Annotated in this window: 41 protein-coding genes and 1 pseudogene; 32 read left to right on the forward strand and 10 right to left on the reverse strand. The window is 41.3% G+C overall.

The window, feature by feature from the left end; genetic code table 11:
* The first annotated feature begins 250 nt into the window (after window positions 1–250).
* The gene (locus tag DXA07_RS01805) at window positions 251–490 is read left to right on the forward strand and encodes a hypothetical protein (protein WP_021944676.1); all 240 of its coding nucleotides are present in this window, start codon (window positions 251–253) and stop codon (window positions 488–490) included.
* 299 nt (window positions 491–789) lie between these two features.
* Here the strand turns inward: DXA07_RS01805 and DXA07_RS01810 are convergent, their stop codons facing one another.
* Complete coding sequence (locus tag DXA07_RS01810) at window positions 790–2,475, reverse strand: ABC transporter ATP-binding protein (protein ID WP_118483108.1); 1,686 nt, start codon at window positions 2,473–2,475, stop codon at window positions 790–792.
* 521 nt (window positions 2,476–2,996) lie between these two features.
* On the opposite strand from DXA07_RS01810, the gene DXA07_RS01815 reads away from it, so the two are divergent.
* The gene (locus DXA07_RS01815; RefSeq protein WP_118483110.1) at window positions 2,997–4,202 is read left to right on the forward strand and encodes a lanthionine synthetase LanC family protein; all 1,206 of its coding nucleotides are present in this window, start codon (window positions 2,997–2,999) and stop codon (window positions 4,200–4,202) included.
* A 25-nt stretch (window positions 4,203–4,227) separates the two neighbouring features.
* Here the strand turns inward: DXA07_RS01815 and DXA07_RS01820 are convergent, their stop codons facing one another.
* The gene (locus DXA07_RS01820; RefSeq protein WP_118483112.1) at window positions 4,228–5,049 is read right to left on the reverse strand and encodes a MerR family transcriptional regulator; all 822 of its coding nucleotides are present in this window, start codon (window positions 5,047–5,049) and stop codon (window positions 4,228–4,230) included.
* Window positions 5,050–5,159: 110 nt separating this feature from the next.
* Here DXA07_RS01820 and DXA07_RS01825 point away from each other — a divergent pair, with 110 nt between their 5' ends.
* On the forward strand, window positions 5,160–6,500 hold the full coding sequence (locus DXA07_RS01825; RefSeq protein ID WP_118483114.1) for an MATE family efflux transporter: 1,341 nt from the start codon (window positions 5,160–5,162) through the stop codon (window positions 6,498–6,500).
* 78 nt (window positions 6,501–6,578) lie between these two features.
* Here DXA07_RS01825 and DXA07_RS01830 read toward each other — a convergent pair whose 3' ends face one another.
* On the reverse strand, window positions 6,579–6,923 hold the full coding sequence (locus DXA07_RS01830) for a helix-turn-helix transcriptional regulator (protein WP_117822364.1): 345 nt from the start codon (window positions 6,921–6,923) through the stop codon (window positions 6,579–6,581).
* Window positions 6,924–7,131: 208 nt separating this feature from the next.
* Between DXA07_RS01830 and DXA07_RS01835 the strand changes: the two genes are divergently transcribed.
* The 5 genes from DXA07_RS01835 (at window position 7,132) to DXA07_RS01860 (ending at window position 11,839) form a co-directional block, all read left to right on the forward strand.
* Window positions 7,132–7,758, forward strand: a complete 627-nt coding sequence (locus tag DXA07_RS01835) for a DUF4190 domain-containing protein (protein ID WP_117822363.1) — start codon at window positions 7,132–7,134, stop codon at window positions 7,756–7,758.
* A gap of 70 nt (window positions 7,759–7,828) precedes the next feature.
* Window positions 7,829–8,185, forward strand: a complete 357-nt coding sequence (locus tag DXA07_RS13865) for a DUF2752 domain-containing protein (protein WP_347559484.1) — start codon at window positions 7,829–7,831, stop codon at window positions 8,183–8,185.
* A 22-nt stretch (window positions 8,186–8,207) separates the two neighbouring features.
* Window positions 8,208–8,684, forward strand: a complete 477-nt coding sequence (locus DXA07_RS01845; RefSeq protein WP_117822361.1) for a zinc ribbon domain-containing protein — start codon at window positions 8,208–8,210, stop codon at window positions 8,682–8,684.
* Window positions 8,685–8,706: 22 nt separating this feature from the next.
* Window positions 8,707–10,218, forward strand: coding sequence for a hypothetical protein (locus DXA07_RS01850; protein WP_118483116.1), 1,512 nt, complete (start codon window positions 8,707–8,709; stop codon window positions 10,216–10,218).
* Window positions 10,219–10,414: 196 nt separating this feature from the next.
* Window positions 10,415–11,839, forward strand: a complete 1,425-nt coding sequence (locus DXA07_RS01860) for a YARHG domain-containing protein (RefSeq protein ID WP_147352502.1) — start codon at window positions 10,415–10,417, stop codon at window positions 11,837–11,839.
* Here the strand turns inward: DXA07_RS01860 and DXA07_RS01865 are convergent.
* Window positions 11,805–12,596, reverse strand: coding sequence for an arginase family protein (locus tag DXA07_RS01865; protein ID WP_182427485.1), 792 nt, complete (start codon window positions 12,594–12,596; stop codon window positions 11,805–11,807). The two genes, DXA07_RS01860 and DXA07_RS01865, sit on opposite strands and share 35 nt — an antisense overlap.
* A 299-nt stretch (window positions 12,597–12,895) precedes the next feature.
* On the opposite strand from DXA07_RS01865, the gene DXA07_RS13240 reads away from it, so the two are divergent.
* From DXA07_RS13240 to DXA07_RS01885, 4 genes are all read left to right on the forward strand, one after another.
* Window positions 12,896–13,390, forward strand: a complete 495-nt coding sequence (locus tag DXA07_RS13240) for an AAA family ATPase (RefSeq protein WP_243013845.1) — start codon at window positions 12,896–12,898, stop codon at window positions 13,388–13,390.
* A complete protein-coding gene (locus tag DXA07_RS13245) occupies window positions 13,378–14,253 on the forward strand; it encodes a DUF4143 domain-containing protein (RefSeq protein WP_243015398.1) in 876 nt (291 codons plus the stop codon). Before DXA07_RS13240 ends, DXA07_RS13245 begins: the two co-directional genes overlap by 13 nt.
* Before the next feature lie 88 nt (window positions 14,254–14,341).
* Window positions 14,342–14,611, forward strand: coding sequence for a sporulation transcriptional regulator SpoIIID (gene spoIIID / locus DXA07_RS01880; RefSeq protein WP_117784465.1), 270 nt, complete (start codon window positions 14,342–14,344; stop codon window positions 14,609–14,611).
* Window positions 14,612–14,824: 213 nt separating this feature from the next.
* Entirely contained in the window at window positions 14,825–16,225 is a 1,401-nt protein-coding gene (locus DXA07_RS01885; protein ID WP_118483124.1) for a DUF6034 family protein, read from the forward strand.
* 62 nt (window positions 16,226–16,287) lie between these two features.
* Here DXA07_RS01885 and DXA07_RS01890 read toward each other — a convergent pair whose 3' ends face one another.
* Window positions 16,288–16,944: a hypothetical protein gene (locus tag DXA07_RS01890; RefSeq protein WP_147352419.1), complete on the reverse strand. Its 657-nt coding sequence runs from the start codon at window positions 16,942–16,944 to the stop codon at window positions 16,288–16,290.
* Between the two features lie 406 nt (window positions 16,945–17,350).
* On the opposite strand from DXA07_RS01890, the gene DXA07_RS01895 reads away from it, so the two are divergent.
* Complete coding sequence (locus DXA07_RS01895; RefSeq protein ID WP_226801102.1) at window positions 17,351–18,403, forward strand: DNA repair exonuclease; 1,053 nt, start codon at window positions 17,351–17,353, stop codon at window positions 18,401–18,403.
* 2 nt (window positions 18,404–18,405) lie between these two features.
* Window positions 18,406–20,100 (forward strand): AAA family ATPase, encoded by a 1,695-nt coding sequence (locus DXA07_RS01900; protein WP_117822352.1) that lies wholly within the window; start codon window positions 18,406–18,408, stop codon window positions 20,098–20,100.
* A gap of 139 nt (window positions 20,101–20,239) precedes the next feature.
* On the opposite strand, the gene DXA07_RS01905 is transcribed toward DXA07_RS01900, so the two are convergent.
* From DXA07_RS01905 to murC, 4 genes and pseudogenes are all read right to left on the reverse strand, one after another.
* Window positions 20,240–21,439 (reverse strand): ribose-phosphate pyrophosphokinase, encoded by a 1,200-nt coding sequence (locus DXA07_RS01905; protein ID WP_347465299.1) that lies wholly within the window; start codon window positions 21,437–21,439, stop codon window positions 20,240–20,242.
* Window positions 21,440–21,535: 96 nt separating this feature from the next.
* Window positions 21,536–22,540: an ATP-binding protein gene (locus tag DXA07_RS01910; RefSeq protein ID WP_118483128.1), complete on the reverse strand. Its 1,005-nt coding sequence runs from the start codon at window positions 22,538–22,540 to the stop codon at window positions 21,536–21,538.
* 19 nt (window positions 22,541–22,559) lie between these two features.
* Entirely contained in the window at window positions 22,560–23,723 is a 1,164-nt protein-coding gene (locus tag DXA07_RS01915) for a DnaD domain protein (RefSeq protein ID WP_118483130.1), read from the reverse strand.
* A gap of 311 nt (window positions 23,724–24,034) precedes the next feature.
* Window positions 24,035–25,416 (reverse strand): annotated as a pseudogene (gene murC, locus DXA07_RS01920) (UDP-N-acetylmuramate--L-alanine ligase).
* A gap of 632 nt (window positions 25,417–26,048) precedes the next feature.
* Here murC and DXA07_RS01930 point away from each other — a divergent pair.
* The 15 genes from DXA07_RS01930 to DXA07_RS12960 all read left to right on the forward strand — a co-directional run bounded on the left by DXA07_RS01930 (window position 26,049) and on the right by DXA07_RS12960 (window position 46,049).
* Entirely contained in the window at window positions 26,049–26,813 is a 765-nt protein-coding gene (locus DXA07_RS01930) for a YwaF family protein (RefSeq protein WP_182427486.1), read from the forward strand.
* 82 nt (window positions 26,814–26,895) lie between these two features.
* A complete protein-coding gene (locus tag DXA07_RS01935; protein WP_118483134.1) occupies window positions 26,896–28,347 on the forward strand; it encodes a 4Fe-4S dicluster domain-containing protein in 1,452 nt (483 codons plus the stop codon).
* Between the two features lie 168 nt (window positions 28,348–28,515).
* Window positions 28,516–29,871, forward strand: a complete 1,356-nt coding sequence (locus tag DXA07_RS01940) for an ArsB/NhaD family transporter (protein WP_207663732.1) — start codon at window positions 28,516–28,518, stop codon at window positions 29,869–29,871.
* Window positions 29,872–30,293: 422 nt separating this feature from the next.
* Window positions 30,294–31,967 carry an AMP-binding protein gene (locus tag DXA07_RS01945; protein ID WP_117784457.1) on the forward strand — a complete coding sequence of 558 codons (1,674 nt, stop codon included), beginning with the start codon at window positions 30,294–30,296 and terminating at the stop codon, window positions 31,965–31,967.
* Window positions 31,968–32,056: 89 nt separating this feature from the next.
* A complete protein-coding gene (locus DXA07_RS01950; protein WP_117808115.1) occupies window positions 32,057–32,497 on the forward strand; it encodes a thioesterase family protein in 441 nt (146 codons plus the stop codon).
* A 380-nt stretch (window positions 32,498–32,877) separates the two neighbouring features.
* Entirely contained in the window at window positions 32,878–34,926 is a 2,049-nt protein-coding gene (locus tag DXA07_RS01955) for a hypothetical protein (RefSeq protein WP_118483136.1), read from the forward strand.
* 91 nt (window positions 34,927–35,017) lie between these two features.
* On the forward strand, window positions 35,018–36,046 hold the full coding sequence (locus DXA07_RS01960; protein ID WP_118483138.1) for a DUF4430 domain-containing protein: 1,029 nt from the start codon (window positions 35,018–35,020) through the stop codon (window positions 36,044–36,046).
* Window positions 36,039–36,953, forward strand: a complete 915-nt coding sequence (locus tag DXA07_RS01965) for an energy-coupling factor transporter transmembrane component T (protein WP_243013849.1) — start codon at window positions 36,039–36,041, stop codon at window positions 36,951–36,953. Before DXA07_RS01960 ends, DXA07_RS01965 begins: the two co-directional genes overlap by 8 nt.
* Window positions 36,950–39,748, forward strand: a complete 2,799-nt coding sequence (locus tag DXA07_RS13250) for an ECF transporter S component (protein ID WP_147352420.1) — start codon at window positions 36,950–36,952, stop codon at window positions 39,746–39,748. The genes DXA07_RS01965 and DXA07_RS13250 overlap by 4 nt, the downstream gene beginning before the upstream one ends.
* Window positions 39,741–40,430, forward strand: coding sequence for a YkgJ family cysteine cluster protein (locus tag DXA07_RS01975; RefSeq protein WP_118483142.1), 690 nt, complete (start codon window positions 39,741–39,743; stop codon window positions 40,428–40,430). Before DXA07_RS13250 ends, DXA07_RS01975 begins: the two co-directional genes overlap by 8 nt.
* A gap of 58 nt (window positions 40,431–40,488) precedes the next feature.
* Window positions 40,489–43,884, forward strand: coding sequence for an ATP-binding protein (locus DXA07_RS01980; RefSeq protein WP_118483144.1), 3,396 nt, complete (start codon window positions 40,489–40,491; stop codon window positions 43,882–43,884).
* Window positions 43,881–44,264 (forward strand): response regulator, encoded by a 384-nt coding sequence (locus DXA07_RS01985; RefSeq protein ID WP_118483146.1) that lies wholly within the window; start codon window positions 43,881–43,883, stop codon window positions 44,262–44,264. The genes DXA07_RS01980 and DXA07_RS01985 overlap by 4 nt, the downstream gene beginning before the upstream one ends.
* A gap of 6 nt (window positions 44,265–44,270) precedes the next feature.
* Window positions 44,271–44,753, forward strand: coding sequence for a Cys-tRNA(Pro) deacylase (gene ybaK, locus DXA07_RS01990; RefSeq protein WP_118483148.1), 483 nt, complete (start codon window positions 44,271–44,273; stop codon window positions 44,751–44,753).
* Window positions 44,754–44,879: 126 nt separating this feature from the next.
* Window positions 44,880–45,842: a MarR family transcriptional regulator gene (locus DXA07_RS01995; protein ID WP_118483150.1), complete on the forward strand. Its 963-nt coding sequence runs from the start codon at window positions 44,880–44,882 to the stop codon at window positions 45,840–45,842.
* Between the two features lie 36 nt (window positions 45,843–45,878).
* Window positions 45,879–46,049 carry a hypothetical protein gene (locus DXA07_RS12960; protein WP_182429554.1) on the forward strand — a complete coding sequence of 57 codons (171 nt, stop codon included), beginning with the start codon at window positions 45,879–45,881 and terminating at the stop codon, window positions 46,047–46,049.
* 105 nt (window positions 46,050–46,154) lie between these two features.
* On the opposite strand, the gene DXA07_RS02000 is transcribed toward DXA07_RS12960, so the two are convergent.
* Window positions 46,155–47,210: an acyltransferase gene (locus DXA07_RS02000; protein WP_118483152.1), complete on the reverse strand. Its 1,056-nt coding sequence runs from the start codon at window positions 47,208–47,210 to the stop codon at window positions 46,155–46,157.
* Window positions 47,211–47,388: 178 nt separating this feature from the next.
* Between DXA07_RS02000 and DXA07_RS02005 the strand changes: the two genes are divergently transcribed.
* From DXA07_RS02005 to DXA07_RS12965, 3 genes are all read left to right on the forward strand, one after another.
* The gene (locus DXA07_RS02005) at window positions 47,389–53,031 is read left to right on the forward strand and encodes a CDP-glycerol glycerophosphotransferase family protein (RefSeq protein ID WP_118483154.1); all 5,643 of its coding nucleotides are present in this window, start codon (window positions 47,389–47,391) and stop codon (window positions 53,029–53,031) included.
* Between the two features lie 357 nt (window positions 53,032–53,388).
* Window positions 53,389–55,512, forward strand: coding sequence for a hypothetical protein (locus DXA07_RS02010; protein ID WP_118483156.1), 2,124 nt, complete (start codon window positions 53,389–53,391; stop codon window positions 55,510–55,512).
* On the forward strand, window positions 55,395–57,499 hold a 2,105-nt coding region (locus DXA07_RS12965), incomplete at its 3' end, for a DUF5979 domain-containing protein (protein ID WP_207663733.1). The genes DXA07_RS02010 and DXA07_RS12965, both read left to right, overlap by 118 nt.

Below are 57,499 nucleotides of genomic sequence, written 5' to 3' on the forward strand. Positions count from 1 at the left end.
AAACCCCCCCTTTTTGGAATCCTCCATGACCTCTCCTTTAAGAATGAGCCTCAGTATTAATTACTGGGGCTCAAGCCCTTTCTATACACAATTTTTAATTTCTCCCGGATTTTTATTTATGATTTAATTGATACAGCAGAAGGAATGGTATAAACCGATCGCTGGATGTCGATACTCTTTTATAAAGAAAGGAAGCCGGAATGGCTTATATACATGGCGGTTTCTTTTTGTATGAAAAGAGGAATGGGATATGTTATTTAATAGAAGAAACAGGACTGCAGATCAGGTATATCCGGGGATGCGCCAAAGCCGGAAGCATGGTGTGGATAAGAAGCGCCATTTGGGTAAACAGAAGGGCGTGGATGCGGTTCAGGCAGAACTGATGGAGCATTATCAGGATTATATGGAAGAATTTGCGGATGAGCTGTCGGCGTTTGGGGTTGTGCAGGAGATGGAGAAGGACCGGGAGATGCTGGAGGATGAGCAGTAGTTTGCCTGATTCGCATATGCTCCTGCGCAAACTCGCCTCCGGCTCAAACATGCGCCCGCATATGCTGGCAAGCTGTATTTTATAACGGAAATCTTACTGATATTCATTACAGGGGATGTTCAACTAGATAATGCATCTGTGAAAAAATATGCGTACAAAGGCAATTCGAATATCTACAAAAGCAAAAACTATTTGCTTAAAATAGTATGAATTTCTGTTGGGTGGCTGTCGTTCAAACACTAAAAGCAAGAGCGCCAGCCACTTTAAATTTTTTACAAATTCAAATGTAACAAATACTATTATTGAACATTCGCATTATACAGTTCCTTAAAATAAGAATCTGTATGTAATAGTTCTTCAAAAGTCCCTTGTCCGACAATCTTCCCTTCTCTAAAGAGAATAATTCTGTCAAAACCGGCAATGGAATTTAATCTATGTGCAATCGCAATGACCGTTTTATCTTTCATTTTTTGCATAACCGATTTCATTACAATCTCTTCTGTTAAATTATCCATTGCAGATGTTGCTTCATCCAAAATGACAAGTTCAGGGTTTTCAAACCACAAGCGGGCGAAGGCAAGTCTTTGTTTTTCTCCACCTGATAAGCAGGTTCCTTTCTCACCAATTTCAGTATCTAAGCCTTCCGCAAGATTCTCAACCAAATGAGATAGTTGCACTTCACTCAATGCGTCCAGCATTTGTTCTTTTGACACGTTCTTTTCAAATACCAGATTTTCTTTTATTGTTCCATCAAAAACGGGAACATCCTGCGATATATAGCTGACTTTGTCATACAAATTATTAAGGCAAATTCCACTTAACTTCATATCACCTAAGCAGATTTCTCCCTGATTGTATTTTAGTAATCCCAGTAATATTTTAATCACAGTGGATTTTCCAGAGCCACTTTCTCCTACAAAAGCTATTTTTTGTCCCCTTTTTATGAACAGGCTCAAATCATCAATAATTTTCCGTTCTTCATATTGGAACGATATGTTTTTTATCGCTATTTCACCAATGTCCGTATTAATTGCGTTACCATTTCTTAATTGATTATCATCTTTTAAATCTAAAAATTCTTCAAATCTCTTATAGGATGCCTTGTCCAATTTATATTGAACATAAAGTACATTAAAAATAGCGATCGGCGTGTAAGCATTTTCAATCAGCGCAATGAGTGCAACTATAGAACCCACTGTAAGATTTTTTGTTTTCCATGCGTAAAATAAAATACCAATATCTAACATTGCCACAAGTAGCGCAAATATTGTAAAAAATGCTTCATGAATCATATTCATTTTTACTTTTGATGAAACAATATTCTCTTTGGCACTACGAGTTTTCTTTATTTCACTCGGAAACTGTTTGCTCATACGGAATACCAACATTTCCATAAAGCCCCTAACCAGAAAATGATTGAATAGCTCCTCACTGTTCAAAATCTTTTCTTTTATTTTGTATAGAAACTTTAGTAGAATATTGGTTATTATAAAAATAAGCATATAGCCTACAAACAAAATATAAGTAATTATTTTATCAATCTTCCAAATAAAATATACACTAAAAACAATGGTAGGAAGTAAATCACGAATCAAACGTAACCAGAAATTGAATACTACATTTCTGCCTGCGGATGAGCCATTCTCGATCCTTTGAACAAGTTTTCCAGTACCTATTTTCTGATATTCCGTATAATCGATTGTACTTATTTTTCTAAGCGACAAAAGCTTAAAATCCAGATAAATACCATACTCCAATTTCTTTTCTGGATAATTATCCAGATAATTCATACAATAATTTACCAGCAAAATAAGACCGTAGGTTATAACTCCTGCAAATGTAAGTGTTCCAGTCGCCAATCCGTCAATAACCTTCTGAAAATAGTCCGTCTTGTAATTAGCCATAAATGCATTAAATATACCTAGTCCAATGTAAGCTAATACCCATATTCTGTTATTCTTTAGAATTTCTTTTATATAGCGCATAACTGTACTCCTTTATATATTGTAGTTCAATCATTTGGACAGTACAGTTAACGACTGCTAGCAAGTTTATTTTCACCTCAGCACAATCTGCCAACAGTTTACATCAACTGTACTGAGTAATTATCTCGGATATATTTCATATCGTTCTCACCTCTTTCAAATAAAGTATTTCCGTTAATCTTATCATATCAAGTCCCAATATTCTAGCGCCATTTCTATAATTTGTTACCAGATTTTCTTTCCCTTATTTTCCCTTATGAGAGTTCGTAAATAAGGGGAGAACGATATAACACGATACAAAATGTAATGAAAAGGACACTTAATAGTATAGTTATAGTTTGGGTGTGATTTTAAGGCTTGCTTAATTTGAAAATACATGTATAATTATCATATAGAAATACTAGGAAATAAAAGCGATGAAACAGGAATGACTGGAGAAAGAGATAATAAGCAGCGAGATAAACTGGGACAGAGTGAGAAGGTTTTATAGGATATGATAAAGTTACAAAGGAGACGAAGATATGGCAAAGTTGATTACACCGGAGATTTTTCAAAAGAATACAGCAGAAGATTATTTGAAAGCGGCGATCGATACGGCGGAATGGATCGATACGTTGGCGATTAAGACGGAATATGGAAGAATCTGGCAGGCTCTGCCGGAAGGACAGGATGGATACCGGGAGGATGTTCCGTTATTTGCGCCGAAGAGTATGTATGACGGTTCGGCAGGTATTGGTATTTTCTTTATCCGGCTGTATGAAGCAACCGGAGACACACGCTGGCTGACTGAGGCAGAGGAAGCAGCGGCGCATATCATTGCAACGAAGGTTGGCGTGGAATGGTATCAGACGACGCTTCATTCAGAGGTAAAGGGTATTATTCCGGTTCCGGGCTGGGCGGCAGGCCCTTACAATGGCCCGGTTGGTGAGGCATATTTCCTTGAAGACCTGTATCAGGTGACAGGAAAACAGGCGTATCGGGATTATGTATTATATGTTGCGGATGTCCTGCTTGAAGCAGCAGTAACTGATGAGAGAGGACTGCATTGGAGTGATCAGGAGGATATCACCGCAGATGGCGGATTTATCGTATTCTTAGATATCCTTTACCGTAAGACCGGTATAAAGAAATATCTGGAGCTGGCAAAGGAAGGACTTACATATGCAATGAATATCGCAGTTGGAGATGAAACCGGACGATTGATTCCATATCAGGATCATCCGGTAACAGGTCCGACGTATGACAAATATTATCTCAGTACATGTCATGGCCCGGTTGGAAGTACGCTGGCATTTCGTGAATTATATGAGATTACCAGAGAGGAGATCTACCGGAACTGGACGATCGAATTATCGCGTGGTATCGTCCGTGCCGGTGCGCCGGAGAAACATTCCTGGGGCTTCTGGAACTGCCAGTGCCAGTGTTGTGGAACAGCAGGTATTCTGGAGCATTTTGCCGCCATGTATGAATATACCGGAGAGAAAGAGTTCTATGATTATATGATCCGTACTGCTGATGTAATGCTTTCCGATTCAGATCACCGGACACCGGGACTCCGTACCTGGTATGACAGTTGGTGGAGAACGATCCCGACCAGAGTTGTGAGCTATCCGGGATTGTATGTCGGTGTGGCAGGCTGTGCATCCTCGCTGCTCCGTACCTATGCGGCGCTGACAGGTAAGAAGCTGACTAACCTGTACGAATATCATTTCTTTGAGAAGTTTTAAGCGGAGCCTTATATAGAAATGTAGATCATGCTTTTATGGCTACAGTGATCTCGGTAATGTAGTCTTGCGGGTCTTCGGCAGTGAAGCTATCTATAACATTGTGCTCCAGATATTCAGAGGAAGTATGGATGTTGTGTTCATGTTTAAAGGTCATCAGGCGGTCGTAAGTATCGCCGATCGTATCCCAGTGACCGGTGTGGTAGGCGGTGAGATATTTTCCTGCAGGCAAGGTATGGACAGGAAGCCCGTAAGGCTTGTTATCTAACAACAGGGCGACATTATCATAGACAGCGTACTTATCTGATTCGATATGGGAAGCATGCTGGAAATATGCCATATCATAATCATTTTTAAAAGTAGAACCGACCGTTAGCAGAAGATTGATCAGGTCATCGGTTTTTCGATACAGTTCAGCATCTGTAGCGGTCGGTGCTTCTGCATAGAGATAGTATCGTTCTGGGAAGTCAGCAATAAAGATGGCTGTCGGATCGATCTGCATAGCGAAATGGATCTTGCTCTTTTGCTGCGAGATCCATTTTTCCATGGAGCGTAATTTGGCAATCTCCGTATTGATCTGATGTTCACGTTCTTCTAATATATGGAGCATCTTTGCCGGATCACGGTTGGCAAGCTGCTGTTTGATCTCTTTTAACGGCATACCGAGGTCTTTTAATAAAAGGATGGTGTCAAGGATCTCGGTCTGATAGATCGAATAATAGCGGTAACCATTTGGCTGGGTGAGCTCCGGCTGAAATAAACCAATCTCATCATAATGAAACAGGGTTTCTTTTGTTATTCGCATGATCCTGGCGAACTCGCCGGTCGTCATATATATCTTTTTATTCATTTGAATTTCCTTTCATTTTCAAAATTACACTTGACTATAGGGTTACCCTATAGTATATGCTTGGCTTTGTCAATTAGAAAAGTGTTATAAAACGGAGAGGACTTGTTAAAATGGGTAAATCATTAAATCGTCGCATTACGCCATGGTCGCTGCTGAGCTTTGCAGCACCGTCAATCATCATGATGGTATTTATGTCGTTGTATACCATCGTGGATGGTATCTTTGTATCCCGATTTGTCGGAAGTAATGCATTATCATCGTTAAATATCGTATATCCCGTAGTAAATGTGGCGATCGCCATTGCCATGATGCTGGCATCGGGTGGAAATGCGATCATTAGCAAATATCTTGGAGAGGGAAATAAAAAGAGAGCATGTGAGAGTCTGACTCAGTTTGTTACGGTATGTATTCTGGTCAGTCTTGTGATCGTGGTGATCAGTCAGGTGTTCCTGACAGAGATATCCAGACTGCTGGGTTCTAATGAAGTGCTTCTGGCAGACTGTAAAAGTTATCTGGGAATGGTGAGCTTATTCATTCCTGCCTGTATGCTGCAAACGTTGTTTCAGATGTATCTGGTCACAGCAGGACGGCCAACGATGGGCTTGCTGCTTATGATCGGTGCAGGTATTGTAAATGCTGTTCTTGATTACGTATTGATCGTGATCTGTGATATGGGAGTTGCAGGTGCGGCACTTGCAACAGGAATCGGTCAGTGCATTCCCGCGATTGCCGGACTTGTATTTTTCATGTTATCCAAAGGTGAGCTTCGGTTTACCGGATTCAAGCTTTCCTTGCGGGAGCTTGGACATGCCTGCTATAACGGTTCTTCCGAGATGGTATCAGAGCTTTCAAATTCTGTTGTAACGGTATTGTTCAATCTTGTTCTAATGCGTCTTGCAGGAGAAGCCGGAGTTGCGGCTATCTCGATCCTGCTGTATGGACAGTTCTTATTCAATGCATTTTATCTGGGATTTACAATCGGGATCAGTCCGATCGTTGGGTTCCAGTATGGTGCAAAGAATAAGAAAAAACTTCGGAGTATTTATAAGATTGCATTCCTTTTTGTGGCGGTATCGGCGGTTATTCTGACGGTTATTGCAGAGGTGCTCGCGACCTGGATCATTACGGTGTTCACACATGACCCGGCAACATTTGAACTGGCAGAGATCGGATTCAAGATCTTTGCGATCAATTTCCTGTTCAGTGGATTAAATATCACATCCTCCGGTTTCTTCACAGCCCTTTCAAATGGTAAGGTGTCGGCAATCATTTCATTCAGCCGGACATTTATCTTTACGGTGTTAAGCCTTCTGATCCTGCCGCATTTCCTTAAGATCTATGGAGCATGGCTTGCCGTACCGATCGCGGAGGCGGTGACGCTGCTTGTGACGGTGCCGTTTCATAAGGTGTATTTTATTGGCAAGGGGGAGAAGAATTATCTGCGGGGGTAAGTAATAGTGATAAAATTTTATAAGGATAATAAAGAAATACAGTAAAGAGAAAAGCAGGGCGGTTTCGGTTGATAGAAATCAGTCCTGCTTTTGTAGTAATTCGATATAAATTTGCAGATAGCGATTCAAGCGATCTATTTCAGTTGGTGTTCCAGTGTAAAGTATATTTGATATTTCTGGTGGCAGTTTTGACAGCGTACTGTCTTCAGATTTTCCGAATACAATATAATCCAGACTACAATCATACAGATGACAAAATTCAATTAAATTTTTTAAGGAAAGACTGGATTTCCCACATTCGGTATGGGATATGTGCTTAGGACTTACACCAAGCTGGTCAGCTAGAGTTTCCTGAGTAATATTATGGGACTTTCGTATTTCGGCGATTCTTTTTCCTATTGCTATTAAAACATTACTTTCCATACGTGTTCTAGACCTCCTAGATATAGTTTATGTGTAAATCTATGCATTTATAACACTTTAAAAGGTTTAGTAATATTTTAAAATGGTACTTAAAAGGTTTGATTTGAGGGAGAAATGTGATATAATGTGTAAAATCCAAGAAGCAAAAGCTAACACATAAGGATTATAAAAATATATCTTGATAAATGAGACGTAAGGAGGAATTCATATGAAATGCGAATGTGGAAGAGAATATGAGGGCAGCTTTTGTCCTTCATGTGGAAAGCCAGCATCCCAACAATTATCGACGAGTCAGGGAACAACAAATCAAACGACAGAGGGATCAAATACACAAAATCAACAACAGGTATCGAGTAATCAATACGCAACTCAACAGACCGTAGGATATCAGCAGACAGGTTCTGAAATGAAAATGAATCAGGTAGCATATAATCAGAATTATTATACGAGTCAGGGAATATCGAATCAGAATGCTTATAATGGAACATATAATCAGGGATATTATAATAATTCGGGAGCCGTAAACCAGAATTATTATAATGGAACATATAATACTGGGGCATATCCAAGACAAGAAGGAGGAGCCGCAAAAGGATTTTCAATAACAGCCATGGTATGCGGAATTGTTGCTTTATGCTGTTCTTGTTGTTTTTATTATATTTCATTTCCTACGGCAATTGTAGCCGTTGTTTTTGCATATTTATCTATAAAGAAACAGGCAGCGGCTGGAGCAAATCGAGGAATGGCAATAGCCGGAATGGTGTGTGGAATTGTTGCTTTAATACCAGCAATGATCGTATTGTTATGTGGAGCAAGTTTGCTTGATGAAATCTAATAAGTTTAAACAGATATATGGTTTGTTTTTTAAAAGAAGTGTGGCATTATGGATATTTATATTTTTGTTAATGGGGGTACTTGGCATAAAAGTCTTTCACATATCCTTAATAGATTTGATTCCGGCGCATTGTATTTTATACGAGAAGTATGGATTATATTGTACCGGGTGTGGGGGAACAAGGGCTGCAGTAGCATTAATGAATGGACATTTCGTTAAAAGCTTTATATATCACCCTGCTATGATATATTCGGTGCTCTTGCTTATGTTATTTGTATGTTCTGATATTATCAATAATGTATTTAAGACTAAAAAAAAGAAATTACAATTGAGTCCTGGCTGCTTTTACATAATGGTTGGAATCATAATTGGACAATGTCTTATAAAAAATATTCTTTTAATTTTCTTTAATTACAAAATAATATGATACACTTTCAAGGAGACAATATATGAAATGTTGGAATTGTGGATGCGAAGTTAATGATAATTTTTGCTCAAATTGTGGAAAAGCAGTTGGACAGCAGCCAGTAATGGACAACAATTGGGTGAAACAGAATACCTATAGTAGCCCGAATGCATATGGGTATTCATCTACATATAATCAAAATTACATTACGGATACGACGGGAGATAACTATAATCAAACTCCTGAAGAGGAATTGAATCCATTAGTAGGATTTCAAGGGAAATGTTTTTGGGTTGTTACTATTCTGGGAGTTATATTTGCTATTATCTTTTTTTCTAATGGAGATATATTGAGCGGAATTTGTTTAGTAGGTGGAGCATTTACCTTATGTCCACTGGTATTGAATCGGTTACCTAAGAAAAGACAACGTGCTATGGGTTTTGTAACCATTGTTCTTATAGGTGGAGGGTTGTTTTTTACGGGTGATATGGATTGGATAATAGAATTATTAATATGGTAGTTGAAGGAGGAGAGATTGATATATGAAATGTATATGTGGACATGATTTTGATGGGAATTTTTGCCCTTATTGCGGTAGATCCGCAGGCAATATGCAGAATCAAACAAATAATATATCCAATATTAATTTGAACAATTCAAGTGACTCGGAGGAAAAAGAAAGCGGATCAAAGATATTGAGGGAAGCCTATCATGAATCAAAGATGGCACGTTTGAAATGGATGTTTATTGGAATGTTTCTTGTTGCTGTTATAGCTTTTCCAATGGGACATATCATATCGGGTATTGTATTTGCGATAGCCGGAATATTGGCAATGCCTTGGTTGATAAAAAAGGCAGGATCAAAGAAAGTTCTGTTGATTATCGGCAGTGCCATATTGGTGTTGCTTGGTATTTTTACCTGGTACTGGGATGATGCTTTGAGGGAAGAGGGCTGTATTGAATATATTAAGACATATCCGATGGCGACCGCAGATTATACGATAGAGGACTTTTTTGGATTTGCTTATAGTGAGGATGAACTGGATTGGTCGTATGAGAAAGTTGATGATAAAGAATATGTAACAGTCAGTTTTACAGAACCGGATGGTGTGGATGAATCTGTAATATTTGGTTTTAATAGTGATGGCTATCCGGTATTACATGATGTAATTTATGATGGCAAATCAAATGAAAGTCTTTTTGAGGATTACAATAGCCGTTTGTTTGGTGAGAGTGGGACAAAACAGGATAAAACAGAGGAAAGCGTGGTTACGACAGAGCAGCAGACTGTAAATACAACGGAGGCGGCGGAAGAAAAGAGTGAGAAGGCAGATGTATCTTCCGATGTGTATTATCTAATGGAGACTATAGATCAGGATCCATACTGGAGCGTTCAGGTAAAAAATGCGCGTGTCCGGGCAAGAAATGATGGTCAAGGGTTGGAAGTCCATTGCACAGTTTATGTCTATAATAAGGATGAAATGACATCTGGATTTGTATCATCCAATATATTTAGTGATGTTGACAATGATGGAGTAGCCTGCAAAAGAATCTGGTCAGATTGGGAATCTGGTAATTTGGCGGGAAATACAGGAGCTAATGTGGAGGTAGTTTTTGATTTTCCTGCAAATGCAAATGAAGATACCAGTCGCATCAGCATGACAGTGTGTGGAGAATATAAATTATGTCTGGCAACCCGGCCGGGATCAGATGTAACACAGGATGAATCCGTAAGTTATAACGAGAATGATCTGTATTGGTATACAAATTACAGTGCTATGTATACACAAGTAGGAAATGGTTCCAATCTGCAGGTTATTAATATGAGTGATCGTTATTTGCAGTTAATGTATAGTGGCTATACATTGTCATGGTCGTTTGAATTAATACCGGATTATATTAATGAAAATGGGGTATTTATTTATTATTCAGATGGTGCAATGCTGACATATAATCCTCAATATGAAAGAATTTATCTGGCTATATCTGACCGGGATTTGTTTAATGAATATGGAGGAATATACGATAAAAGTGAGTATGAGTATACACCATAGATAAATGAATAGAAGAAAGGGAAGGTGAAAAATATGTTTTGCAGTAATTGTGGAAAAGAATTACAGGATGAATGGGCGGTATGTCCAAATTGCGGACAACCTGTAGAACAGACCTCACCGGAGCAAACTTTCCGAATCTGGTCAGTCTCAGAATATAGAATACAATACTCAGACTTTTGATTATATTCAGCCTGATTTGCAAAATGGCCATAATGATAGAGAGAGCAAGAAGGGAACAGAAACAACTTCATTGACAGGATACCAGAAGTTTCGTTTTTGGAGTGCGACGGTATGTGGCATCATAGTTGCTGTAGTGTTTTTTATTATGGGACAGTATCTGGCTGGAGCAGTTATGATGTTGGCTGCTGTATTATTTTGCCCTTTGATTTTAGGAAAATTTGGCGGATGGAAACGGGCGATATTTATATGCTTCGCTATCCTGGCAGCAGGTTTATCTGCAGAGATCTACTATGCTTCGAATGGGAAAAAGGATGAAGCTTCCGATAAAGTCACTACAAAACAAAGTGAGGTTTCCGAAGATCAGACAGAAATGATAACAGATGCATCAAAGGATTTGTCAACAGATACATCAACAGATGCTCAGGTTACGGAGAAAAATTGTTCAGAGAATACAAGTGAGGCACAGACTGCATACAGTGCAGATATGGTTATTGATTCCGATATGTCAGCACAGGTAGAAACTGTAAATTATACAGGTGTATATTATTTGCCTTACATAAATTATGACGGTGCAGCATGTGACGAAGTAAATAAAAGAATCGAGAAGCTTGCACAGAAATACATAGAAAATACAGATGAATATGGATCGGGTTGTATGGGAATCAGTTATAAATGGACTCTGTATGGCAATATATTATCGTTGATCATACCGCTTCAATTTGATGCAGATATGGTTGAGTATAATGTGTATGTTCTGGATCTGAAAAAGGATAAGCTGCTTACGAAGAAGGATCTGCTTGCAGAACTGAATATAGATGAAGCAGATTATGAACAGGATGCACAGGATACCATGGATGCCTGCTTTTATTCATTGTATGGAAGCTTTAAAGATACAGATGACTATTATGATGTCGTTTACAATGAAACAATAGCGTCTGAAAATGTTGCAGAGGCACTTCCATATATTGATGAAAATGGAACCCTGGGAGCTGTTGCAAAGATTTATTCTATGGCAGGAGCAAATTATTATTACCATATGGTTACGGTATTGGCGTTGGATGGAGCTTGTGAATATAGCGGAGAAAGTGATAATTATAATTCTAAGGTGCTCGCCAATACAGATAACCAGTCAGGCTCACAGGAAACAGGGGATACTTCAGATTCCGAGTATATGCTTCCGAATAGTGATTCTGAATACATATCAGATAGTGACCTGGATGGGCTGACACCGGATGAATGCCGTCTCGCTCTTAACGAAATATATGCCCGCCATGGAAGAAAATTTAATGATCCGGATTATCAGGCATATTTCAATTCCAAGAGCTGGTACAATGGAACGATTGATCCGGATGATTTCGATGATACAGCAATGTTTAATCAGTATGAGCTTGCAAACAGGGATTATATCATCGATTATGAGAAACGGATGGGGTATCGTTAGAAATATGTGATTGAATAAAATCAATCAGCTCATGATTTATACGTTCATTTTTTTCTTCGTCTTCCATGTATTCTGGAAGTGGTAGATCCGGTTGGCATTCACCGCAGATATCGATGCCGCATACGGTTTCATGGCTTAAGATGATGCCAAGCAGATGTTCCAACATGTCAAGTGACATGTCGCCCTGATTCCAGTTGGTTTCTGTGAAACGGGTAGAGAGAACATCTTTATCAATAGAAATATAAAATGGGACACCTGAGAGGATGTTTGCTGATTTCTTTCGGGCAGTCCCATTTTTTAGTTCTTCAGCAGAAAAGGTCAGAAGACGGTCTTTGCGTACTGCATCAATCTGGAAAATGTCGGCTGCTTCCGGTCCGATCAGAATTAACTGTTTCAGATTTGGATTCTGGTCCAGAACAAGCCCCGCCCAGTCACCACAGCTCATCATTCCGTCAACGAGTGGTCGCTGCATATCTGTATGGTGGTCGAATACTACGAGCGAGAACGGTCGTTTGATCTGGTCGGTTGTTATCTTTGTTACATAATGAAAATTCCCGGAGTCAATAAAATGGATACCGTTGATTCCATATGGCATGATGCGTTTCCGGATCTCGGCAGCGGCTTCATCTGAACAATACAGGTCGCAGCCTTCAATGTCAGAGCAGTCGATCCAGTGAAACCGTGGGTTATCCTTCATATCTTCATCGCAGTATACATGCGTAAAATCCAGGATGTAGTTGTTTGGTTTGTTGTTCATTATCAAAACTTCTTTCTTCAATGCATTCCGCAAAATCAGCACCCTTGCAAGCAAGTGATTTTGCGCTCATTATATCATGTGCTTCGCACATTCTATGCATTCCACAAAATCAGCATCCTTGCGAGCAAATAATTTTGCGTTCATTATATCATGGTTCAAAAATAATGTACAAATCTTGTATAAACGGACAAAAAATATAAAAATAACCTTGTATAAACGGACAGAAATGCAAAAATAACCTTGTATAAACGGACAAAGATATGGCATAATATATATGAAAATATGAAAGAAGGTGTAGAATGAGAAGAAAAATAAAAAATGATATTTTGAATTTTTTGAATCAGGATGCCAAAAAGAAGGCTTTGCTTGTTACTGGAGCTAGACAGATCGGTAAAACATATATAATTAGAGAATGTATAAAGGAAACCACAGCTTCTTTTGTTGAAATCAATTTTATTGAGAATAAAGAGGCAAAAAAATTATTTTCGGATTTTAAAAATACACGCGATTTTTTGCTCAGATTATCGGCATTTACAGAAGGTGAATTAATAAAAGGTGAAACGATTATTTTTTTGGATGAGGTACAGGAGTGTAAGGAGATAGTTACGGCAATAAAATTTTTGGTTGAAGAAGGAAATTATAAATATGTATTAAGTGGTTCTCTTCTTGGTGTTGAATTAAAGGATATTCGATCAATTCCTGTCGGATATTTGCAGGTTATAGAAATGTATCCTATGGATTTTGAAGAGTTCTGTATGGCAAACAATGTGAGCAACGGATATTGGACTCATTAAAGGATTGCTTTATAAACAAAAAAGTCGTAGATGAAGTTATACATGAAAAAATGTTGGAATTATTTCGCTTATATTTGATCGTTGGCGGAATGCCAGAGGTGGTTAAGCAATATATTGATACAAATAATCTTCAGAATGTTATTGATTTGCAAAGCCAGATTATAATGCAATATAAAAAAGATATTGCTAAGTATGATCCGGAAAGCAAATTATATTTGGAAGACATATTTGATCTGATTCCAAGTGAATTGAACAATAAGAATAAACGATTTATTATGAAAAATCTTAATGAAAATTTTAAGCTTTCCAGATATGAGAATAGTTTTATATGGCTGAAGGATGCAGGGGTTGCGCTTCCGGTATTTTGTGTATCGGAACCCATGTTACCGTTGCTTATATCCAAATCGACTAATTTATTTAAGTTGTTTCTTGCAGATGTAGGACTTCTTACAGCCATGTATGCAAATGGAATTCAAAAGAAAATGTTGATGAATGAGCTCAATATAAATTATGGTGCAATATATGAAAATGTTGTTGCACAGGAGTTGAAATGTCATGGATTTAATTTGTTTTATTATAACAATAATCGATCTGGAGAATTAGATTTTATTATCGAATATGAAAATTGCGTATTGCCTATTGAGATAAAATCAGGAAAAGATTATGAAAGACATGCGGCTCTTAATAATTGCATGAAAAATCCTAGATATAATATTCATGAGGCGTTTGTTTTCTGTAATGGTAATGTAAATAAAAAAGACAATATTATATATTATCCTATTTATATGGTAACATTTTTGAATAAGGAAAAAAAACTGGGAGATATGATATATAAGCTTGATCTAAGCGCATTAATAGAATAAAAATAATTCTATGTTCATTCCATCAGATAGACATAGACAAAAATTCCTCTGCATACATTGTAAAAATGAGATTTGCAGGGGAATTTTTTTGAGAGATTATATTGAAGAAAGAGCAGAAGAAATTGGACAATATATCGTAGAAAGCGGAGCGACTGTCCGGCAGACAGCAAAGAAATTCGGAGTAAGCAAAAGCACGGTACATAAAGATGTGACGGAACGACTGGTAAAGATCAATCCATTTCTGGCGGCAAGGATCCGGGTTGTTTTGGATGTGAATAAAGCGGAGCGGCACATCCGGGGAGGAATGGCGACGAAGGAGAAATATCTGCATGAGCGGGAAGAACAAGAGGGACAATGAATAAAAATATTTGTATAGATTGGTATAAGGCGAAAAGATATGGAGTCAGAAAATGACATGAGATGATGATGCAGAGAGGCAATTTGGAAAAGATTGCTTCTCTTTTTTAGTTTACTTGTGTTATCAGATGAGATTGGTTAAAATAAAAAATAGATATAACAAGGAGAATGTACGAGAATAAGGGGTAAAAGATAGTTAACGGAGGCGATTACAATGAGACAGAAGTTATGGAGAAAGAAAAAGTTTGTGGTAATGGCAGCGGCATTTGCATGTATTGCAGCTTTGTCCGCGTGTGGGAAAAAAGATACCGATTATAATGTGGATGTAGGTAATGGAGATGGCGGAAGCGTTCAGAGTAAATATAGTATTCCGGAATCGTGTGATACCACATTTGACGCAGGATCGACCGGGCTTAAAGAGATCCGGTTGACAGATTCGGATATTACTGTGCCGAATACCGGTGCAATGTATGTAGCTCCGGTAAAGATGAAAGAGATCGATCCGGAATATCGAAAAAATCTGGTAGAAAAGTTATTTGACACAGATAAGGGTGTCTATGTCTATTATGATATGGAGAATATGGACAAGCTGTCAAAGGAGGATATTCAGGAATATATCGATCTGTACGAGCAGCAGAAAAAGGCAGATCCGTCACATGCCGCGAATTATGATTCGGATATTGACCGTATGAACCGTTTGCTGCAAACGACTTCAAAGCAGAGAGAAAATGCGGGAGACTATTCCGTGGATGAATATATGGGTACAGTTGGTGATCTGGAATACAGAATCAGTTTTCCTCAGGAAGGGGAAAATGATACGCTTTTCCGGATAAAGGAGGATCTTCTGCAGTATCGTCCGATGGAAGGTGCGACCGGTGTATTCACATCCAGCCTGGAAGAATACAATACCGGCTTGGGTGATGAATATGGAGAGTTGGAATCGGATATTAATGAATGTTCACTATCGGTAGATGAGGCAAGGCAGATTGCTGAAGAATTTCTGTCAAAGATTGGCGGATCGGATGCGATTTTACAGAGTGAATCGGATCTGTGCTGGCTGTATCGGAACGATGGTTCGTCTGATCAGAATCTGCCGACGGTTGTTGACGGATATTCATTTGAATACATAAGATCGGTTATGGATCAGCCGGTGTCGGATGTAGCAGTCTGGACTGCTGATAATCTACGTCAGGCAAATGGATTTGTGAATGTTTCGATCGAAAAATATACGATTCAGGTAGATGCAAATGGAGTGACCGATGCTCTCTGGAATAGTTATCTAGAAGCAGATGGCAGCCCACAGGCGGTGGAACTGTTATCCTTTGATGAGATGCTTAAGAAAGCAAATGAGTCTATAGCAGCATATTACACCAAATATCCGACAGCATATAAGCAGATTGCATTTAACGATATTACGTTGTCTTACTATCTGAAACAGAAGGAAGATGGAAGCGGATTTGAATATGTTCCGGCATGGATCCTTGCGGAATATGAAGATCCGGAGGATCCGGAGCTGCCGGAGCAGGTTGTCATTCTGGATGCCAGAGATGGCTCTGCCCTCGACCTGATGAAGCTTGCCGAAGCAGTCGGCGGCATTTCCAGCGCAACCGAATAGAAAGCACAGCTTGTTTGTTACAGGACAGACTACGATACACGGTGGACATTCGGCTTGCCACCCTAGTTGACGGTGGAGGTCGGCGTGATGCTCTGGCTGGTACCTCCGGCTGTCAGGGTGTAGGTGCTGCGAACTTCAAGCTCCGGGCAACTGACGATGACAGAATTGTAGGACTTTGAAGTTTCATGTGACAGGAGTACATTTCCATCGGCATCGGTCAAAACAACAGTGGTTGTTCCATTTGTATTTGATGAAAGCGTTAGCATGTAGGAACACTGGGTAGAATCCGAGCTGAAGCTCTGCGCCATGCCGGAGTATCCGGTTGACAGGAAGTAACCATTTGTAATGGTTGCGGAGATGCCGTAGTCCAGTGCACTGTCGCCATTGCTCTCCGGTCCTTCGACATATACAGTTCCACCATTCATGTAGAAATAACCATTGCTGTTGATGCCATCTCCATCGGCGTTGATCGTAACAGTGCCGCCATTGATCGTGAGGACACAGGATTCGTCGGCATCCATGTCAAAGCCTCCTATGCTGCCCAGTGCATTCCCTGGCATCTGTTTGTTGTCAGGGAACTGTGTATTTTTGGAGCTTGCAGCATTGTCAGAGGAATTTGAAGTCTGGGTTTCTGAGGTGACTGCATTTGCATTCATAGTCACAACACTGTTGTTGGTTGAATTATCATATGGATCGGATTTGTTATCCTTACTATTCACACCTTTCATTTCTTATTTGATTTGCCCCGATTTATGTGGCTGTATACCACTGATCGATTCTGGTGCAAACAAGTTGCGCTTTCTATTCGGTGTATATGCCTAATTTGCTCATGCTCCTGTGCTACGAAAATGCAGCCCAATAATTGCTTATTGTAAAAAAGTTTCTATCTATAAAATAACAGCTATAACTTAAATCAACTTAAAAATATAGCCAAAGTATACCGCACCTGCTTTTATATCGCAAATTAAAAAGACTCGTAGTTTGGGATATTCCGGCTGCTGGCGCAGCGACCGGAATATCCATGTTTGCCAATCTTTTTAATTGCGATATAGGGGCAGGTGGGGTATAATCAAGAGTGAGTTGCCAGAGGTTTTTCTGGCTGAGAAACAGAAAAGGGGTTATCCTATGAGATTTATTCATATAGCGGACGTCCATCTGGGCGCCGTTCCTGATAAAGATAAAAGCTGGAGCAAAGAGCGGGCAGACGAGATCGAATCAACATTTGACCGCCTTTTGGCTGTGGCAGAAGAACGCAAAGTAGACCTGCTGCTGATCGCGGGAGATCTGTTCCATGCACAGCCATCCCTGCAGGATCTGAAGAGTCTGGATTATAAGCTGTCGAAGCTCACAAATACAAGAACGATCATGATCGCGGGAAATCATGATTATATCAGTAAAGGATCACCGGCAGAGAGTTATGAATTTACATCGAACACAGTGCTGATGCCGGCAGACACATTCAGTAATGCATATCTGGACGATATCAATGTCTGTGTGACAGGATTCAGTTTTGGACAGGTGGAATATACAGAAGATGTCTATGCGGATATCATGCCGCAGATGGAGGATGTGGTCAATATTCTGCTGGCACATGGTGGAGATGAGAAGCATATTCCGATCAATTTTCGGCAAATGGCAGAGGCGGGATTTGACTACTGCGCGTTGGGACACATCCACAAACCAAAGCATATCGTGAAGAATAAGATGGCATATCCGGGTTCGTTAGAGCCGCTTGACCGGACAGAGACCGGCAGACATGGATTTATCTATGGACAGATTAAGGACGGTGAGACAAAGATACGTTGGGAGCCATTTAACTGTCGAAGTTATATTAATCTGGGGCTTGCTGTGAAACCGGAATATAGCGAAGCAAAGATTCTGGATGTTCTTGCGAAGCAGATGGAGAATATGGGGACACAGAATATTTACCGTATTATTCTGTCCGGACATATGGCAAATGGATTGAAACCGGATTTTTCAGGTCTGATGAGAAACTACCGTATCTATGAGATCGTGGATAATACATTGTGTGAGTACGATCTGGACAAGCTTCATTTGGATAATGAAGATAATCTGCTTGGAAAGTTTATTGAACGATTCGCGGATGCAGAGGACGAGATCAGCAAACATGCATTAAAGTATGGGGTAGAAGCAATACTTGCAACTGGAGATAAGTGATCATGTATATAAATAAGCTGTTATTAAAGGAATTTGGAAAATTTAATAATAAAGAGATCCGGCTGAAAAAGGGCTTGAATCTGATCTACGGTGCAAATGAATCCGGTAAGACAACGGTGAAAGAATTTATTGTTGGCATGCTGTATGGAATCGATAAGACCAGAGGGATCGGAGCAAGGCTGGATAATTATGAGCTTCGCAAACCGGTAAACGGCGGTGGTTATTCCGGAAAGGCATACGCTGTAACAGATGACAAAAGCTATCTTCTGGAGCGGAATTTCCTTCGTACAAATAAAAATGCAACGCTGACAGAGATTGAAACAGGAAAAGAAGTACAGCTTAAGAATCCGAATTCTTATAAAGGCATCCTGTTTGATGTAGATAAAAGCACCTATACGAATACCCTTTGTATCGGAGAACATGGTGCTGCACCGGGGAAGGAACTGGCAGAGGATCTTGGCAATTATGTGGTAAATCTGACCACAACCCGGAATGCCGATATTGATAAGACAGAAGCGGTCCGGTATCTGAAAAATGAACGCCGGAATTTTGAAAATAAAAAGCTGGCAGCAGAGATTGATCAGTTAAATGAACAGATGGATGCGCTTGGAGATGTAGACGGAGATCTGGAAGCAATCCGGGAAGAACGCCGGGAAGAGCTGGATGCTTATAATATGGAGATCGCGCGGCTGAAACGGGAGGCAAGACAGCTTGTAAACGAGAAGGATGCAGCAATTCCGGATGAAGACGAAGACCGTACCAGAAGTCATATCTTCCTTGATGTGGAAGCGCTGGATGATGACGAGGAGTTCCGTCCGAAGACACAGAAAAAGCTGACTGACAATATATTTATTATAATGCTGACTGGTATTCTGGTTGTTGCCGCAGTTATGCTGGCGGTTCACTTGCTGAATTTCCAGAAAGCCATCCAGCAGTTATTTACAATCTGTACGATCGCATTTGTGGCTGTTACGATCATTGACGGATTATTCCGGAAGGGCTTCTTTGATGGAGCGGATGCAGTACCGGATGAGGCAGAATTCGACCAGATGATCTATGAGCTTGGACGTGCTACAGAATCCAGAACAGTCCGGATCGAGATCGACCGGAATTTTCAGGAAGCACATGATGCAAAATTAGAGCTGTTGAAGTTCAAAGAGCATGATGCCGTAGCAAAGCGGGATTCCTATTATGAATTAAAGGGCAAACGGGATGAGCTTCAGAAACGGTTTGAGGTGATGGAGAAGGAACAGAAGGCGATCGACCTTGCGATCCAGACTATCAATGATATATCGGTGGATATTTATAATGATTTCGGTGGCCGTTTAAATGAGAATATTTCGGAGATCGTCAGTATCATTACAGATGGCAAATATAACGATGTGAAACTGGATGAAAATATGCATATTTCGGTATTTGACGACGATCATTATATGCCGATCGAGTTCCTAAGCAGCGGAACGATTGAACAGATCTATCTGGCTGTCCGGCTGTGCATCGCAGGGCTTCTCTGCAAAGACCGTATGCCGATCATTGTAGACGATATCTTTACAGCCTATGATGAACACCGTCTGAAAAATGCACTCTACTGTATGAGCCGCATTGATACCGATCAGGTCATAATCTTTACTTCAAACAATGCCATTGGAGATATGCTGGATGATCTCTCTATGGAATATAATTATGTAGAGTTGTAAATTGATTGTAAATTAAAAATTAAAAATCCCTGTCCACTTCCAGTTCTATTGCAGGTAGGGATGAAACATCAGTGCAACGCGTTTCAATCCCTACCTGCAATAGAGCTGGATGCAGGCGGGGTTTTTTAGTTATACTTAATTACATCTCATAGTTATCAGAGATGGTATGTTTTTCTTTGTACTCAGCGATACGTGCGTTGATCCGCTCAGCAGGATCTAACAGCTCGCTGATAGAAGCATCATGATTTAAGTGGTCGATGATCAGAGCGATGTACTTGCTCATATCGGCTGATTCGTACCAATCCTTCTTGAACAGGTCAGGCATCTGGTAGGTCAGGTTGGTTGTGATGACCTTTTCGATCAGACCTTCTTCGTGGCACTTATCGAATACTTCAAGACCCTTTGTGAAGAGACCGAAGGTAGCGATACAGTAAACACGTTTTGCTTTTCTCTGCTTTAACTGTCTTGCAACATCGATCATGCTTTCACCGGAAGCAATCATATCATCGATGATGATAACATCCTTGCCCTCAACAGAATCACCAAGGAATTCATGAGCAACGATCGGATTTCTTCCATCAACAACGCGTGAATAGTCACGACGCTTGTAGAACATTCCGACATCGACACCTAACAGGTTCGCAAAGTAGATTGCTCTGTGCATAGCACCCTCATCCGGAGAAATGACCATCATATGGTTGTTGTCAATTTCAAGATCCGGTGTGGTACGGAGCAGGGTCTTGATGAACTGGTAGGTTGGACGTACATTCTCAAATCCGCTCTTAGGGATGGCATTTACGACACGAGGATCGTGTGCGTCAAATGTCACAATATTGTCAACACCATAAGACTTTAATTCCTGAAGCATAACGGCACAGTCAAGAGATTCTCTGGAAGAACGCTTGTGCTGGCGGCTTTCATAAAGGAATGGCATAATTACTGTGATCTTTTTTGGTTTATCAGTCATAGCGGCGATCAGTCGTTTCAAATCTGCATAATGGTCATCCGGAGACATACGCTGTGGCTGGCCTGCCATTGTATAAGTACAGCTATAGTTTCCGACATCAACCATAATATAGATATCTTTACCACGAACGGATTCATTCAGAATACCCTTTGCCTCACCGGAGCCGAAACGTGGACAATCGGCACTGATCAGGTAAGTATCAGCTTCATATCCGTGGAAAACAATGTTGTCTTTGTGTACATTGTCTCTGTTAGCTCTCCATTTTACGAGATAATGATCAACCTTTTCACCAAGGCCTGTACAACTTTTGTGAGCGACAATTCCGAGACTGCCCACGGGTATGGTTTCTAATTTGCTATCGTCTGGCATGATAAATATCCTCCATAATCTTATAGTGTAATGATTCGATACCTTATATTGTTAGTATCATTGATAGTATATATGCAAATGCAGAAGACTGCAATGCCATCAGTTAGAAGTTTTATTCTGGATCCGGTCTTTTCGTTTGGTGTAGCGGATATTTGTTCCATATAATGGAAATACCTTAAAGTCACCAATGATACGGGACATGATACGTTCCGTATACCGGTCAGAAAGCTCCCGCATACTCAGATTGGTTGAAATCAGAGTAGCAAGGGATCTGTTGTTGCGCATGTTAATGATCTCAAATAACTGGGAATTAACGAAAGTATTCGGAACCTCGGTGCCGAGATCGTCAATGATCAGCAGTTCACAGTTATAGATATAATCATATAACATCATCTTTTCTTTTTCACGCACATTACTCATTATAATGCCTGATAAAATATTTTCAAATAAATTTATTGAAGTCAGATAAAGAACTGTGTGTCCTTTGTCTAACAAAGCCTTTGCAATACAGTTGGACAGGAAGGTTTTCCCAAGTCCTGTTTCTCCATAGATTAGAATACCGGAGTGGGATTCGTCAAAATGCTCCACATAATCTTTGCAAGCTGCCAGAGTGTTTGAGGCATTCTCGTATGGCGTATGCTTATGCGTGCCATCATTCTCCCGGCTGTAGTAGTTCAGGGAAAAAGTAGAGAAATTCTCTCTCTCCAGGATCTCACGGATCGTGGACTGGTTGTATAGCTCGTCGATCACCTTCTGTGTCATACATTTGCAGGGATGGCTTCCCTGATAGCCGGTGTCGTGACAGAGCGGACATTCATAGATCGGTTCCAGATAGTTCTCAGGATATCCATGCTCTTTTAAAAGAGCTTTTTTATAAGCTGCCAGTTCCCGATTATTCTGGTTGATGTCTTCCATATTAACAGGCAGTTTCCGTATTCTGTTTCTTGCTGCCTGAATAGAAGAGGAAGCGATTTCCTGATCGATCTTTTTTATCTCAGGAATCTTTTCATATATTTCAGCTTTTCTATTGTCTGCCAGAATTTCATTTTCAAGACGCTTCCGTTGAAAGCCTGACAATATACTATCATAATCTATATTTTTCATAATTACACATAATCCTTATTTAGTGAGAATTTATCTCATCTAGGAACAACTGCTCCATTTCATCAAGCTCAGCCGACATGTCTTTTTGCTGGAATGAATTGAAAGCATTCGGTTTAGCATTGTACTGACTTGATTTTTGTGATGTATTTCGTTTTTTTGCTTCGTGATATTCTGTGCTTGCCTTGGCAATATCATCGACTGTTTTGACACCCTGTTGCTGCCATTTTTTCAGGATACCGTTGATATAGGCAAATGTTACATCGTGAGGATGCTGTGCAATTCCACGGTTGCAGGCTTCAATGATGACCGGCAGTTCAAAGCCCATTTCCTTATTCCAGGAATCCATCCATGCGACTTCTCCTGTGGTTGGAGCTTTCCGGTTGATACCAAGTGCCTTAAAGACTGCACGGTACAATGGGTTGCCATTTTCAGCAGCTTCCTTTGCTTCCTCCAGTGTGTGGATGCCGGCCTGATACCAGTTTTTGGCAATGCCCTCTGCATAACGGAGATCCGGTTTCTCAATGCTGACACAGTATTCGATCAGATATTCCATGATCTCGGTGGAGAAGCCTAACTGATCGTGAATATAGATCAGGATCTCGATATCATTCACCGATAATTCTTTTCTGAAATAGGTTTCTGCTTCAAATATCACGTCGGCAAATGCATCATCTTCCTTTGCCTTTGCTGCAAGGGCGGCAGAGTAAGGCTGTTTCTCCGGAAATACAGGCGCCGGTTTCTGAACCGGTTCCGGTCCTGATATGGTATTCTTGGTATGTACCGGTTTGCTTGCTGCTGGAACAGCAGGCTTCTTTTTCTTTTCCGGAAACTTTAATAAAGAGATGCTGTCGAGCGACAGGGAGGTGTCTGCCTCTTCCTTTGTTTTTTCATGCAGAGGAAGAAGGGTAATACCTGTAAGCTGGCCGGATGCATCGTAATCCAGACGTAATACGTCCTCGCTGATCCAGTACCGGATCGCACGGCAGATATCCTTCTCTGTAAGGTTGAAATGATCTGCAATATCAGCTACCGAGATCGGTGCTTTTGAGGACAACAGTCGGATAAGATATAGATAGACCTTGACAAATTCGCCATTTGCTTCGGTCATATAATAATCAATAAAATGATTCGATACCAGGGAAAATGTTTCCTTTGCTTCTGTTGAAATTGTAATGTAACTCATGGTAACTTTTCCCGCCTTTCATAACTTTTGGATGTCTCCAAACCTTCTCTGGTCAAGAAGTGCTCACATTATAGCATGTGTTTTTTAAATTGCAAATAGAACAAATAGTCGGTTGGAAAAATGGACAGGGATGTTGATTTTGTGGATAATGTGGAGAAGTTTTGGATAAAAAAATTATTTGTTACTAACACATCGGGAACAGGTGCTAAAACAGGGCATTTGTGAAAAAAGAAAGTAAATTTTATGTAAACAAATGAAAAGAGCTGTATGAGGAAAACTCCTTCACACAGCTCTGTGGATAATGTGGATAATTATTTTTTTATCAGCTCATTTCCGATAGAATCGACATTTCCGGCACCCATAGTTATCAACAAATCATTTTTTTTGCAATTTTTCAATAAATAATTTTCGATGTCCATAAAGGATGGCAGATAGAACGCATCGGTTCCATAAGAAGCAATCTTTTCGGCGAGCTGCTTCGAGGATACCAGACCTGTGTCTTTCTCTCTGGCCGCATAGATATCAGCAACGATAACATGGTCACAGACACTTAAGACCTTTGCAAAGTCATCGAAAAGGGCATATGTTCTGCTGTAGGTATGAGGCTGGAATACACACCATAATTCATGGTAGTCTGTATTCTTTGCAGCGGCGAGGGTTGCAGCAATCTCAGTTGGATGATGTGCATAGTCATCCATGACCTTTACATTGTCGAGGATCGTTCCTTTATACTCGAATCTCCGCTCTGCACCCTTACAATGCAGCAGACCTGCTTTGATCGCATCGATTCCGATGCCAAGCTCTGTTGCGGCAGCATAGCAGATAAGGAATTGTATACGTTATGCTTTCCAAATACATGAAGTGTGATGTCGGTGATCTCCTTTCCGTCGATCACAAGGGTATAAGTTGGGCGGCCAAATTCATCAAAGCGGATATTTGCAGCGCTGTAATGGTTCTTTGGATCTTCGCCGAAAGTAATAACCTGACACTTCAGATCTCTTGTTACGGTATCAAAATACTGCATATCACCATTTACAATGACTTTTCCGTTTTCAGGAGTCTTTGTTGCAAATGTGTGGAATGACTCCGCGATCTCTTCAATGCCGCTGAAGAAATCCAGATGATCCGCATCAACATTTAAGATAATGCTGATGTATGGTTTGAATGCGTGGAAGCTGTTTGTATACTCGCAGGCTTCTGTTACAAAGTAATCAGAAGAACCTACACGGATATTTCCACCGATATCATCGATGATTCCGCCAACGGAAATTGTCGGGTCAACGTCGGCCTCTAACATAATATAAGAAAGCATGGCAGTTGTGGTTGTCTTACCATGAGTACCGCTGACCGCGATGGAGTATTTGTAATTCTCCATGATCTGACCTAAGAGCTGTGCTCTTGTCAGCATAGGGATATTTTTGGATTTTGCAGCCTGAAATTCTTCATTATCCGGATGGATGGCTGCTGTATATACGACAAGGTCAATCTGATCTGTAATATTGCTTGCGGTTTGTCCGATATTGATCAGAGCACCCATGTCAGAAAGTTTATCTGTCATATGGGATGCTTTCATATCGGAACCGGTGACTTTAAAACCCTCTTTAATAAGAATTTCGGCAAGTCCGCTCATGCTGATACCACCGATTCCCATAAAATGTACATTTATTGGATGATTAAAATCAATTTTATACATGATGTTTCGCCTTCCTGAAAAGAATATTTGTGAGTATTATAGCATAGATAAAAAAGGAGTGGATTATTTTTTCATAAAAATTGAAAAGTTCAGAATTTAGTGTGCGATGCGGACAAAATGAAAACGAAAAATAGAAAATTATACGGTATCATGTCAAATATAGGCAGATTTCCGTGATTATTAACAGAAATTTGTCGTTTTTTTTGACATGGAAAACATAAATAGTTCACATATCGTTCATGAAATGTTCACATATATACTGTAACATACAATACGAAAGCTTTTCATATATTTGAATCCTTTCCCCCCTCATTTGGAGCCACCATTTTGGTGGCTCTTTTCTTTTTTAAATATAACAAAAGGTGCTTCCGTATATCCGTGCCGTGGTCTGGCGGTGTTATAAATATCTCACTGCGGTTTCTGTTCACTGCACATGTCTGATTCGTAAATGCTCCTGTGCTAACTCGTCCTTCGGACTCAGACAAGCACCCGCATTTACTGACAATGCGCAGTTCACGACGAAATCCTCGCAATGATATTTTATAACACCGCCAGACCATGGCGCGGATATACGGAAGCACCTTTTGCTCATTATATCGCATGAAATGTCTGGTTATGGAGATGATATAGGTATGTTTGGAGATTTTTTTCGATATTGGGATGAGCTGCCGGAGCAAGGTGGTTTTTCGTTATTTGGATGGATTCATATAGGCTGGCTGGTTGGAATTATATTTGTATGTATAGTGATCGGTTATTATTATAGAAAGGCAGATGCTGCTGTTCAGGACAGGATCCTGAAAATACTGACGGGGATATGTCTGTGTCTGGAATTAGGTAAGGATTTTTATTTGATATGGATCGGGGAGATGGGGATATCATATCTTCCGTTTGAGATGTGCGGACTGGCGATTTTTGTGGAATTGGGATTTGCATTTTTCCACCGGGAATTTCTAGGAGAAATTATGTGCGTGATCAGTATGCCCGGTGCAATGGCGGCATTGTTATTTCCGGACTGGACCAGATATCCGTTATTTAATTACATGCACATCAATTCTTTTCTGATACATGGACTTTTAGTGCTCATTCCGGTGCTTGTTCTGACATCCGGCAGATACAAACCTTCTATAAAAAGGATCTGGCAGATCTTTTTGTTCTTGTTTACAGTTGTCCCCTCTGTCTATGTTATAAACAGGATCTGGGGCTGCAATTTTATGTTCCTCTGTTATCCGTCCAATGGTTCTCCATTTCTGTCTGTTTATCTGCGGCATGGCTATGTTCCATATCTGATCACGTATGCCGTTACAGTCATTCTTTGTATTTTGGTTATATATGGAATACTGGACAAAATCGCTTCCTTTTGTGGTAAAAATGTGGTATACATTAATAGGAAGAATTAGTTGAGAAAAAAGTCATAATAATAGAAAATATGCGCAGAAAGAACTGCGTATACGGAAGATAGAATACGGAGAATGAGAAAAAATGATAACAAACGATGCGACGCTTTTAAAAGTAAAACATGAAGTATTGTATGAAGTTGCCAAGCTTGCGTATGCCGGACGATTGGAGGAAGAAAGAGACAGTCTTCCTTATAAGATGGTTCCGGGACCGCAGCCGGCATTTCGATGTTGTATCTACCGGGAACGAGAGGTTATCAGACAGAGGATCCGGCTTGCGGAAGGTAAAGCACCGGGTGCTGAAGATGACGGAAATATCGTACAGGTCATTAATTCCGCCTGTGAAGGATGTCCGATCTCCCGATATGTAGTAACAGATAACTGTCAGAAGTGTATGGGTAAAGCCTGTCAGGCAGCCTGCCGGTTTGGAGCGATCAGCATGGGGCGGGATAAGTCCTATATTGATCCAGCTAAATGTAAAGAGTGTGGGCAGTGTGCAAAAGCCTGTCCTTATAATGCGATCGCAGATCTGGTACGACCTTGCATGAAGAGCTGCCCTGTGGATGCGATCTCGGTGGCCGATAATGGTACCGGTATTGCCGTGATCAATCAGGACAAATGCATACAGTGTGGTTCCTGTGTCCATAAATGTCCGTTTGGCGCGATCGGTTCTAAGACATTTATCGTGGATATCATTAAGAAGATGCGTTCAGATATTAAGGTGTTTGCTATGCTTGCACCTGCAACGATCGGCCAATTTGGTGCAGATATTACGATGGCAAGCTGGAGAACCGCTTTAAAGAAGATTGGTTTTTATGATGTTGTAGATGTATCACTTGGAGCGGACATGACTGCCATGAATGAGGCGAAGGAATGGATCGAAGCCAAGGAGAAGGGGGAGAAGAAGACAACCTCCTGCTGTCCGGCATTTAAGAACTATATTGAGAAGCATTTCCCGACATTAAAGGATGCGATCTCAGAGACAGTATCACCGATGTGTGCAGCATCCCGTTATATAAAGGAAAAATTTCCGGGTGCAGTTACTGTATTCATTGGACCGTGTATCGCGAAGAAAGCGGAATCCATGTCAGGAGAGAAGGATACTGCAGATTATGCACTGACTTATGGTGAGATCCGTGCAATGCTTCGTGCAAAGGGTGTAAAGCTGGAGCCGGAAGAAGATACGGATGATCAGGGCAGTATCTATGGTAAGAAATTTGCAAATGCAGGTGGTGTAACCGCAGCAGTTCTTGAAAGTATGAAAGAACTTGGCTGTACCGGTGATGTATCTGTATGCAAATGCAGTGGCATAACCGAATGCAAGAAAGCATTGACGCTGATGAAGGTCGGAAGACTTCCAGAAGACTTCATCGAAGGTATGGTATGTGAAGGTGGCTGTGTCGGCGGTCCATCGAGACACCGGGATCCAAATCTTGCAATGCGTGATAGAAATGCAGCACTTGCAAAATCATCGGATATATTGATCAAGGACAATCTGGACAAACAGAATGCAGAAACGGTTGATATGATCCGTTAGATATAAGAAGGTAATTGTAATATCGGATGTGGGGACTTCTGATATTACAGGGAAAAGCAGAAACTATTGACAACAAAAGAAAATAAAGAAGAAAGTAAGAAAATTAAATGTCGCCAGACGAAACATAAAATAAGCCCGGCGGCATTTTTTTCGATGGAGGTTACACGCATGGTAGCACAGATTTTGGCACTTGCCATTTTTGTAGTTATGTTCGGATTGATCATATCTGAAAAATTTGAGCGTCATGTTATCACATTGGTATGTGGACTGGCAACACTTGTTCTGGTATTTGGTGTAGCAATGCACAGCATGGATGCGATACTTGAAACATTAAATATCAGAAACATTTTTACACTTTCGTTCTGGTATGAGGCAGGAGCCTCATCCGAGAGTACGGGTGGTATCAACTGGGCCACGATTATCTTTCTTGCGGGAATGATGGTTATGGTAGAAGGTATGGCAAAGGCGGGTTTCTTTCGCTGGCTATGTATGACGATCGCGAAAGCCGTTCGGTATAGGGTCATTCCGATATTTATTACATTCATGATCATGTCATTTGTCCTTGCTATGTTCATTGACAGTATCACGGTTATCCTGTTCTTAGCAGCAGTTACGGTGGAACTGGCGCAGCTTCTGGACTTTAATCCGATTCCGCTGATCCTGTCTGAGATCTTCTGTGCAAATCTGGGTGGATCGGCAACAATGTGTGGTGATCCTCCAAATATCATTGTCGGAACATCCCTTCGGTATTCGTTCTCCGATTTTATTACAAATACCGGCCTGATGGCGGTACTTTCACTGGTGGTTATTATTTTTTACTTTTATTTTTGTTTCAGGAAAGAACTCACGGCATCTTCGGCGTCACAGACTTCGGAGAAAGATCGTCCATCACCGGTATCTGCGATCACGGATAAACGGGCATTTGCCATTAGCTGTGTGATCTTTTTATGTGCGGTTGCCTTACTTATCACACATGCACAGACCGGACTGACAGTTGCATTTATCGGTCTGTTTATAGCAATACTGGTTCTTCTGACATCAGGAAAGAATATCGGACATATTTTAAAAAATGTAGATTATAAGACGATCCTTTTCTTTATTGGTCTGTTTGTTGTAGTCGGTGGTCTGGAGCAGACCGGTATTCTGGAACTGGCAGCCGGATTTATCGGGAAGGTAAGCCATGGAAATGCCAAGGTAATGATAGCTATTATTATCTGGGTATCCGCAATCGCAAGTGCATTTGTAGATAATATTCCATTTGCCGCAACCATGATCCCGGTTATCAAGACTCTGGCAGCATCGACAGGTGTGGATCTCTCGGTTCTTGCATGGACACTGGCAATGGGTACAGATATCGGTGGAAGTGCGACTCCGATCGGGGCATCGGCAAATGTTGTCGGAATGTCGATCGCGGCAAAAGAAGGTCATCCGATCTCCTGGGGCAAATATTGTAAGGTATCGGCTCCGGCATCCGTTATCGTTATTCTGATCTCGATGGTCTGCATCTATCTGCGATATTTCTAAATTATAATAAAGGTGGAATATAACTGCAACCAGCTAATTATATATTGACATTACCAAAGATTTCGTAATGAGATGCATAGTGCCAGTAAATACGAGTGCCTGTTTGAGTCCGAAGGACGAGTTGGCACAGGAGTATTTACGAATCAGGCATATGCAGCGAATAGAAATCGACGTAAGTCAATATATAATTAGCTGGTTGTAGTTATAATTCCCCCGTTTTTTGTAAAAATGAACTGCAAAAAACTGTTGACAGATAAGTGAAATATGGTACTATAGGTAAAGTAGTTTTCAAAACTACGTTTGAAGTTAACGAAAAACCCAGAATAAAGTCTGAAAAAACCGAGAACGAAGTTGCAAAAACGTGAAAAAAGGAAACACATTTTTCATTATATAGATCATTATTTTACGGAGGAACAGACAGTATGATAACAGAGTTAAAACCGGAAGAAGGAATTGCCGGAAAGTTTGTCAAGACAGCATTTGATGAGAATGGTGTATTAAGCAAGATTGAATTTACAAATGATGAGACCTTCAATTTTGCATTTGATGTAGTGGATGCATTAGCAGAAAAGACACCGGATAAGACAGCGTTGATCTATGTGTCCAGAGATAAGGAAGAAAAGAAGTTTACATTTAAAGAGATCAAAGAGTATTCCAATATGGCAGCAAATTATTATAAGAGCCTTGGTATCAAGAAGGGCGACAGAGTGCTGCTGGTATTAAAGCGTCATTATCAGTTCTGGTTTACGATTCTTGCACTTCACAAGATCGGAGCTGTAGCAATTCCTGCAACCAATATCTTAAAGGTAGAAGATTACAGATACAGAATTGAAGCTGCAAATGTAAAGGCTGTTGTATGTACAGCTGATGACAAGATTCCGGATGCAATGGCAGCCATCGATCCGGATGATAAGGTGATCAAGGTTATCGTAAATGGTGAGAGAGAGCATTTCCATCCATTTGATAAAGATATCCTTTCATTCAGCAAAGAATTTGCACGTCCGACAGGTGAAGATACAGTTTATGCACATGATACCATGATCATCATGTTCACATCAGGAACAACCAAGCATCCAAAGATGGTTGCACATAATCATCTGTATGCACTTGGACATTATATTACAGCAAGATATTGGCATAACGTAAAGACGGATGGTATTCATTTTACAGTATCCGATACCGGCTGGGGTAAGGCTCTCTGGGGCAAGCTCTATGGTCAGTGGTTATGCGAGACCTGTATTTTCGTTTATGACTTTGATGTATTCAGTGCGGACAATATCATGAAGCTTGTAGAACAGTACAAGATCACAACCTTCTGTGCGCCACCGACCCTTTACAGAATCCTTGTTAAGATGGATCTGAGCAAATACGACCTTTCCGCACTGACTTACTGCACAACCGCAGGAGAAGCCCTGAATCCGGAAGTATTCTATAAATTCAAAGAGATGACAGGATTTACGATCTTTGAAGGCTTTGGTCAGACAGAGACTACACTTGCGATCGGAAATCTGAAAAATACAACACCGAGACCGGGTTCCATGGGTAAGGCAAGCCCACTCTATGATGTTCACATTATGAGACCGGACGGAACACTTGCTGATGTAGATGAGACCGGTGAGATCGTTATTAAGATTGCAGATGGCGAACCATATGGTCTGTTCTCTACTTATAATAATGATGAGAAAATGACAAAAGAAGTTAAGCACGACGGTTATTACCACATGGGTGATACCGCATATATGGACAAGGATGGATATTTCTGGTTCGTAGGCCGTGTGGATGATATCATCAAGGTTGCCGGATACCGTGTTGGACCTTTTGAGATTGAAAATGAGATTATGAAGATCCCATATGTTCTGGAATGTGCAGTTACAGCTATACCGGATGGAACCAGAGGACAGGCAATCAAGGCAACGATCGTTCTGACAGAAGGAACGGTTGGCGATGATAACCTGAAGAAAGAGCTGAAGCGTTATTTCAAGGAGAACATGGCGAGCTACAAACGTCCTCGTGTGATCGAATTTGTCGATGAGATGCCAAAGACGATCAGTGGTAAGGTAAGACGTGTAGAGATCAAAGAGAAAGACTGGAAATAAGTCCGGACGATTATCTGCTGGGATAGATTACAGGCAGATGAAATGACATAGCCTGTGAGAAGCAGGCAGGAAATGGAGATGTTCATAAAATGATAGATATGGAAATTAAGCCATATGAGCGTATGGTTTATTACTATGAAACTGACAGAATGGGAATTGTTCATCATTCTAACTATATCAGATGGTTTGAGGAAGCGAGACTGGACTGGATGAAGCAGATTGGATGGGATTACAAGACCATCGAGGACGACAATATCATTATTCCGGTATTGTCGGTATCTGCGGAATACAAAACCATGTCCAGATATGGAGACAACATTGTGATCTATGTAAAGCTTGCAGAGTACACAGGCATCCGTATTGGATTTTCCTATGAAGTACATGACAAGAAGACCGGAGAGCTTCGGTGCGTCGGCACATCCTGTCATTGTCTGCTGGATGAGAACAATAAGCCGGTGTTCATGCGGAAACGTTATCCGGAGAAGGATGCGTTCTTCAAGGAGCTCATGAAGCAGCAGGCTGAAGAATAATATTATAAAAAAAGCCCACACCGTGATCAGATCATTTCTTTATGCAGAACACTTTCGTTCTGTGTCTCACGTAGCGGTACTAAATTCACCGCAGAGCGGTTCATCAAGGACCGACGTGAGACAAGGTCTGCCAAAAGAAATATCTGATCACGGCGTGGGCGTTTTTTATAGCTACATTTGTTTGTGTTCCCCTGCCAGATCCTCGCTGTTGACACATTGTTTTATAATTGCTAGTATAGGCTTGATATAAGGGATTTCCATGCGAAATCAGGTATTATGTATGAGCATTATGGATGAGCTTGTTAGGAAAACTTGTTAAGAAAGATTATGAAGATCATGGCTGCAGGGCATGATGTATTTTGAAATGATATGAGGTTAGAATGAGAAAGATAAAAGAAAACAGAGAGAAAATGTATAGATCGCGTTGGACGAAAATTGTTAGTTATATGTTGGTAATGGTGATGGCTGTTTCCTTGTTTGGACAGGTTGCTGTGAATGGAGCATTTGACGGAACTGGCAAACAGGCAGGCACAGGTGTGATCGCGGGGCTTCGTCGGGTAGAGGCAGCTTCGGATACTTCTATTGATTATAAGGCGGCTTTGAAGGAAACGTCTGTTGCAATCGAGAAAAAGCTGACAACCTATAAGGTGGAAGTGGCAGATGAAACAGGCGGAACTTCCGTCGTAGACTGGTATGGCCCTGCAAATGCTTCAATCGGTGGCGAGTGGGCTGTGATCGGAGAAAGCCGTTATGGACGGAAGAATGTATTGTGGTATCGTGCCTATTATGAGAATCTGGTACGGGTATTACAGGCAGCCGGAGAAGCACAGGCATCTGCGGATGGAACAACTACAGGTGGAAGTGCAAAGACTGTGCCATTGAAGCTCGACAGCAGAAAGGGAACGGAAAATTCCAGAGCCATTCTTGCACTGACTGCTATGGGGATAGATGCGTCAAACGTAGAAGGGTATGATCTGACAGCAGCTTTGTCGGATATGACATATGTAAAAAAACAGGGCTTAAATGGACCAATCTGGGCGTTGATTGCGCTGGATTCCGGTAATTATGAGATACCGCAGATCACATCGGGTAAAACAACAGCCCAGGTATCCAGAGAAAAACTGTTATCTTATATATTAAGCAGTGAGCTTACAGATGGTGGATTTAATCTGACGAAAAGTGATTCACAGGGGGCAGATCCGGATGTGACAGCAATGGCATTGCAGGCATTTGCACCATATTATACCGGACGGATAACTGTTGGAACAGAACTTCAGAAGCAGATCAGGGAAGCAGTGGACCGGAACATACAAGTTCTCTCAGATATGCAGAAAACCTCCGGAGCATACAGTTCATATGGAAGTGAGAATGCAGAAAGCACGGCACAGGTGCTGGTGGCTTTATCCAGTCTTGGAATTGATGGAAGAACGGACAGTCGTTTTGTAAAAAATGGAAAGTCTGTGCTGGATGGTCTGTTGTATTTTTATATATCATCAACCGGAATGTTTAAACATGTAGACACGGAAAAATCCGGCAATCAGATGGCGACCGAGCAGTCGTTTTACGCATTGGTAGCGTATCAGAGGTTCCAGAATAAAAAGGCAACCTTGTATGATATGACAGATGCGGATAAAGCATGTGTTATGGATCTGACAGATTGCAGCGTAACCATTTCAAAGACCGCATACATATATACCGGAAAGACGATCAGACCTGCAGTGACTGTTACCTGTAAAAAGCTGGATGGAACAACGATCACTTTAAAAAAAGACACAGATTATACAGTCACATATAAGAATAATAAAATGCCGGGCAAGGCAACGGTCGTAGTAAAAGGTAAGGGTGATTATACCGGAAGCGTAAGCAGAACGATCACGATCGCACCGATGGCAACGGTGATTTCTTCGGTGACAAATACAGAAACCGGAATCCGGCTGAAATGGAAAAAGACGACAGGCGCAGAGAAATATATCATATATCGTAAAGCGGGAAATGGCTCCTGGAAGAAATATAAGTCGGTAAAGGCGGCAAATGGATGTTCCTTTACAGATACTAAAGTTACAAATGGAAGCAAATACGCATATAAGATACGGGCGTATGCGGATGGTGTATATGGAGCATACAGTTCCATACACACAATATACCGGGTAAAACAGCCGGCTCTGAAAGTGAAAAAGGCAGGAAAAGGCAGACTGAAGTGTTCCTGGAAGAAGAATACGAAGGCGAACAGTTACCAGATCATGTATGGAACGAAGGCGTCCATGCAGGGGGCAAAGACGATCGCGATAAAAAAAGCCGGAACCGTGAAAAAGACTATAACCGGATTAAAAGCCGGAAAGAAATACTATGTACGGATCCGGAGCTGTAAAACGGTGAATAAAAAGAAGTATTACAGCAGTTGGAGCAAGACCGTAAATATCCGGGCATGATCGGGATCGTAGAAGATGAATAAACATGCAGATGCCCGGAAAGCAGAAATTACAGGTACAATAAATACCGTATGACAGAAAGCAGCAGCATATGAAGTTCATTAAAAAAAATATAAAAAAAATAATTGGTATTCTAGCGGTGGTGCTGATCCTTACCGTGGCATTCTGGTATGGTGGAAATGCACCGGGTTCCAGAGGCTTTTCCGGATTTGGAAAGCAGCATACGGAATTCCGGAATTCGACCGAACTGGCAGAAACTGAAACTGGTCAGGAGGAAACCGGACAGTCATCGGTGACGGAATCGGAAACAACAGACGGTCAGGACGCTGATAGTCAGGATGCAGACCGTACAGATGAGACATCAGAAGGAGTGTCAACAGAAGAACCGGCAAATAAAGATACACAGGAAACGGCATCAGGTGAAACCGGAACCGAAAATAAACGGGCGGATAGTCCGGCTGCAAATGACAGCTCCGAAACAGAAGATGGACAAGGCTCTTCTGGGACGACAGAGGTTCTGACCGAACAGCCGACGACGGAACAAACGACTGAAACAAAAGAACCGAAAACAACGGAACAGCCAACGACGGAAGAACCAGGGCAGAATACGACAGAAGCTCCAACGACGGAACGACCGTCACATCAGAAACCGGAGAAGCCTGCAACAACGGAAGAATCGGAAACGACAGAGCAGAAGCCGGCCGAGGAGCAGACATATACCTGCACGATATCGATTAACTGCGATAATATTCTGAAAAACTGGAATATGTTAGATAAGAGCAAGCAGTCCTGTGTACCTGCCGATGGCTGGATCCTGAAGGAAGTCGAGGTAGAATTTAAAAAGGGACAGACCGTATTTGATGTATTAAAGGATATCACGAAAAAAAAGAGTATACAGCTTGAATATTCCTTTACTGCATTATACGGAAGCTACTACATTGAGGGAATCCATAATCTGTATGAATTTGACTGCGGAGAATTATCCGGTTGGGAGTATTGTGTCAATGGGAAGTTCCCGGCATTTGGATGCTCAAAATATGTATTGAAAGATGGAGATAAGATTGAATGGAAATACACCTGTGACCTTGGAGCAGATGTAGGAAATCCATATTTTGAATAACAGACAGGAGAAACAGGTGAAGAAGATCAGAAGGGATGCATTTGCAGACAGTCATCCAATCGTGAATTTGATATATTTTATATTTGTCATCGGATTTGCAATGATGTCGCTTCATCCGGTTAGTTTAGGGATCGCTTTTTTGGGAGCGGTCTCATATTCTATCTGCCTGAATGGCAGACGGGCACTATATCAGAATCTGCGCTATATGCTGCCGGTTGTGATATTGACGGCACTCATTAATCCGGCATTCAGTCATCAGGGGGTGACGATCCTGCGGTATCTGCCGTCCGGCAATCCGCTGACGCTCGAATCTATTCTGTATGGTATAGCGGCTGCTGTAATGCTGGTGACAGTACTGTGCTGGTTCTCATCCTTCAACAGGATCATGACTTCTGATAAAATGATCTATCTGTTTGGGCGGCTGGCACCGTATCTGTCGATCGTTCTGTCTATGACGTTGAAGTTCCTGCCGGAATTTACCGCAAGGATCCGGCAGGTATATCAGGCACAGAAAGCGGCAGGCTGTGTGATGCCTGGGAAATATTTTAAACGGCTTCGAACCGGTATGCGAGTGATCTCTTCGGCAGCAACCTGGGCGTTAGAACGGGCGGTCATAACAGGTGACAGTATGAAGAGCCGGGGATATGGGTTAAAAGGCAGGACAGCATATTCATTATTTCATTTTAGAAAAAGTGATGGCTGCTGTCTGGTCGTGATTCTGGCAACGGGAAGCTTTGTTGCGGCAGGAATGATCCGGGGCGTGATTGACTGGCAGTATTATCCGGATATAACAGGAAATGGATCAGACGGAATGGGAACTGCGGTATTTGCAGGCTATCTGTTATTAGTAAGCCTGCCATGTGTGATGCATTTGTATCAGGCAATCCGGGAAAGGAAGAAAAGATGAAATTATATGAGATCGATAATCTGACATTTGCATATCCGGATATAGCATCGGAGAGGGATGATGTTTATCTGAAGCCGGTATTAAAGAATGTCAGCTTTTCTATAGAAAAGGGAAGCTTTGTCATTGTTGCAGGTGGTTCCGGAAGTGGGAAGACGACATTGCTCAGACAGTTGAAATCCGTTCTGGCACCTTGTGGAAAACGGGAGGGAACGGTCTGTTTTCAGGGAAAAAGTCTTGAACAACTGGAAAATCGTACACAGACAGAGCAGATCGGATTTGTTGTACAGGATGTAGATGCACAGCTCGTAACGGATAAGGTATGGCATGAGCTTGCATTTGGGCTGGAAAGTCTTGGATATGATAATGCCTTTATTCAGAAGCGGGTAGCGGAAATGTGCTCATTCTTTGGTCTGGATGGGATTTTTCACAAAAAGGTAAATGAATTGTCCGGCGGACAGAAGCAGTTGGTAAACCTGGCATCAGTCATGGCAATGGCGCCCGAGGTGGTGATCTTAGATGAGCCGGCAAGCCAGTTAGATCCAATGGCAGCGAGGGAATTTTTCCAGTGCCTGTATCGTATTAACCGGGAACTTGGAACTACGGTGATCCTGACAGAACACAGACTGGAGGAAATCTGGCCGATGTGCAGCCAGTTCATTCTGATGGAAGATGGCAGAGTGATCTATGATGGAAGCATTGCAGATGGCGTGGTGCTGTTGGCACAGAATGCACCGGCAATCGAGATCCCTGCGGCATGCCGGATCGCATTTGGATTGTCAGGTTATGGAGTTTTAGACTGTCCGGTTACAGTTGCAGAGGGCAGAGAATGGCTGCGGCAGTATGATGAAGACCATGAACAGGCGATAGCAAAGGGACAGGCAGAGCGGGCGGATACACAAGGGAAAAACCAGACAGCGGAGAACGTGATCGATATTAAGGATGTATTTTTTCATTATCCATCCATGGAGAAAGAGGTATTGTCCGGACTTACCTTGTCGGTAAAGCGGCAGGAGATCCTTGCCATAAATGGTACAAATGGATGCGGAAAGTCAACATTGTTATCCCTGATCGCAGGGAACTACCGGCCGGACAGAGGCAGGATCCGGCGGGAGAAGCAACTCCGGATCGGATATCTTCCGCAGGATCCCAAGCTGTTATTTACTGCAAATACCGTTGGAGAGGAACTGGGACTGATCCGCAGGCATGGGGCATTTGAGGTGGTGGAGCAGGAGATTTCGAAGGAGACAATATGGAACAGTATTCATTTCTGCCGGCTGGAACCTGTACTGACACAGCATCCATATGATCTGTCAGGGGGAGAACAGCAGAGACTTGGACTTGCAAAGGTACTGCTTGCTGCTCCGGATGTGATACTGATGGATGAACCGACAAAGGGCATGGATGCAGCATTTAAAAAGCGGTTTTCGCATATGATGAAGAAGCTTAAAGCTTCCGGACATACGATCGTGATGGTAAGTCATGATATTGAATTCTGTGCAGAAACGGCTGACAGGATCTGTCTGATCTTTGATGGCAGAGTGGCAACGGTTGCGGGAACAAACGATTATTTTTCAGGAAATGAATTCTATACGACTGCGGCAGCCAGAATAGCAAAAGGAACAATTCGGGACGCTGTAACGGTTGAGGATATTCTGCATGCATATGGTAAAACCGGTGCTTGGGATCAACCGGATGACGATATAGATGACGGAATTGTATGGACAGATACCGGGAACAGGAAGGAAAATGACGAAGCAAAGCAGGAAGAAGACCGGATAGGAAGCGGCACTCAAAGCGAGATATCAATACAGGAGAAAAAACCGGAAAAAATGTCATTTGTCCGAAAACTGGGACTTCTACTTACAACGGTTATCATGGCGTTCTGTTTTTATAAGACAATGACACAGGCGGATCTGACCCGGCTGATTGAGGATGGAACGGTGACCGGAGAAGGTATACAATATCTGATCTTGTATGGTATATTTATATTAGCAACGGTCATATATATTCTGTTGCTGCGTCCGGTCGGAAGAAACAGGGATCAGGATATTGACCTGCGCAGAAGGAACCGGATCAGCAGAAAAAAATTGATCATAACGGTTCTTTGTATTGCAGCAGTGGCAGGAACGATCTGGTTTGGCAAGACGGTTCTGTCAGACCGGAAGTATTATTTTATTTCTCTTCTGGTTCTGATCGAAATGATGATACCGTTTCTCACAGCCTTTGAGACAAAGGCACTGGGAGCACGGGATATTGTAACGGTGGCAGTTCTGTGCGCGCTTGCTACAGTCGGAAGAACAGCATTTTTTATGATCCCGAATTTTAATCCGGTTATGGCGATCGTGATCATCAGCGGGGTAGCATTTGGATGTGAGACCGGATTTGTGACCGGAGCGGTGACGATGCTGGTATCGAATATGGTATTTGGACAGGGACCGTGGACACCATGGCAGATGTTTTCACTTGGCCTGGTTGGTTTTGCGGCGGGGCTTGTATTTAATAACAGTCGGGTCAGAAGTCAGAATGTGACGAAACTTGGCCTGTGTATCTTTGGCGGCCTGTGCTGTATTCTGATCTATGGCGGTATCATGAATCCGGCATCTGTGATCATGTGGCAGCCGGCAGTGAACCTTAAGATGATCGTGGCAGCGTATGTAACCGGCTTTCCGTTTGATGTGGTACAGGGATTTGCGACGGTTCTGTTTCTGTGGATCATGGCCCGGCCATTTTTGCTGAAACTGGACCGGATCAAGATAAAATATGGAGTATTGTGTGAGGTAAAACAGCATGCTTAGAAATTGTAGTCTGGAAGAGATATCGGATGGTCGTTTATACGATCAGACGGATATGGTAAAAGCATATTGCAATGAATGTAAAGGGTGTCATGCCTGCTGTGAGGGAATGGGAAATTCCATCATCTTAGATCCGCTGGATGTGAGCAGACTGACAAAGGAGACAGGGAAGAGTTTTGAAGCTCTGCTTGCCGATACGATAGAGCTAAATGTTGTAGATGGGTTGATCCTTCCAAATATCAAGATGGTAAATGGAACATGTACTTTTTTAAATGCAGAAGGCAGATGTGGGATCCATGCGGCAAGGCCGGGATTCTGCAGACTGTTTCCGCTTGGCAGATATTATGAGGATGGCGGATTCAAATATTTTCTTCAGATCCACGAATGTGATCGGGCAGGCAAGGTGAAGGTCAAGGTATCAAAATGGATCGATACACCGGATCTGCCGAGATATACAGAGTACATTAATGCGTGGCATAATTTTCAGAAGCAGGTGCAGGCGGCATTTGCACGGATCCGTATGCAGGACGGGGCAGAAGAAAGTAAGGATGCACGGATCAAGCAGATGTGTATGTATATTCTGAATATCATGTATGTTGCGAGATATGAGGAGAACCGGGATTTTTATGAGCAGTTTGAGATGCGATTGGAGCATCTGAAAGAACTGCTTGAGTCAGGAATCTAGCAGACAGATCCTGATCGGGAACGGTATAAATGCGGATAAGAGGCGGGGAGTGTGAACGATGGTAAAAAGAGCATATAAAAGACTGGTATTTTATATAAGTATATTTGTGATCCTTATGGCAGGCGTGATCCTGATCTTCTGTGCAAGAGAGATCCGGGAGACAACGGAGCAGGTGGATGATGAGATGAACAATAATATAGATTATGCCGCTATGTCCTGTCAGAACTGCCTGTCGGATGCGATTGATATTCTGACAGTGAATTATTTCACAGTGCAGTATATGCATGAGTCGGGATATAGTATGGATGAGTTCCGTGCGTATTTTACCGAACAGACCGATTATCTGAAAAATGAAGAAAGTATGCAGTATCTGGGGATTTATGGATATATTGACGGAGAACTGATGCTGAGTACTGCATGGGAGCAGCCAGAGGGATATCGGATCGAGGATCGTTCCTGGTATCAGGAGATGAAGCAGAATGGTACAGAACTTACGATTACGACACCATATCTGGATATGAAGACGAACCGGCAGGTGGTATCCGTCGGACGTATGTTCCGGGACGGTTCGAACCTGATCGGTGTAGATGTTGATCTGGAGGATCTGTCAAATCTTCTGAAAGAGTTGGATGCAGGAGCGGGTGAAATCTATATTGTTGATCAGACCGGAAGCATTATTGCGGGGGAGAATCCCGCATTTATGGGAAAAACACTGGACAGCATATATCACAGAACGGGTGCATATGAGAATTATGTTTCAGATATTGATAAGGAACTTGCTTCGGAGACGGAAGGTACTGTCAGCTATAAGACAGACAGTGCATGGATATCTGTGAAACCAATCTTGGATAACTGGTATGTGGTTGCGATCGTGGATAAGAATGAAGTCAGCAAACTGGCAGCAAAAAATGCAATCCCTTCTGCGGTGACACTGGCTGTTGTACTGCTGGTATTCTTCATGCTTTATATGAACCTGTTTGTCCGTGTATACCGGACGGGAAAAAAAGGCAGAGCTTCGATCGGAGTTGAGCGTTATGCCTCTGGTTCTGTTCTGCAGGATGATAAGCGGGTGAAAAAGGTTGTATTTTATGTATATATCCTTTTTGCCACATATTTTATTATGATGTTTTATCGGTTTCAGAAGGCTCCGGTGTTCATTGTTGTGACATTGGCAACTATGTTGGTCAGCTTTCTTGTGACTTTTATCAGAAAGACTACGGTAAAGATACATGGATTATGTATGTCGGGCTGCCTGTTTGCAATCGTTGCGATGTATGGACTGGTACCGGGTGAACATAACCGCCTGACTGATATGTTTCTTGCGGCAGCCGTTGTTGTGTCATTGTACCAGAAGATGGAACTGAATATATTTATGCTGATCAGTACCATCGTTTATTATTTGTATATGGTTCTTGCCGGCCGCTATATATCACAGGCAGATCCACTCGATGTCAGCGAGACGGTTATGGATCTGCTTATCATATTGATTGGAAGTCTGATGCTTCTTGTGGTGATCGCATGGAACAAGCAGCTTCAGGTTCGTTTGAAACAGAAGGCAGAAGAAGCAGAGGCTGCGGCGAACAGCAAGTCCGCATTTCTTGCAAACATCTCACATGAGATCAGGACTCCGTTAAATGCGATCCTGGGTATGAATGAGCTGGTGCTCCGGGAGAGCAGACAGCCGCATATCAAGGAATACGCTATGTATATCAAGAATTCCGGTAAATCGTTGCTTACGATCATCAGTGATATTCTGGATCTGTCCAAGATTGAATCCGGAAAGGTATATCTGGTGAATGAGAACTATTCGCTGAGCAGCCTTGTGGAGGATGTCGAACGATCCATCCAGAAGCGTATTATGGAAAAAGGGCTGGAACTTAAGATCTATGTAGAACCGGAGCTGCATGAGAATTTGAAGGGTGACGAGGTGCGTATCAAACAGATTATTATGAACCTTTTAACAAATGCAGTAAAATATACAGAAAAGGGTGAAGTTCGTCTCTATATCACAGGAACTGTTATGGATAATAAACAGAACCTGACGATTGAAGTTTCCGATACCGGCATTGGTATGCGGAGTGAGGATATGGATAAGCTGTTTACAAATTTTGAACGACTGGATCTGAAGCGGAACCGCTCAGTTGAAGGTACAGGACTTGGACTTCCGATCACCAAGAATCTGCTGGTTGCAATGGGTGGAGATATTACAGTCAGCAGTGTATATGGTGAAGGTTCCACATTTACGGCAACGGTTGGACAGGAGATCGTAAATGAAGAACAGATCGGGGATTACAGAAAGAAATATAAAGAACAGCTTCATCAAGAGGTCTGTTATCAGGAGTCCTTCCATGCAGAGGATGCCCGGATCCTGGTTGTAGATGATAATGAGGTTAATCTGAAGGTCGTGGTTGGACTTGCAAAGAATACAAAACTTCAGATCGATACGGCACTTAGTGCGGCAGAAGGACTGGAACTGATCCGCCAGCATACCTATCAGCTTCTGCTGATCGATCATATGATGCCGGAAATGGATGGAATCGAGATGCTCCAGCATGTGAAGACCATGGATGGCGGCATTTATAAAGATATACCGGCAGTTGCGATTACGGCAAATGCATTATCAGGAGCAAAGCAAACGTATCTGGATGCTGGCTTCTGCGGTTATCTGTCGAAGCCGATCAATCCGGAACGCTTTGAACAGATCATTAAAGATAATCTTCCACAGGAATATGTAACGGAATGTGGAGACGGGAATGGAGATACTGTCACAGGAGGACAGGAAACAGACGGCACACCGGATCTACAGCAGGCAGAAGAATGGAGCATACCGGGAATTGATATCGCGAAAGCCTTATCCTATATTGGCGGAAGCAGAGAGCTGTATATCAGTCTGCTGCAGACTTATCTGGATGGAAGTGAAGAACGGATCCGGAAGCTTGAAGAATGTAAGAACAAAGAAGACATCTTTAATTATGATATAACGATCCACGGCCTGAAGGGAATATCCGCAAGCATTGGTGCAGATTCTATGGCGGCAGCCGCTGCAGGACTGGAAGAAGCATGTAAGGATCCACAGACGGCATTGGCGTATATTCAGATGAATCATGACCAGGCAGTAAGCCAGTACCGGGAGCTTCTGGAACAGATAAAAAAATGGCTTGCGAATATAGAAACAGATGGTAAAATAGAAAAAGAAGCGGTCACAAAGATAACGGAGATGTTTACGATCATCAGTGATTTAAAAACTGCTGTTTTTGAGTATAAAGAGAAAGCTGCATGCACCTGTCTGGAACGATTGTACAAGATAGAGATACCGGAGTTAGCAGATGAAATGGGTGCAAAGTATTATGGAATACTCGATAAGCTGTATCAGTATGTTTCGGATTATGATATGGATAAAGCTTATGAACTGGCAGAAAAACTGGAAACGGATATTAGGAGGATACTTAAGTGAAACGAACAGTATTGGTTATAGATGATGATAAGATGATACTTGATATGATCCAGGGAATCCTGGAGGACAAATTTGAAGTATCAGCCGTGAATGATGGACAGAAGGCGTTCCGTGTTCTGGAACGGATTCATCCGGATGTCATCCTGCTTGATCTGAAGATGCCGGGTATGGATGGATATGATGTGATATCCAGACTGAAAGTAAATCAGGAATATAAGGGTATTCCGGTTATTTTCCTGACGGCAGTTACAGACGAGTATTCAGAGACAAAATGCTTTGAAGCAGGAGCGGAAGACTACATCTGTAAACCATTTACAGCGAATGCATTAACAGTGCGGCTTGAACGTGTTTTGAATATTCATGAGTGTGTAAGGGTATAAGAAACGATGGGAAAAGAGACAAAGACAAATGCGATGCGGATTCTCGATCGTATGAAGATTCCGTATACGCTCAATCAATATAACTGTGAAGAATTCATTGATGGTGTGCATATTGCAGATATGCTCGGACAGAGTTATGAGGAGAGCTTTAAGACGATCGTAACAGTTGGAAAGAGTCAGGGCTATTATGTATTTGCATTACCGATCGACAAAGAGATCGATCTGAAAAAAGCAGCCAGAGTGGTTGGCGAGAAGAATCTGGAACTGCTTCCTGTGAAAGATATTAACAAGGTTACCGGCTATATCCGCGGCGGCTGTACGCCGATCGGCATGAAGAAAGCATATCCGACCGTGATCCATGAAAGTGCGGAAACACTTCCTCAGATGATCGTATCCGGTGGACGCCTCGGCGAACAGATCATGTTAAAGCCGGATGATTTAATTCGCGCGGTGAACGGACGGTATGCGGATATTATTTCGGAAAGATAAAAGAATATCGGATAAAGAAAAAGAACGGGTTGTCATGGCCTGTTCTTTTTTTGATTACAAAAAACTTGAACAATAACTGATAAAATGTTGTTGTATATAAAAACATGTTACTAAAGGAGGCACTTTATGATAAACACGATTAATCAAATGTTTGGAACTGATTTTGAAATGAAGAAAATTGAAAAAATAAAGGGACTTCCGGTTTATATGCTGTCCCAAAGAAGTATTTACGAGGTGTCAGATAAAGAAAATCCATTTATATTAGTTAAATTGGCAGATTCTGAAAAATTTGGCGTAATTGCTTTAAAAAAACAGCAAAAGCAATATGAAGAAAAGACAAATCTGCCTGTTGCATATTGGTTTGAAAATATTACCAGAGCTCAGCGGGATGCACTTATTGGGCATCGGATTCCTTTTGTGGCGGATGATAAACAGATGTACCTTCCATTTTTGGGGATTGCAATACACAATTCGTTCAGGAAAAAGAAAGAAATTAAAACTGAAAAAATGATGCCTGTTACACAGAGCTTATTTTTGTATTTAATATACGAGTGCAAAAATAAGAAAGTTATGAAAAAACAGGCTGCAGAATATCTGAATGTTACAAAGACATCAATTACAAGAGCCAGTGAACAATTAGAAAAGATGGGACTGATATGTCAGGAAGCAGATGGAAAAGAATGTTATATGTGGACAGAGGATAGTGGCTATCAATTATTTATAAAAGCAAAACGGTATCTGATCAATCCGGTGCAGAAGTCATTTGTAGTAGAGAATCTGAATCAATTTACGGGCATACCCGTATCAGGCGAAAGTGCTCTTTCAAATTATTCGATGTTGAATCCTTCGGTTATTGAAAGTGTTGCCATTGATAAATCTATGGCAAAAGAATATACGTTTAAAAAAATAGATGAAAGATGGGAAGATAATAAGGATATGATAAGAATTGAATTTTGGAAATATAATCCTGATCGGTTTTCAAAAAATGGCATGGTAGATCCTATATCGTTATGTATGTCCCTATCAGACGTGGAAGATGAAAGAGTTGAAGGCTCGATTGAAGAAATGTTGGAGGAATATGCATGGTAGTTGGGATAGATACATTTCGAGAAAAATTTAAAGCATATGCAGATTGTTCAAAATGACTCCAAAATAAAAGTTGAAGGTCTGGTAAAAGAAAGTATTGCAGCGTTTTTAGAAGAAGTGTTAGATGAGATGCTTCCATTGGCACAATTAGGACTTCCATTTGAAAAAGAAGAGACAATTACAATTCTTCATGAGTTATATTCGGTATAAAAATATATTATATATGAAATACATAATAAGGGAAATAATATTTGTAAAAAGGAGAATGAGTATTGAAAACTCATTCTCCTTTTAAAATCTAAAATTCAGATCCTGTTATTTTGTATGATGAATAGTGGGTATACGGATCTTGGTGATAAGTTTAGTCAATCTGTTTAAAATCAGCGCCAGTACGATGGATATAGTAACCATGATCAGTTCGTATCGTCCATAACAGGTATGGTAGCCGTAATCTCTCATAATGCCTCGTACAGTAACGTGCGTCAGATATAATTCCAGGGAATATTTGCCAAACCACTCAAAAAACTTTTTTATGCAGTTATGTAATTTCTCAAAACGCTTCAATTTACCAAATAGAATTGCAATTAAGATACATGCACTTATATTAAGAAAAGCAGCGGAATATCGCGCAAATATAATTTTGCTGCCCTTCCGAAATTGGATTGCGAATAAAGATAAAAGCATCAAACCATATGTACCATAGGATATAGGGCGCTTTTCATAGGAGTATTTACCAATAAAGCAGCCAAGACAGAAAAATGGAATACGTAATAAAGCCAGATTGATATTGCTGAAAAAGCCTTTATTTGATAATTGGACTACTATGGCTATCATAGTGAAAAATGTGAAAAGATTGATCAGACGCATTTGTTCGGATTCTTCATCTGGCGCTTTATCCAATACCCGGAATATGAATGGAAAAATAAGATAACAAAAGCATATTAACAGGATATACCAGAACCATGCCATTCCCCGTGTAAAAAATGAATAGAAAAATATATCAGAAAAAAATGCCTTTATTCCTGTTTTTTCAAAGAAAAGATCATTCCAGCAAAGAGCGGGTATAGATACCAGAAAATATGGAATCAGGATTTTGGTAAATCTCCGCTTATAAAACTGGGAAATATCCGGATGCTTTTTCATTGCGTAGTACAAACCAAAACCGGATAAGAAAAGAAAACCGTCTACACTTGAACTGGTGATATAGTTACGGAAAAATTCTACCCATCCGTTTTTGTGGACGTGATAGATGCCACAGTCTTCCACATAATGAAATACTATAATGCATATAATAGATATTCCCATCAGAACACCACGGTAATCGGAGATGATATCCCATGTGTTTTTCTTTTTTGTTGTAATTGTTTTCATAGATAAAACCCTCTTTAATATATTTTTAAGTCAAATATGTAAAAATAATCATACAGCAAAAGAAGCGACTTGTACATAGGTGGAATCTTAATAAATATAACAGGTACTTGTATACAACAGGGATATGATTTATAATAAATTTAATTATGTTTACAAATAATAGAGGAGTTAGGAAGAGATGCGTTTAGGCGGATTGAAAAAGTTTTTTAGTAGAGATACAGATAAAAAAGATGAAAAACTTGAAATAGAGATTAAAACAGAAGAACGGGATATAGAGCAGGAAAAACAGGCACTGGAGCAGGAACGCCTGGAGGAAAAGGAACGTCAGCAGGCATTGATCGATGAGGAAAATGCGAGAGAGGTAGCCGAGGTTCACCAGATCTGCGCGGGAAAAGAAAAGGACAAGGTATGGGCGTTCTGTGCCGGACAGTACAGTAATGATTTTCGGGGGAATCCAAAATATCTGTTTTTGTATATCAATAATTATAGAAAAGATATTGTTCCATACTGGCTGTGTGATGATGTAGAACTGATCGAGATGATCCGTGGTATGGGCTTTCATGCATATCGCATGGGAACACCTCAGGCAGAAACAATCATCAGCTATACCGGCGTACTGGTTTCTGAGCAGGTAAAGGCATTTATTCCGGATGGACTGGAACAAGCAAAGTATCTGAATCTCTGGCACGGTGTTGGCGGTGTAAAGGTTGTAGAGCGTAAGATCAAAGAAGGACGTTTACTGCCGGAGCTTGCAAAGAAATATATTGCAAGAAATGAATATTATCGTACCTATGAATTATATCTGGCACCATCTGCATTTATCGAGAATATAGCAAAGGCGGAGCTTGGATTAACGGAGAAGCAGATCGTAAGAGCCGGATATCCAAGATGCCTGTATCAGGCGAATTATAAGAAGATTGAAACATATGATCATGATCTGATCGGACAGAAGGGGCTTCCGGAGGATACCAAGATTGTTGCATATACACCAACGTATCGGAATAATCCGGATGGTGAGCTGTTCTCAAAGGCAATTCCGGATATTGACCGTATCATAGAGGTATGTGAGAAAGAGCATCTGTTGATGATATTTAAGATGCATCCGCTGCTTGAAAAGGAACAGGGCTTCCTCTGGGCAAAGCAGAGATATGCAGATTGTAAATGGCTTTTGTTCTGGGATAATACCAATGATTTCTATGAGATCTTAGATAAGATTGATCTGTGTATCATGGATTATTCCTCTATATTTACAGATTTTATTGCGGCAGGCTGCAAGCATTTCCTGCGGTATGCGTTTGACTTTGACAATGACGATCTGGATTTCCCGATGGATTATGATGAGGTTACACCGGGCCGAAAATGTAAGAATTTTGATGAATTGGTTCAGGCACTTTCGGAATATGAGAAAGACGATATCAGCGATAGTCTGGATCGGATCAGTAAGCTGTACTGGGAGTATTCTACTTCAGACAGTATGGATAAGATCATTGACAGCACGATCGCATTTGTACCGGAGAAGGTAGAGCTTCCAACTCTGTATAGCTTTGATATCTTTGATACGCTGTTTTCCAGAAAGGTACTCGATCCGGTTGGCATTTTCTACTATGTACAGGAAAAAATGCAGGAGGATGGAGGGTTCCCAAGAGCGCTTGTTCTGAATTATCCATCAATCCGTAAAACATCAGAAGCAAATGTAAGAGAATATTATAATAAATCAATTGCACTTCGCGAATCAGAAAAGGTTGAGATCCAGTTTGATGAGATCTTTGTCCGTATGGCATCCGTATATAATCTGACAGATGAGCAGGTACAGAAGCTAAAGGCTTGGGAACTGGAATGTGAATATGACAATGTAATCCCGTTGCCGGAGCAGATCGATATGATTAAAAAATATCTGGCACAGAAAGATACGGTTATTCTGGTCAGTGATATGTATCTGCCGAAGGATGTAATCCTTGAGATGCTCCGCAGAGCAGATCCGATGTTGACAGAACTGCCACTGTATCTGTCCTGTGAATATGGAGTCCAGAAGGTATCACAGCAGTTATTCTTTGAAGTATTTGCAAGTTTTGAACCATATTATGATTTTAAGAAGTGGGTTCATTATGGTGATAATCCGATTGCCGACCACAATCCACCAAGAAAGATCGGAATCGAAGTAAGACAGGTTACAAAACCGGAATTTTCCGATATTCAGACACAGTTGGTAGAACAGCTTGGAACGTATGATTCCTATCTGGTGGCTGCACTTCAGACCAGAATGGCTGCAAAGGCAGTATATACAAGAGATGAATTTGTATCCACATTTGTGACGATCTGCATGGTTCCATATGTAGACTGGGCGCTTCGGGATGCAATCAGAAGAGGATATCAGACGTTATATTTCATTTCCCGTGACGGACATCCATTAAAACGGATTGCAGATGCGATCATTGAGGCGCGGGGACTTAACGTAAAGACAAAATACATCTATGCATCCAGAAGAACATGGAGAATCCCTTCTTTTATCCATGAGGTTGACCGTGAATTCTGGGAGCCATATGGCAGTTTTGGAAATATCACTTCTAAGGACAAGCTGTTAAAAGCAATGGATCTGACAGACCGTCAGTTCCGTAAGTTTTTCCCGGCGGTTGTTTTGGATGGAGTTAATTTTACAGATAAGAAAGTATTAAATGGTCTGATCGACATATTTAAAAAGTCCGAAAGCTATAATCAGTATCTGATGAAAAAGGGAGCAGAAGAACGTGTACTTGTCAGCAGATATCTGGAGCAGGAGATTGACCGGACAGAGAAATTTGCCTTTGTGGAATACTGGGGCAGAGGTTATACACAGGACTGCTTTGTCAGACTGTGGCATGATATTGTAGGGGAAGAAGTGGATGTACCTTACTATTACAGTAGAACGGTACTTCCGACGATTGGTCATTCCGTACGGTATAATTTTACAACCAATAATACAGCACAGTTCTTTATGGAAGGCATTTTTGCAAATATGCCATATAAGAGTATTGAGAAATATCAGGTAGTAGATGGCAGGGTAGAGCCGATCATTGTTCCGGTTCCACACGATACGAGCCTGTTTGACTCCATGCAGAGACTTCTTCCGGAATTTGCATATCAGTATGCGAAGCTTCCACTTCATACACCGGAAGATACAGACCGGATGCTGTATGAATTTGCATTGAATTATTATAGAAATAATCTGGAAAATGAGGAATTTGCTGAGCAGATCGGTGGACTGGTAGATTCGATTTCCCTCTATGGTAAGAAGCGTGAATTTGCACCGCCATTTACCATGAAGATGTTAGACAGCTTTGCGTCGAAGGAGAAAACCCGTGGAATGGGAAGTGTTACGACGAGTATCACCATGTCTGTAACCCGTGCTTCGGAAGAAGTAAAGAGACGGTATTTTGAGATGTACCAGATCATGCCGGGTGATGGATATGCTTCCGGCAGACTGTTATCAGAAGGAGAACTGGAAGAGAACAGAAAATACAAAGAGAAATACGAAGAGATCAAGGAGCGTGCAGAGCGATTTGCCGAATTATATGACGAGGCATCGGATGTATACGGTATTGAGAACAAGATCGTATTTGTAACAAATGCGAAGAATTTTACATCCGGATATCTTGGCAAGATGGCAGAAATGATGAAAGCACATAAGGAATTTTCGGTTGTTTTGCTTCGTATGGGTAACACCAAAAAGACGGATGAAGAGATTGCAGCGATTGTTGCATCTGCAAGATACATTATTGTTCCGGCAGCGATCCACCTGTTCTGTCGGACATCCTTCAGAATGGGAACAGATATGATCATGCTTCGTGATAATGCATTTAACCTTTATAATCAGGGGTATGAGGTTCGCTATTTCCTCAAATGGAAGCAGAAATATTTTGATTATGTCCTGAATAATGATACGGATATCCTTCAGGTCCCATCGGAACATCAGAGAGCGGAATTTGATAAGCAGTTCTCGCCAAAGGAAATGGATCGGGAAGTTCTGTATGGAAACTGCAGTACGGATATGTATTTTGATAAGGACTTCATCAGTGAGGCAAAACAGAAGCTGCAGGATCTTTTCCCGGAGACAGCAGACAGAAAGGTTATCCTGTACATGCCAACGCTTCGTAGAGTGAATTCCAGCAGCATATGGGCGAGAATCTTCAATATGCAGGCATTAAGCAAACTGATCGGTGATAAGTACTGTGTGGTTGTCAGCCTGAATGTGATCCAGAGCAAGAATGGATTTAAGAATGAACTGGAAGTAGAAGGCTTCAGTAAATGTATTAACAAGAACAATGGTATGACGATCCGTGCCTTAATGGTAGCAAGTGATGTGATCGTAGGTGATTACAGAGATTCCTTCTTTGAGACAACGATTCTGCGTAAGCCGGCATATTCGACCGCCTATGATTATGAGAAGATCATCAAGGGGCTGAATATGTCCCTGCATGCAAATGCATTTGATCAGAACCTGTTCTGCCCGATCGTCAGAACCGAACAGGAGCTTGCGGATCAGTTGAAGCAGATCGATCACTATGATTATCAGAAGATGGATCAGTTCCGGGAGAAGATGTTTGCAAACTGCGACGGACATTCCATGGAGCGTGTGCGTGATTATCTGCTTGCACATTACAAGGATTACGATAATCTGGTTACAAAGGATGAGCAGAAAAAGAATAAAGAATTTTATGAGAAATATCAGGAGCTGAAGAAGGTTGCGGATGAATTTGCAGAGGCATATGAGCTGGTCGTTCCGGAAACGGATATTGTAGATCAGATCGTTCTGTTATCTGAAAGAGCACTCACAAATAATGATCCATTGTTCCAGTTGAAGGAATATCTGAAGGAACAGAAGATCTCCTGTAAGGTATTAATGCTGGATCAGAAAAAGACGGATCTTCTGCTACTAGCAAGGGAGCTTGCAACAGCAAGATATATTGTGACTTCAAAACCTGTTTCAATCCTGTGTCGCTGTGAACTTCGGGAGGAAACAGAGCAGATTATGTTGCCAGAGCTTGCATTTTCATTATATAAGAAAGAACTTCAGGCTGTTGATGAGATTAGGTGGAAGAGAAAGGGCGCGCATCTTGCTGCACAGAATCCGGTTTCGGTGCTTCAGATTCCGTCTGAAGGACAGGAAGATCTGTTCCGTAAGACCTATTCCGGAAATGGAAATGTTTATTGTGGACTGAAGGGAAGCTGCAATACGGATCAGTATTTTGACCAGAAGCTGATAGAGGAATCCAGAAATGCACTTATGAAGCTGATACCGGAGCTGAATGGACGTAAGATCATTCTGTATATGCCAAGCTGGAGAAAAGATAAAGAAACCAGAAAGACGGCGATGCTTTCTCTGAGCAAAATGCAGACAGCGCTTCAGGATAAGTACATGGTTGTGCTTCATTTTGATCAGGCAGGTCAGAAGGAAAAGAACCTGGAACAGTACGAGATCCCTGGTTTCTGCAAGGTGCTCGAAAAAGAGATTCCGGCACGAAGACTGCTGATGGCAGCCGATGTGATCGTAGGAGATTACAGTGCTTTATTCTTTGAGAGTGTGCTGCTTGGAAAACCGATGTATTCATCTGCATATGATTATGAGACATTCATAGAAAAAGACAGCATTCAGATAACAGCAGAAGAATTTGCAAATGAAATGTTCTGTCCGATCGTGAAGTCTGCAGAAGATCTGGTGAATGAGATCCGACAGATTGAATCATATGATTATCAGAAGCTGGAAGTATTTAGAAAAGATGTATTTGCTGACTGCGATGGTAATTCAGTCAGACGAGTTGCAGAATATCTGCAGCAACAGAGATAGAAAATGTGACAACAATACAGGAGCCGTTCCCGATTATGGGGAGCGGCTCTTTTTACTTTATAGGAAAGTTTGTCTTATAAAGTAAAAAACTCCAGAAATTTGTTATGCGAAGAGAGCGTTTCTTTACGGAATAAACGAAATATGGGATTCCTGGTTATATTTATAAAGAATTAGGTGAAAAAATATTGAAATGAAGACCCGGTTGTGTATAATATTAAATATCTATATTCAGGTATAGCAGTTTCTTGCGCTCAAAATTAAAGAGATGCGTATAATAATATATCTGAAGGAAGTAACAAAAGAGCAAAGAACAACAAAGAATAAAGAGAACAAGAACAACAAATGGAGGTAAAGAGAATGGGAAGGAAAAGCAAAAAAGTAGTTGCGCTTTTACTGGCATTGCTCATGGTCTTCTCAGTTTGTTCACCAGTCAGCGGTGGAACAGGTCTTGGAAGTACCAGTGCAAAAGCTGGAAACAGTGCACAGCCGGCGACAGCGTCAGATGCAGAGGAGAGCGAAAAGGGAATTACTCCTTTGGCAAATCCGGATGGCTTGACGCTTAGTGATTTCACGATCAAGGTGAATGGAACTACGGTTTCAGACGATTCCAATGTTAAGAATGGTGATAAGGTTGGAGTTTCATTCAAATGGGCAATCGCAAATAATTCCAGACTTAAGAGTTTTAATGTAGATCTGGCAGCACAGGGAATTACGATTAATGATTATGCAGAAACAGAATTGTATGATGAAACCGGTGTTGATGTTGGTACCTGGTATATTCAGGACGGAAAATGTTATATTACATTAAAAGATGAATTCCTGGATGAAAGTGAGATCAATGGATGGGCAAATATTGATGGCTCTGTTGATTTTGCAGATACTGATCTGGATACAGAGAATAAAGGAACGATCAAGATCGGAGATGCCAGCTTTACGGTCAATGTTGATCTGAATGAGTCAGAAAGCTATGCAGGCTCCAACAAGAGCAAGGGTACTGTAACATGGAATCCGGATGGTTCTATCACACAGTCCTATGAAGTAACGGTCACAGCATATAATGGCAAGGTTACGCTTGGGGATGCAACAGAGACGATGGGTTCTGCGCTTACGAATATATCAAATATACAGGTAAACGGAACCGGTTACACAAGCTGGTCAGATGCACAGGCAGCAATGTCAGGCATGGTTCTTGATTCGAAGGATGAAACAGCAAAAACAGCGAAGATCATCTATGATGTAACAGTCAGTGCAGCAGATGTAAAGCAGGCATTTGCGGAAGGTGATGTGAATATCTTCGACAATAAGTTCTCAGTAAAATATAAGACGAATAAGGACAATGACAAGGATACAGGCAGTGTTACAACAGGGCTTAATATCAGAAAACCATCGTTGTCCAAGAACGGAACCTGGAACACGGATGCATCCGGCAAGAAGACATCGATCACATGGACAGTTAAGCTTCAGTTGGGAGATCTGACAAAGGATCCAACCTTTGATATTAATAATGTAGCGATCAGGGATACATTAGGACAGTATCTTACAGCTTCCGGTCTTCCGGCAGGGGTAAGCCTTGCTGATCTGAAGCTTAGTGACTTTACAAAGAATGGTGATACATACAAATTCACATATACAACGGATGTAGCAGATACTGCCTTGGATTCTGCACTTCCGACAGTGCTTACAAATGATGTAGATGTAGATTTTGATGGAACGAAATATAAAAAGACTGGTACCATGCAGACAGATGGCAAGGGTATTCTGGATAAGGAATTTGTAAAAGCAAATGCAGATGGTACATTAACATGGAAGATATCGATCAATATACCTGCATCAGATATGATCACAGAAGTGTCATTAAATGAATCCGATAAATCAAATGGAAGCTGGCAGTCATTTGTGTCTAATGTGGATATTGAGGGAACAAATGTCATCAACAATGGTTCTCTGGTAGCCGGAAATGGAATTGTAGCTTCTGTCACGAAAGCAGATCAGTGGGGTATCCAGTTCCGATTTGATGATGCGTATATCGCATCAAAGAAGGGACAGGTTATAGAGGTTACAATTATTACCAAGCCGGAAAATCTTACAGATGGGGCAAATTTTATTAACCATGCAAATCTGACTTATAAGGATAAGAATGATACAAAGTTCTCTGCGGATGCAGAAGCAAATTATAAATATACAAATAGTCTGGATAAGACAGGAACGGTCAGCACAACAAAACTGAATACGATCGATTATTCGTTATCTATTAATTTATCTGAGATTTCCGATGATCTGAAGGTTGGCGATGTGATCACAGTTACTGATACGCTGCCTGATACGCTGCAGTTTAATGATGATGCTGAGCTGCAGCTGAAAAAATGGGCAAACCAGTGGTATCACAGGCAGATGGCAGTGCAGCAGCCATCACGGGAAGCATCAGCGGACATACGATCACATACTCGATCCCTGTTACACAGCAGATATTGGATGGTATAGCAGATGTAGCATCGAATACTTCATTTACCAAGTATGTGGCAGAGATTACATATTCTGCATCGGTAGCAGATGATATATTAACAGATTATGTTAAGAATGGAGCATCGATCAATGTTACAAATAATGCAGAGGTTTCCTACAACGGAGAATCCAAGGGAAGCAGCTCCACAACAAATACGATCACACCTGGAGATACAGTCAAGAAGTCAGGTGTATATATTCTGGAACAGAAGAAGAACAACGGCGAATTAACATCTGTCAAAGATCAGGTTGTAGAATATACCGTATATGTCAATACAAATGCGGCTAAGCTTGCAAATGGAGGTACGATCCATGCAGAAGATACAATGGGAAGTGCCTTGTTGTTCCAGGCAGACTCTCTCCATGTCTATGCATATAATGGAGACGGTAATCCGGAAAAGGATGCTTCCAACTGGACAGATATCACATCAAACTGTGCATTCTCCTATGATGCAGGAAGCAGAACAGTAAAGATGAATCTGCCGGATGGCAAAGCATTAAAGCTTGTATACCGTGCAGAAGTGAATCAGGTGGTTGGAGGAAAGCTGGATGCATCAAATGCATCAAACAGCTTCAGCCTTACAGGTTACACAGGCTCAAAGGGATCAACAAGTTCAACTATTTCAACAACTGTTCAGGAGCCACATGCGGGCGTAGAATCAATATATGGTTCTATTACATTATATAAATATTGGACAAATGGCAACAATCAGATGCAGATGTTAAATGGTTCAGTATTTGCATTATATAAATGTAAGACAAATGCTGCAGGCGAATGGATAAAAGATATTGAGCCTGCTCCGGTTATGAGTAATATCTCATTAGGCGCAGATGGAACTAAGGAAATCAACAGACTTCCATATGATCAGGTATTTGCATTGTATGAAAAGACGGCGGATGATGGTTTCTCTGTTCAGAAGGAGCCATATTACTTCATGGTCAGCAAGAGCAGCAGTGATGTCGTAGCTCCAAGCTGGGTTGATCAGCGGTTTAACAGCGGATATCTGTATTATGAGAACAAGCCGGGCAGCTTTACAGTAGAGAAAACGGTAGATGGAGATACAGATTCTCTGCAGAGCTATGAAGAATTTACATTTGATCTGCTGGAGATCAATGCTCCAAGTATGGCGGACGGAAAAGTAGTATACAGTGGAAAATCAGGCGGTGTCAACAGACAGACCACCTCCAGCAAAACGACCGGTGCCGGAAGCTTTGGTGAGATTCAATATACAACAGCAGATATAGGAAAGACCTTCTATTATAAGGTGTCAGAGCAGAAGGGCTCTGTCGATGGAATGACTTACGACACTTCTTTCTATATTATATCTCTTGATGTTGATGCAAATGCAGCCCAGGGTATTTATACGAAGAATGTGTCAGTTAAGAAATATAAATCGGATGGTACGCCGATTGCAGGAACTTATTCTGCAAGTGCCTTAGGATTTGATAATTCAACTGCACCACAGAAGGGCGATCTGAAGCTTGAAAAGATAGTAAGCGGTGATTATACACCAACAGCGGGAACAGTCTATAAGGTTTCAGTAAAAAATAAGGCAACAAACAAGTATTACGATAAGGACGGCAAAGAAAGTACTTCTCAGGTATATATTGAAGTACCGGCCGATGGAAGCGTAACGATCAAGGATCTTCCGGTTGGAGATTATACAGTAGCCGAGAATGAAACGGATGCAGCAAAAGCTGGTTATGCATTAACAGTAACCGGAACGGGGGATGTTAAGGTAACTAAGGATACAACCACGACCGCAACCGTAACGAATACTTACACCCAGGATAAGGGAAGCTTAACCGTAGCCAAGGCAGTTGTAGGATATGACTTTGGAGCAGCAGGCAAGAACTTTACAATTTATGTAACAGATGCAAATGGAAAGTATGTCAAAGAGGATGGAAGCATAACAGCAACCAAGACAGGAATCAGCGTGCCGGCAAACGGAAGCGTAACGATCAA

Source organism: Clostridium sp. AM54-37XD, from assembly GCF_003478225.1.
GTDB lineage: Bacteria > Bacillota > Clostridia > Lachnospirales > Lachnospiraceae > Coprococcus > Coprococcus ammoniilyticus.

Excerpts from the sequence above, each read along its gene's own strand:
- DXA07_RS01805 (WP_021944676.1), top strand. The coding sequence starts at position 251 with ATGTTATTTAATAGAAGAAACAGGACTGCAGATCAGGTATATCCGGGG.
- DXA07_RS01810 (WP_118483108.1), bottom strand. The coding sequence starts at position 2,475 with ATGCGCTATATAAAAGAAATTCTAAAGAATAACAGAATATGGGTATTA.
- DXA07_RS01815 (WP_118483110.1), top strand. The coding sequence starts at position 2,997 with ATGGCAAAGTTGATTACACCGGAGATTTTTCAAAAGAATACAGCAGAA.
- DXA07_RS01820 (WP_118483112.1), bottom strand. The coding sequence starts at position 5,049 with ATGAATAAAAAGATATATATGACGACCGGCGAGTTCGCCAGGATCATG.
- DXA07_RS01825 (WP_118483114.1), top strand. The coding sequence starts at position 5,160 with ATGGGTAAATCATTAAATCGTCGCATTACGCCATGGTCGCTGCTGAGC.
- DXA07_RS01830 (WP_117822364.1), bottom strand. The coding sequence starts at position 6,923 with ATGGAAAGTAATGTTTTAATAGCAATAGGAAAAAGAATCGCCGAAATA.
- DXA07_RS01835 (WP_117822363.1), top strand. The coding sequence starts at position 7,132 with ATGAAATGCGAATGTGGAAGAGAATATGAGGGCAGCTTTTGTCCTTCA.
- DXA07_RS13865 (WP_347559484.1), top strand. The coding sequence starts at position 7,829 with ATGGGGGTACTTGGCATAAAAGTCTTTCACATATCCTTAATAGATTTG.
- DXA07_RS01845 (WP_117822361.1), top strand. The coding sequence starts at position 8,208 with ATGAAATGTTGGAATTGTGGATGCGAAGTTAATGATAATTTTTGCTCA.
- DXA07_RS01850 (WP_118483116.1), top strand. The coding sequence starts at position 8,707 with ATGAAATGTATATGTGGACATGATTTTGATGGGAATTTTTGCCCTTAT.
- DXA07_RS01865 (WP_182427485.1), bottom strand. The coding sequence starts at position 12,596 with ATGAACAACAAACCAAACAACTACATCCTGGATTTTACGCATGTATAC.
- DXA07_RS13240 (WP_243013845.1), top strand. The coding sequence starts at position 12,896 with ATGAGAAGAAAAATAAAAAATGATATTTTGAATTTTTTGAATCAGGAT.
- DXA07_RS01885 (WP_118483124.1), top strand. The coding sequence starts at position 14,825 with ATGAGACAGAAGTTATGGAGAAAGAAAAAGTTTGTGGTAATGGCAGCG.
- DXA07_RS01895 (WP_226801102.1), top strand. The coding sequence starts at position 17,351 with ATGAGATTTATTCATATAGCGGACGTCCATCTGGGCGCCGTTCCTGAT.
- DXA07_RS01900 (WP_117822352.1), top strand. The coding sequence starts at position 18,406 with ATGTATATAAATAAGCTGTTATTAAAGGAATTTGGAAAATTTAATAAT.
- DXA07_RS01910 (WP_118483128.1), bottom strand. The coding sequence starts at position 22,540 with ATGAAAAATATAGATTATGATAGTATATTGTCAGGCTTTCAACGGAAG.
- DXA07_RS01915 (WP_118483130.1), bottom strand. The coding sequence starts at position 23,723 with ATGAGTTACATTACAATTTCAACAGAAGCAAAGGAAACATTTTCCCTG.
- DXA07_RS01930 (WP_182427486.1), top strand. The coding sequence starts at position 26,049 with ATGTTTGGAGATTTTTTTCGATATTGGGATGAGCTGCCGGAGCAAGGT.
- DXA07_RS01935 (WP_118483134.1), top strand. The coding sequence starts at position 26,896 with ATGATAACAAACGATGCGACGCTTTTAAAAGTAAAACATGAAGTATTG.
- DXA07_RS01940 (WP_207663732.1), top strand. The coding sequence starts at position 28,516 with ATGGTAGCACAGATTTTGGCACTTGCCATTTTTGTAGTTATGTTCGGA.
- DXA07_RS01945 (WP_117784457.1), top strand. The coding sequence starts at position 30,294 with ATGATAACAGAGTTAAAACCGGAAGAAGGAATTGCCGGAAAGTTTGTC.
- DXA07_RS01950 (WP_117808115.1), top strand. The coding sequence starts at position 32,057 with ATGATAGATATGGAAATTAAGCCATATGAGCGTATGGTTTATTACTAT.
- DXA07_RS01955 (WP_118483136.1), top strand. The coding sequence starts at position 32,878 with ATGAGAAAGATAAAAGAAAACAGAGAGAAAATGTATAGATCGCGTTGG.
- DXA07_RS01960 (WP_118483138.1), top strand. The coding sequence starts at position 35,018 with ATGAAGTTCATTAAAAAAAATATAAAAAAAATAATTGGTATTCTAGCG.
- DXA07_RS13250 (WP_147352420.1), top strand. The coding sequence starts at position 36,950 with ATGAAATTATATGAGATCGATAATCTGACATTTGCATATCCGGATATA.
- DXA07_RS01975 (WP_118483142.1), top strand. The coding sequence starts at position 39,741 with ATGCTTAGAAATTGTAGTCTGGAAGAGATATCGGATGGTCGTTTATAC.
- DXA07_RS01980 (WP_118483144.1), top strand. The coding sequence starts at position 40,489 with ATGGTAAAAAGAGCATATAAAAGACTGGTATTTTATATAAGTATATTT.
- ybaK (WP_118483148.1), top strand. The coding sequence starts at position 44,271 with ATGGGAAAAGAGACAAAGACAAATGCGATGCGGATTCTCGATCGTATG.
- DXA07_RS01995 (WP_118483150.1), top strand. The coding sequence starts at position 44,880 with ATGATAAACACGATTAATCAAATGTTTGGAACTGATTTTGAAATGAAG.
- DXA07_RS12960 (WP_182429554.1), top strand. The coding sequence starts at position 45,879 with ATGCAGATTGTTCAAAATGACTCCAAAATAAAAGTTGAAGGTCTGGTA.
- DXA07_RS02000 (WP_118483152.1), bottom strand. The coding sequence starts at position 47,210 with ATGAAAACAATTACAACAAAAAAGAAAAACACATGGGATATCATCTCC.
- DXA07_RS02005 (WP_118483154.1), top strand. The coding sequence starts at position 47,389 with ATGCGTTTAGGCGGATTGAAAAAGTTTTTTAGTAGAGATACAGATAAA.
- DXA07_RS02010 (WP_118483156.1), top strand. The coding sequence starts at position 53,389 with ATGGGAAGGAAAAGCAAAAAAGTAGTTGCGCTTTTACTGGCATTGCTC.